Origin of the sequence: Terrimonas rubra, assembly GCF_042686025.1 — a bacterium.
Classification (GTDB): domain Bacteria; phylum Bacteroidota; class Bacteroidia; order Chitinophagales; family Chitinophagaceae; genus Terrimonas; species Terrimonas rubra.
The window spans coordinates 1,730,145-1,787,145 of the sequence record NZ_JBHUOZ010000003.1 but is presented as its reverse complement, the minus strand read 5'-3'; the positions used below and the strand labels follow the sequence as shown (position 1 = coordinate 1,787,145).

The window sequence follows — 57,001 nt, the reverse complement described above, 5'->3', positions numbered from 1 at the left end:
ATGGATAGGCAAAAGAGTCAGAATTTTAAATGACTTTGACAATATACAGAACACAAAACCAATACTACACATCCGTATAAAACACACATTATGCATAAACGCTTATTGCAGAAAAGAGTAATCATTTTTATTCTCACCATTATTATAGGCTCAGGGATGTATGCGCAGAATATAACCAATCCCGACTTTGAGTTATTTACTACCTGCCCTGCCCAACACTCCAGGTTTATTAATAATGTAACCGGCTGGTTATCTTCATTGGGAGCATTAGCCGGAACACCTGATTATTATAATACCTGTGGTTATAAAATGCCGGAAAAATTAGTGGCCCAAAGCGGTGATGGTTTTGCGGGAGGTTATGTGGAGCTGAATAATACATTTACAGATTATAAAGAATATATTACTTGTCATCTTTCCAGCCCCCTGGTAGCAGGTGTTACCTATACTTTCACATTTTATACCGCCCATTTATTCGGAACAATCCCTTCCAGTTTTCCTCCGCCCACCGATATTACTTATCATGATCTACCCGATGCGGAACAGGGTTTCCTGGGTGCTGTATTTTCGACTGCGGCCCCTGTAGCATCCAATACAGTAGGAAATACCAGTCCGCGGTATAACTCCCTTAAAAATGATTTCGGCAGTGGCCGGGCCCTGATACCTAAAACCAATACAGCGGTATATGGAGCAGCATCCAGAAATACCTGGGTACAGGTAACCTTGCAGTATACGGCCGTAGGAGGGGAGGAATATATGACCATGGGACAGTTCCGGCCGGGTCCTACCAGTTTTGCTCCTACACAGGGTGCTTATTATGTTTTTGATAATTTTTCCAATTCTTTGCAGGTACTACCGGTAACGCTCGAAAATTTTACAGCCACTAAACTGGATAATGCTGTGTTGCTGGATTGGATAACTGTTTCGGAACAAAACAATAAGGGGTTTGAAGTGGAGCATAGCAGGGATGGAGAAAAATGGACTACTATCGGTGCCGTTAACAGTAAAGCCGTTAACGGTAACAGCAGTACAAAACTGGCGTATAATTATACACATTACACACCGGCTGACGGCAATAACCTGTATCGTTTAAAACAAACCGACCAGGACGGCAAATTTGTTTACAGTAATATAAGCAAACTGGCCTTCAATGATAAAATACTGACAGTTTCTCCTAATCCTGTTACTTCCACTTTGTCAGTAAGCGGGTTAAAGCAGGGAATGAGCCTGCAATTATTAAATGCTTTCGGCCAAGAGGTGAAGATGATCCCGGTGAATGCTAATAGTACAGTGCAGGTGGATATGTCCGGTTTACAGGCAGGCACCTATCTTATCAAAGCAACCGGCAAAAACGGGGAAAGTATGAGTTATAAAATCCTGAAAAAATAATATGCCTTGTCTTAACCGGCGTAAATCTTTTATAATAAGTTTTGCGCCGGTTAACTATTGGGATGTAAAACAAATTATCCCATACAGCTAATCAGTTTGCCCGTTAAAACAATTTCGCCAATTCTCCGATCCCTTCCTTTAATTGTTCTTCCGTTAAACTGGCATAACCCAGGCGAAGTCCGTTTACCGGTTGATGATAACTGTAATTTTCCGGCAACAGTATCCGGATGCCTTTCTGTTGTAATTTCTTATCCGCCAATTGCCAGTTCACGGGTTGGTGAGGTATGATCCAGAACGCCAGGCCGCCATCCGGTATATTAAAAGAGGCTTTGCCTGCAAGCTTTTTCTCTAATACAGATGCTACAAAATCCCGTTTGAGTTTATAAAACTGGGTTGCTTTTTTCAGGTGACGTTTAATGGTACCATCCTGCACCAATTGCAAAACGGCCTGTTCCATAATAGAGTCGCCCTGTACATCAATGATCCTGCGAAGGGCGCTGATTTTTTCTAAGACTCTTTTGTCCTTACTGGCCAGGTAGCCGATGCGTAATGCGGGCGCCACTACTTTGCTCATAGTGCCGATATACACATAGTTTTTCAGTTCCGCGTAACTGCATAGCGGGAGTATGGGGCGATAACCAAAATGAAACTCGTTATCATAGTCATCTTCTATGATCGTGAAATTATGCGTATTGGATAAACGGATCAGCTCCAGCCGCCTCTTTAAACTCAAGGTAACGGTAGTAGGGTATTGGTGATGCGGTGTGGTATACAGGGCCTTTACCGTATATTTTTTCAGGTACTTTACGATATCCTCCGTTACCAGGCCTTCTTCATCTACACGGACAGGTAACAGTTTAGCGCCTGTATTTTCAAAAGCTTTCCAGGCGGGTTTATAACCGGGGTTCTCCACCATCACGTAGTCACCTTTTTCAAAGAGGCAGTGGGCGGTAAGGAACATGGCCATCTGGCTGCCTCTTGTAATACAGAGTTGTTCCTCGTTCAGCTGCATGCCCCGCTGGAGGTTTAACATCAGTGCCATCGCTTTCCTGAATTCCGGGTCACCCATTTCATTACCATAACCCATCATCTGCCACCGGGCTTTCCGGTTAAAAAGCTGCCGGTAGGCTCTTGCCAGGGCTGCAACAGGTGCAATTTTACTATCGGGGGAGCCATCATCAAAATTGATACGAAAGGAAGTTTTAGTAGGCTCCTGAGAGGTTTGGATGGTATGCCGCCGGTAGCTTTTGGATAACAGTGGTAATGTTTCAGCAACAAAAGTTCCGCTTCTTTCCTTCGCGATCAGCCATTCTTCATTCAGTAATACATTCAGGGCTTCCACAATGGTATTCCGGTTGAGGGCCAGGTCTTTTGCCATGGCCCGGCTTCCGGGTAAGGCGGTACCTCTTTTTAACCGTCCTGATTGTATGTCTGCGATAATGGCATCCGCTACCTGTAAATAAACGGCTTTATCACAATCATAATTCAACTGTATTTCCAATTTCCAAGGTCTGAGCATCTGGACTACCAATTTATTAAAAAACTGTATCAGTGTAATAGTCCAAAGCTACAATAGTTTTGTACGGCAAACACATCGTAAACCATAAAATTTAAAAATTATGTCAACATCAGTAACAGGTACATCATCGGCAGCACAAGCCGATCAGAAACAGTTCAGTTCAAAGGATTTTCACCAAACCTTTGCCCGCCCGGTGTATGTTAAGCCCTCCCATGTTATTCATAAAAATGTAGAACGGGCCGGTGAGCATAACCAGTTCTCCACAGAAAGGAAACATCCTGTTTTCTTTGTCGACCTGCCCAGTAAGAATGTAAGTATGACCATTGGAGGATTATTGCCCGGTCAGCTGACCAACCGCCACCGGCATACTTATGAAACGGTATTGTATGTAATAGAAGGCAAGGGCTGGACAGAGATAGAAGGAGAGCGGGTGGAATGGCAGGCAGGTGATGCGGTGTATATTCCTTCCTGGGCCTGGCACAGGCACCAGAATACCAGTGACAGCGAACCGGCTAAATACATAGCCTGCGAAAATGCGCCGCAACTGCAGAATTTGGGTGTGGCATTAAGAGAGGAAGAAGGAAGAGATCTGTAATTCCGTTTTATAACATTTTAAATTTATCAGTACAATGAAGCATATACCTTTTCATGGGGTGATCGCATACCCGGTTACACCGTTTACCGGAAAAGAAAAAGTTGATATAGCCCTTTTCAAAACAATGGTGGAACGTTTGGTGATTACCGGCGCGCATGGTATAGCCCCGCTTGGCAGTACAGGTGTATTACCTTACCTGTCGGACGAAGAGAAAGAAGCGGTGACCGAAGCCTGTATACAACAGGTAGGGGGCAGGGTGCCCACACTGGTTGGCGTTTCAAACCTTACAACGGAGAAGACCATTTACCATGCCCGGTTTGCGGAAAGGGCAGGAGCAACGGCCGTCATGATCATCCCGATGAGCTACTGGAAGCTGACCGATGATGAAATTGTAGCACATTATGATGCGGTAGCCGCCAGTATATCCATACCTATCATGGCTTACAATAACCCCGCAACCAGCGGTGTGGATATGTCTCCGGCACTATTAAAAAGATTATTGAAGATCCCCAATGTAACCATGATCAAAGAGAGTACAGGCGATGTACAACGTATGCACACATTACGTAAGGAGCTGGGGGAAGAAGTGGCATTTTATAACGGAGCCAACCCTCTTGCTTTGGCCGCATTTGCAGCCGGCGCAAATGGCTGGTGTACCGCAGCGCCTAACCTGATACCTGCACTTAATATAGCCTTATATGATGCAGTCCGCGAGAATGACCTGGAAAAAGCACAACAGTTGTTTTACGAACAATTTGATCTATTGAAGTTCATTGTAGCCAAAGGATTACCAAGGGCCGTAAAAGCCGGACTAACGCTCTTAGGTGAAGAAGGCGGACATTTACGCAATCCTTTAAAACCTTTGACGGATAAGGAGGTCATTGAATTGGAAACAATACTTTCCCCGCTCCGAGAAAGATCCATACCGGCTCAACAGCTTATTTCAGGCTGCTAAGCACTTCCTTCCTTTATTATTTCAACCCTTAAAAATAATTAAATCATGAAGAAAGCGATCTTTTATCATGCAGGCTGTCCTGTTTGTGTCAGCGCTGAACAGGATATTTTAAACCTTATTCCCCGCGACCAGGTAACAGTAGTGCACCTGGGCAGTGAAAAATTAAAAGTGCAGGAAGCCGAAGCCGCCGGGGTGCGATCGGTGCCGGCACTGGTATGGCCAATGGCAATGTACTGCATATCAATTTTGGCGCTGCTATAGAGGAATTAAAATAAAAAGGTCCGGAACCAGCCGGCATCAGGCCGGGCCTTGTGTTAAAAAAATAATTATCAATAATTGATCATAATGAGTTATACAATAAAGAAAGCCAGTCTTGAAGACCTGGATGAAACAGCAGCACTATTTAATCTTTACCGTGTATTTTACCGCCAGCCCTCTGACCTGGAAAAAGGAAAAGCTTTTTTAAAGGAACGTTTCCTGAACAGTGAATCCGATATTTTCCTGGTAATGACCGGGGGAAAAGCCGTTGGGTTTGTGCAGTTATACAAACTGTTCCATTATACCCGGTTACAAAAACAATGGCTGTTAAGCGACCTGTTTGTGCATCCTGATTACAGGGGTAAAGGTTTTTCAGTAGCATTAATTGACCGCAGCAAACAATGGTGTGAAGAAACGGGGGCCTGCGGACTGATGCTGGAAACAGAGAAAACAAATGATATCGGCAACCGGCTTTATCCGCGTTGCGGTTTTGAATACGATGGGTTACACAACTATTATCATTGGTGGAAGTAGGAGTACATAAAACGGCAGGTTTATACCTGCCGTTATTTTTGATGCAATGCTGAGTCCGGATATTTACCAACCTGTCCTGGTTATATCCCGCTTTATATTTTGCTGCCGGATACATATAACATTATACCGGGGCTCCCAGTTGACTGAACGTATATCCCACCAGTGCCGAAGCTATCATAGCTAAAGTACCCCAAATGCAAATTCTTAATACAGATTTAAGGATAGAGGAGCCTCCCGCTTTTGCCGCAAAAATACCAGATGCAGCGAGGAACAGGATGGAACTGATATATTGTATCACCACCATATTATGCAGGGGCGCTGTGAATGAGACCAATAAAGGAAGTAATCCTCCTACTACAAAGGAGGCCGCTGAAGCAAAAGCCGCCTGTAAAGGTTTGGCTTTGGTAATTTCGTTAATACCTAATTCATCACGGGCATGCGCTTCGAGCGCATTATGCTGTGTAAGTTGTTTTGCCACTTCCATGGCCAGGGCGGGAGTTAGTCCACGGGCCTGGTAAATGGAAGCCAGTTCTTTTAATTCCTCTTCCGGCATTTGTTCCAACTCTGCTTTCTCCCTCGAAAGGTCAGCATTTTCTACATCGGACTGGGAACTTACCGAAACATATTCACCGGCGGCCATGGAAAGGGCGCCTGCTACCACGCCTGCCACTGTGGCTAGTACTATTGCTTCACGACCCGGATTAGCGGCGGCAATACCGATTGCAAGACTGGCAGTTGAAAGTATGCCGTCGTTGGCGCCCAGTACACTTGCACGCAACCAGCCGCTTCTTCCCATATAATGTTGTTCGTTCTCCATTGTGTACTACTTAAAAGTTAAATGTAAGGCAAGGCTATTGGCCGGCATCTGTATGTTTTTTGTATAGTGCCCGTATCTTAATTCAGCAGATGAAAGGCCTTTTATCCCGAATATACCTTTTACCGGTGTCCTTTTCAGCCCTGCTCCCAGAAAGTTACTATTAAACCTGGAGAGGTCAAAATTGCCGGTATAATAAGTATGTGCAGGATAGGATATGAATAGCAAAAATACCATTCAGGTATATAAGAAGTACTGTTATAATTTTTTATAATACAAGTGTATTGTATGTTTACATTACCGTACCAATATAGCGGCGTGTGAGCATTGTTGAAGCCAGGTACACTATATAATGGTGCGTATGCCTTGTTTTCCTGTATAGGGAGACCAGGTGAACAGCCGGAGTAGCAATAACCCTCCTCTAAATTTTAGCTACATCCCGCCAGGTTTTAATTTCAGTATGCTAAAGCTGGAATTCTAAAAAATAGCAAGCAAAAAATACAAAATCAACACCGCTAACACAAAAACATCACTGATGATCACAAAATTTATGCAAAACACCCTGGAAAGGATAGTTACTAAAGTACAGTCCGGACTATTAGCAGCAGGCCTGCTTTTAACCATGTTCACCGCTACTGCCCAAACAAGGGACTATGGCGATGCCCCCAATTCATATGCAACAACCACTGCCGGCAGCGGACCCTCGCATTTACCCGTTGCCTATAATGCAGTTGCTAAAACTGCCGCACTTATGCTTGGCTCCCGTATTGACCTGGAGGCTGATGGTATACCCGGTACGCTGGCAACAGGCGATGATACCGACGATATGGATGACGAGGATGCCATCACCCGGTTCCCGTTACTCATTCCGGGCGCTACTTCCTACAGTGTAACACTAACAGTAACCAATACCACAGGAACCGCGGCTACGGTTACCGGCTGGATAGATTTTAATAAAAGCGGGACCTTTGAAGCAGGGGAGTTTGCTACTGCCACCGTGGCCAGTGGCGCTACTACTGTTACGCTTAGCTGGTCAGGCTTTCCGGCTGTAGCAAATTTTGGTTATATCTATGCACGTTTCCGTATAGCGGCCAATGCTGCCGAAATAGCTTTGCCAACAGGCGCTGCCAGTACAGGCGAAGTAGAGGATCACCGGTTTTTTATCGGGCGACCTGTTTCCGGCACCGTGTTTAATGACCTTGACCGTAATACCAGGATCAATGCCGGTACAGAAACATTCACCGCTCTTCCTGCTCCTTTATATGTATACACGGTGAACGGTGGTGCAATAGTAGATTCGGCACATGTGGCGGCAAACGGTGCTTATGCATTGCGTGCACCTGCAGGCCTGGGTTCTACGATAGAGCTTTCTACTGTACAATACCCGATCGGGTACGTGATAAATGCATCGAATATAATTGACCATACGCCACCGGCCGGTTGGGTAACCACCGGTGAAAATGTCAGCGGTACCAATACCGGTAATGGTGACCTGTCGCCTGATGGCATACTCTCTGTATCCCTTCCCAATGGTACTACCAGCCTGGCGGGCAGAAATTTCGGCATAACCTGTAAACGTGCCGGCACCAACAGCAGTGCGGACATTTGTGCAAGCGAAACTTCAGTAATGCTTTTGCTGGGATTCCTGCCGGATGCAGATAATGGCGGAACCTGGTCACAGCTGACGGGATCGGGCATTAACTTTAATGCAGCGGCCGGAACAATACAGTTAACCAGTACTGCCACTACCAGTACTTACCAATATACCATGCCCGGAACAACAGATTGTGCCCCCAGCTCAAGTGTTGTAACGATTGTTGTAAGAGCAATTCCTGTGCATTACCAGAGTATTACCATCTGTGAGGGACAATCAGTATGTATCACTAACCCGGGGGGAAGCAGCCGGATATTACAGGCAGCAGAAACGGTTTGTTATACAACCAGTGGTGTTTATTCTGATACGCTGGTAGGGGCAGGCCAATATGGTTGCGATAGCATAGTGGTAACCACTTTAACGGTAGTACCACCGCCGGCATTGACCGTTACGCATGCTTCCTGTACAGGTGTAGGTTCAATAGCCATTACGTCTCCTACAGGAGCCGGTTACACCTATAGTATCAATAATATCACTTACCAGTCAACACCTGAATTTAAAAATCTTCTTCCCGGCACTTATACAGTATATGTAAAAAACAGTGCTGCAAGCTGTGTTACTTCGGCCTCTGCCACTATACTGACCACTACCTGTACTTCATTGCCTGTAAGCATGACCAGTTTTGATGCGTATAAAAAGGGTAATACGGTAGCCTTGACCTGGACCACCGCTACGGAGCAAAATAATAAAGGGTTCGTGGTGGAACGAAGTGCGGATGGCATAAGCTGGAAGACTATCGGCACGGTCAATAGCCAGGCAATAAACGGCAACAGTAATACAAAACTGGAATACAGTTATACTGATAAGCTGCCTGTTACCGGAAATAATTTCTATCGCCTGAAACAAATTGACTTTGATAGCAGAACGGTATATAGCCAGGCACAACTGGTTACCTGGAGTAATGGACATAATATTTCTGTGTATCCTAACCCGGTTACATATGAATTAACCATTGAAGGTGCTGAGCTGAAGGGAAGCCATGTGCGTATATTCAACGCTATGGGACAGCAACTTCATCTGGTAACGGTACAGTCAAATGACAATTTTGTTCGTATAAATGTTTCTAAGTTAACAGGAGGCGTTTATTATATTACTGTTACGGACAACAACAACAAAGTAATCACCAACCAAAAATTCTTTAAAAAATAAATAGCTGGTGCAGGTCTTCCGCGTGAGTCTTGCACCAGATTCAAAATAAATTGTTTACATATACCATGCCTCATCCCGACCAGGTCTTCTGCAGGAAGACCTGTGTCTTTTAAGCCGGTACAGTATCAGGAATTAAGGCGCGATTAGTTATCTGTTGTAAGCAGGTTATTTTTTTTCATCCAGTGCTTACACCAGGTAAACCAGTTATCGGTATAACCGGAACCGGAGATACCAAACCCATGGCCACCGGATTGCAGGATATGTACTTCACCGTGCACACCGGCTTTTACCATGGCTTCAAAAAAACGAAGGCTGTTCTTAACGGGAATTACGTCATCATCAGCTGCATGTACCAGGAATGTGCGGGGTGTTCCGGCGCTTACCTGTTTGTCAGTACTGTATAAATCTAAAGCCTCTTTGGAAGGTTTTTTCCCTATCAGGTTCTCCCTGGTGCGGGATATGGCCGGATCATAAATAATGACGGGGTAGAGGAGTATCATAAAATCAGGTACAAGAGATACCTTTTCCTTGTTGTCGATCACCACCCTGTTGGGCTGTGTACCCACAGTGCTTACAAGGTGACCTCCGGCGGAGAGGCCCACCATGCCTATTTTTTGCGGGTCGATATGCCATTCAGCGGCTTTTGTACGAACCATTTTAATAGCGGCCTGTGCGTCCTGTAATGGGCCGATGGTCTTATCTTTCATGATCTTATCGCTGGGTAAACGATACTTTACCACGAAAGCGGTCACCCCGGCTTGGTTAAAAGCCTTTGCGATCTCTATACATTTTTTGGGAGCCAGCACAAAATAACCTCCACCGGCAAAAAGGATGACGGCAGTACCATTGGCTTTTGCTTTTTCGGGAAAGTAAACCGAGATGGTTGGTACACTCACATTACTGATCAACCCGGCACTGTCAGTTGCTTCTATATAATCTGCGGGTGTTTTCTTTGCATTGGGAATTAGATCGGTGTACAGGGGCAATTCCAGGTCCTGGGAGTAGGAAACAGTAATAAATAACAGGGAAAGGATCAGGGTGATAATTTGTTTCATTGTTGTACCGTTGAAATGACTATGGTAAAAGAGTGCATCAAAACTAGGGTATCACCGTCGTAGCAAATGTGCAGAAATGCTCAATTTATATATGCGCTTTTCTAAAGGCCAGCGGCTGAACGCCATAAAAAGATTTAAAAGCCCGGCAGAAAGCACTGAAATTCTCAAAGCCACAATCCCAGCTTATTTCCTGCACCGTTTTAGCAGGATTTTTGAGTTGTGCGGCGGCATGTTCCAGCCTGATCTGTATAAGGTATTGGTAGGGAGTGGTTTTAAAAACCGATTTAAACTGCCTGATCAACTGGGGAACCGATAAACAGGCCGTAAGGCTCAGCATATCCAGGTCGGGTTTATCCATATAGCTGGAATGGAGTATGTCTTTCACAATACAGAGCCGTTTATATATTTCAATTTTTGTTCCCGGTTTGACAGCCGATACCTCTGTTGCTTTTTTTGATCCTGTTATAAGTGTACGGATAAGATAATGAAGAAAGAAAACAAGCTGTTCCTCCGTGGCGGTATGGTAGCCATCATTTTCCAGGCCGGTTATCAGCTTCTTCAGCCGTTGCCGCAGTTCCGGTTCCATCACATGGAGTGTTTGAAAAAACTCGGGTTGTGCCGGGTGCCCGGCAAAAGGACTGTCCAGCAATTCAGTATCATTCTTTAAAATATCACTGAAAACGGCGGCCGCGAATGTTTCTTTAAAAAATACGGATATGCCTTTAACAGGGTCCTTTGTATCAATATTGCAGGAATAATGTTGTTCATTGTTGAGAATGAGGAATTGCCCGGGGCGTACTGCCAGCCTGTGATGATTAATGCCATACCATTCTTCACCGCTTAAAACTGTTTTTAGTGAAAGACAGCCCACATGGTCATCGCAAAAGCTATAACTGCTGACAGTATTAAAGATAACATTATGCGCTTTAAACCTGCCAAAGTGATGGACCGCATCAAAATCGGGACTGGCATGATCAGGAAGTGAGGTGATATACATATTGGTAGTTATCCTGGCCGGGACATATGCAATATAATCATTCCCGGCGGAAATGTAGACCGGAGTACAGCAAGATGCGGTGTACAAATAAAGACGCAGGTTTGGCCCTGCAAAGATTTTTATGAGGCATTGTTTCCCGCTGTAAAACATAATAAACAGTCAGGCTGGAGCCTTAGGGCTGCCGTGGCATCATTATTGACCAGTATTAAAATATATTGCTGAGTCCTTATGGAAATAAACCCTATCATAATTGGTATTTTGGCCGGATGCTTAACGGCAGTAGCCATGATACCGCAGCTGGTAAAAATTATCACACAGAAAAAAGCAGAACAAATATCCCTGGGCATGGTGATCATTCTTATTACAGGATTATCATGCTGGGTATGGTATGGCATATTGATAAACGATTACCCGGTGATCATCACCAATGCCTTTTCTATATTGGTCAACCTGCTCATTATTATTTTCTCATTGAAGTATAAAAAGAAGTAAAAGCCGGCTGCGGTATTATAACCAATAATTGGGATAACTATTTTTTTGAAAATAAAAGCAGGCAGCCTAAAAATGGTATAAAGCTTGCATGCTGTTTTATTCTTAAAAATTTGTTTTATTATTTTAAACAAAATTAAAATGATCATAAAGATCGGACAACTCAGCACTGCCATTATCACTGTCGAAAACAGGCCTGTTATCCGTTTGGGAGTAGAAAGTACCATTAATAAATATGCACCTTTACTGGGTGAGCCGCTCGATTTTCATAATGTCCGGAAGATACAGGAAGAGCAATGGCTGGAGGCTTTGGCTGTTCTGCAGTTAACGGATCTGTTTTACGATGAAAAAAGCGGGCTGTTCCGGAAAGACGGCGATATTTCTCCGCTGTTCCGGGAACACCTTGACCAGGTTAACCATGCGTATGAAGTTTTTTCCGGAGCCTATAAGCAGTACCTCAATGCAAACATTGCCAGTGTAGGCATTGATGGTAAACTCACACAATTGATACCTGCTGCGGAATATTATATTGGCGGACATCTTAAATGGATGCGCTTCTGGATGGATTATGCCATAAAATTCTGCTCAAAGCCTGTTATCGCCAATGTGGAATATATGGAGGTGGGTAAAACTATCCTGCAATAAATCACAAGCAGCGGTAAAGCAGCAAACGTTCGCCTGTTACATGTTTAAACAACAATCGCTTTGGCATACAGGAGCTACCTTTTACGGGTTCGGGTTTCATGTTTACATAACTTGCCGGTATTGCTGTTAAGTGGTACATTTGAATTACCCAAAAATAAACACCCATGGCACTTATCAATCCTCATGTTAATTTCAACGGTAATGCCGAAGAGGCATTTACCTTTTACCAATCAGTATTTGGCGGAACTTTTGCGAAGGTTATTCGCTTTAAGGACCTGGCCAGTGATGAATTTCCTGTAGCAGCAAAAGAAGAGAACAAGATCATGCATATTGAGCTGCCTATAGGGAAAATGAATAAGCTGATGGGAAATGATGTTCCGGAAGTATTAGGCAAAGTAAATGAGCAGGAGAACCGGAGTAAAATATCCATCAGTACCGAAAGTAAAGACGAAGCGGATAAACTATTCAATGGTCTTTCCGCCGGAGGTGCAGTAGAATATCCTCTTGGAGACAGTCCCTGGGGTACGTATTTTGGTATGTTCCGGGATAAATATGGTATTGAATGGATGGTAGAGTTCGATGCAAATGGTAATTCAAACCAGTAAACGAGAGCTTATCCAGGTCTGTCCTACATTACTAAATAGTGAACCAAATCATGCAGTGCATTCCGGGAAGTTATAACCGGAGTTTCATCCTGGTTGTTATTGGTGTAACGAAGAGTATGATGTTGTGGAAAACATCACATGAAAGGCTCTCAGGCTATTAAACAAGTTCTACCTGTAATGCTTTAGACCGGACGATATTTTTATAGACATGTTTTAAATCATCAGGTAAGAACGAAATATCAATCCATGAATTTACGGTGTTTAACTGTTTTTTAAAACGGGATAAAACATTGTTAACAGTCTTTGCCGGAATCTTTAGTTTCTCTGCCAGTATCATAAAATCGGCCAGTTTTAATTTCCGCTGTTTAGCGTTGAGTGTTAAGGCTATTTCGTCCAAATCTTCAGGCAGGGCTAATTGGGTACACAACAAATCATAGGCAGGTGATAATTGTAAATTACCTTCCGGTGAGCTGAGCAGTGAAAAGTTTTTTAAATGCATATCCGCATTTCCGGTAAGAAAACAGAAAAGGGTATATTCAAAAAAACGAATGGCATCCAACCCGGGCTGTGTCGAATACCGGAGAATGGTTTTGCCAACCTTTTCCATAGAGCCTCTGTACTTATCACTGGTTAGTGTTTCGGTTAGCTGGCACATATCTTCCAGGGCCAGTTTTTCTTTGTCATTACGATCAAAACGTTTGGTAATATAAGCGAGTTCCCCGGATGATAAACGTATTAAACTATGCTCCGCTACTGATAAACCAAAGGCCCCGGCCAGTTGCATGGTAAGGTCTTCGTTTTCCGGCAATGCTTTAAATTCGGCGGTAGGTGGTTTTAAAATAAAGTTACCCCAAAGACCTACAATGGTAAACCTGGAATTTTTGGGGTCACCGGGTGTTGGTTCTATGCTTAAAGATAATTTAGGCTGTACACCGGTAACGGCTATACTTTTTAATACAATGGCTTGAGCCATTTCCTGCATTTCATCCTGGCTGATGGCTAAAGCCGGTGGTACCGGTGAGCCGAAAAACTGCCTGCTGCAAGCCGGGTGAAAATCCCCGCCTGTTTCATCGGTGGGTTGGTAACAATATAAACAACGTTTACTCATGATAAGTCTTCGTTTTGAATCCTTTCCACACTCACGGCCCCTATACAATCCTTACATACCGTCAGCAAAAGCTCCATACGATCCGCCGGGTTAAGTTTCCAGTTTTTAACAGTAATATCCAGTAACCATCCTTCAGGGATCAGGCCGTCAAAAAAGGGAAACAGCGTATAGCTGTGATACGGTTCCTGTCGTAACGGCAAGGTCTGGCTAACGGGTATGGCTTGCCGGCTATCAATATAATGCTGGTAATAGCTAAACCCATAACCATCTTCGTCCTGCCAGACTTCACCGGCAGGGATATCCTTAAAAAATACTTTTCCGGAGCGTCTCATGATTCCTGATCTTGTTCTTTTATATAGTCTATTGAATTATGTTCAATGGTCTGTAGTAAATCTTTATCTTTTGTTTCCTTATATTTTTTTGCCAGGTTGTTGGGAATAAACCACCATTCCACAATTTGCCCGTTTTGCAGGATAGGTCCGAGGATAATGCCATAGAGTTTCGTTCTGTTTTTCAGCAAAATTTCTACAGCAATATTGCTATAGTTCCTGGCTATATCATAAGGATCCCATATCGTTTCAGTATTGGGTAACATCCGATGCCCAAACAAACCAAGTACCTGGTTCACTTTATCCAATCGTAAAGATTCCTTACCTTGTTCCATATCACGGATAAAACGCAGGCCAACGCCGGCTTTTTCGGCCAGTTCCTCTTGTGTCATATTGGTTCTTTTGCGCTGGTATTTAATAAAATCCGAAATACTATTATTCATCATAATATACCTTTTCAGGTATAAATTTAATAAAATTTATTTAAATATACCATTTCGGGTATAATTTTATTTAATATGTTTATTTTATACCCTATAGGGGATAATTATTAAAGATTTACCAACACTTTTCTAAAGGACATTTTTTATAAAATATACTAAATCATTAAGAATTCTAGGAATATTCTATCTCATATAATTTATTTTCTACCTGATGAAAAAAGGCGGCTTCAACAAAAGCTGCTATAATCGTATTATTGCACTGATTAACCCCGTAAAAGCATGTTTCGTCATATTGGTACCAGGCGGAATTTTATACACAATCTGCGCCTGGCTGTATTACTGTGTTTTACCGCAGGCTTTGTGAACGCCTGTGGCTTTCTGGCTTTTGCCACACTTACCACAAATGTTACCGGGCATGCGGCCATCCTGGCGGTTAAGATAACAGAAGCAGATCTTACAGGAGTATTGGTCATTCTTGTCTGGCTTTTATTGTTTTTAACCGGTGCGTTTTTATCCAGTTTTTATATTCATAAAGTCGGTCGTGATAAGGTATATGCTTACACTTTACCCATGATGGTCGAGATCCTCATTTTATTGGCAGTGGCCCTATGGGGGCATAATTATGGCAACTCCATTATCAAACATGAGCTTTTCCCGGGAAGTTTGTTATTTGCAATGGGCGTACAGAATGCGATGGTGTCCATGGTCTCAGGATCCGTGGTACGTACCACACACCTCACAGGCATCTTTACAGATCTGGGAATAGATCTGTCTGTATTGGCACAAACTGCTGACGGTACTGCCGGAGAATTGAAAAAGAGGATTTATCTGCGGGTGATGATCATTGTTTTTTTCCTGGTAGGTGGGATTGCCGGTGGCTTTTTATATCATGCATTAAAGAATACTGCCTTTTTAATACCGGCCGGTGTATTGGTCATCACGATTGTTTATGATTATTTCAGGGTGAGGTGGAGACGAAAATGGTTACATGCTATGAGAAGAAAAAACCAATGATCCGGTGTAAGCTTACAATAGTAGTACTACAGTTGACACCATAAAAAAAGAGATACAAACGTATCTCTTTAGTGAACCGGATTGGTTCTTAAATATGGTCTATTTTACTGACTTTCGGGGCCTTTGGCTTCGGTTTAGGTATTACTTATTGCTTCCACTGTTTGTTTATAATTAAATTTTATATATTGCTTCCATAATAGATGCAAGCGTGAAAAAACACTACAAAGGGTCAATTAAAATGGACTAATGAAAAAATAAACCTATACTATAATAAAATAGTTTCATTCTTTAACATTTCGGCTTTTCTCATATCTTTTCCAAAGGTTCTCAAGTAAAGTATGTTACGATATTTCTTTCCGTCAATTAAGGCTTCATAATCTATAAGTAATAATACATAAAATACAGTACAGCCATTTTTTATATTTGTTTTTGTAACAGGATCTAAGAAATAATTAAAAGGGAAAGACGACGTAACATATGCAGACTCTTTAACCAAGTAAAGGTTTTTTTCTAAATGTTTGAGATTGGAGATTGTCTTCATCATACTATCAATACCATATTCAACTTGTGATAAAGCATAGTTGTATTGGAAAAGACGAGCTACATGGTTGCCAAGATTACTTATATTAACAGCAGCTGTAAGTCTATCTGGTCCATATATGTCTAACCATTCAAAATTCGATAAAGTGACGAAAGGTTTATTAACCAATAAAAATTGTTCTGTAGACTTTTGCTGTGCTGTATCAGATTTTGCTAAAGCGTAAACTGAAGATATCCAAGATTTATGTGCTATATAAATACTATATGCAGTTACTGCTATTATTATTATCTGAAATGCTAAATTTAGTCTAGTTTTCCTTGTCCATATATTATCATCTGTCTCTTTAAACATTTCAGATAGATCATTGGAGTCTATCTCAAGATGAATTGGTTTGTCGGTTGTAATAATTATCCTAGGAGGAAGTTTTTCTTTTTTATTTTTATCTTTCATTTTCTTTACTTATAATTATTAATTTTTATCACAAAAGATTTTTCAAACCATGTACCTGTACTTCCAATTACAACTGTAGTTAGATTATTATCACGTGTTAGTTCACTAAACCATTTAAAGTTTATGATTGTTAGTAAACGCTTGTTATTATTTACTTTTAAATCATTAACAATGACATCTTTTTTTCTTTATCGAAGCTTAAATTAAGATCTTGAAATCCTTCATTTTTTGCAATAAGGAGATTAAATGGAAGCTCTTTTTCAAGCGACATTACTTTATCAATTTCATTTGGAGATGGCATTGTATCGGAGAGTAAAATTGCTCTTTTTACAGAAATGATTCTTGCCGGAAAAGTGCCAAAATTTTGGATACTAATTTTTGATGATTGATCATTATTGGAAAGAAAATTATTCCATCCAAAATATGTCACAGCGATAATTGGAGTATTTAGCAAATAGAACTGTGTGTCTTGTCTAGCACGATCTTTATCCGTCTGCTCGATGGTCTTAGTACTAATATCAAAAGCTCTAATAGAATATAAAAGGGACAGGAATGTTAATACCACCATACAAAAATTTGAGATACCTGATATTAGAGATGGTGATATCTTCTTTTTATTTGGTTTGTTTTTTTGAGTTACGGTAGTTAATGTTATTTGTGCTTGTAAAGGCTTCTGACTATAAATTCTTACGCCCTTTCGAATGTCGTTTCGATTCATCTCAATTATTGTTAATTCTATTAAATAATAAAATAAAACATTCTCTTTTAGTTTATTTTTATTGTATGAAAAAGGTCACCCTTATTGGCATTGGTATATCGGTTAATCAAATGAGGCCCTACAAAAAAGAGTTGGAAACTTTGATCAGCCAAGGTAATATGTTAGTGGGTTCATGCGGGAAAGCTTTAAAAGGTATTCCTGGAAGTGTGGCTGCACAAACTCATGATGCTTTGAGTTGGCAGTTAGATCTGGAGAAAAAAAATCGGGATGTGCTAAACGGAAAGCATTAAACAATAATCCTTCCTGTTTTCTCAATTCTTGTTTTAATAATTCATTTTGTTCTCCTAATTCAAAAAGCATTTGCTTAATAGCATTCTCCCTTTGTTCTGGTGTAAATTGTTCAGTCATTGTTAATGGTTGTGCTTTAGTTATCTATTTCAAATAATGCAAGCTGTATTGGTTTTTTCCATACAACACGGAGCGGTGGCGGTTTTCCTAATCGCCGGCGGTTCCGGTTCGTTTTATAGGGTGGTCAGTGTTTCCCGTGGATCCATGGAGTTTAATCAATTCATTATGTGCTTCTAAAAGTTGATTATATTTTTTCGAACAGTTCAATGTACTTAGGTTAAGGTTTTTTTATAGAAAGATAGTAAAAAAATAATACTTCAGCACCTAATTATATAGCTGTGTTGATTGCGTCAGGATTCCAAAGAATACTCCTAATTATATGGCATGCTCAATAGCGAACCGAAAGATGCAGGGTGCGACGCAACGGAAGTCTCATAATAGTACTACAGTTGATACCATAAAAAAAGAGATACAAATGTATCTCTTTAGTGAACCGGATTGGATTCGAACCAATGACCTACTGCTTAGAAGGCAGTTGCTCTATCCAGCTGAGCTACCGGTCCGTTCGGAAAGGGCTGCAATTTAGTTAAAAATTGCTTATAGCCGGTCTTTACAGGTTATTTTTTTGTGTAAATGCTTAAAAATTACGCCATTAAGGTATCGTACACCACTACTTTTTCCCATAAATGACTGTATTTCTCTACAAAGGCTTTATGGATAGGGTGTACCTGGTAAGCATCCTGCTGAGCCTGGTTATCAAAGAACATCAACTCCGATACATCATAACTATGGTCCACCACCTCCCGTTTTTCGGTACCGGCCGGTGTGCCGATCAGTAATTGCCCGATCTCCTTAATGCCTTTTAAGGTTTCCAGTCCTTCTATCAGCTTAGCCCTGTCTTCGGCATTGCCTGCGTTTTTTAACCAGAAAAAAACATGGTGCACCAGTTTGGTCTTGCCGCCTGTGTCCGCGTTATTACAAGCCATGCCCGTGGCTACAGTGCCGGTGGCCAACACGGTGGCCGCCGCTAAAAATTTTCGCCTGTTAAATTGTTCCATCATAATAGCAGTTTGAAGTTAAAGATAATGCTTACCGGCAAGTTTCCGGTATATGGAAAGGTATTGTATAATAACCGCGGAGGTTTTACTGGTAGCATAATTCAATGGCAACGCTTTATGCAACATAGCCGGTGTTTAACGGGCCGCACCGTAATCCTGTATAAATATTTCCTGCTGCCGGTTAATATTGTGCAGTATCAGCCGGTCAATATCCAGGGTAAGGTATTCCTGTAACTGTTGCTGTAAGGCGGGCATGCCGGTAAATACGGGAATATTTTCTGTTACTTCTTTTTCCGATGTTGTTTGGGCTGCTTCATCAAACTGTTTTACTTCTTCCCAGTCTTCCAGTTTGTCGGCAGGTTGTATGTTCGAACGCCACTGGTCATGTGCACCTTTTGCTGCTGCGGTCTCATCACGTCCATAAGAAAAGCCGAACTGCAGGTAAACGGGTTTGCCCTTGCCCCCGTTATTACGGAAAGCTTCAATTTTATGTTTTACATCGTCAAGGGAGCCTGCGGTGGTTAACAGCCCATCGGCCCAGCTGCCGGCCCATTTTGCAGTTTCTTCCGATACGGCAGCCGCCAATAGAACAGGTTGCTGTTCCGGTAAGGTATATAACCTGGCATGGCTTACCTGTATGGTACTGTCCATATTCACTTCCTCGCCGTTCAATAGTTGTTTGATCACCTGGTAACTCTCCCATAAACGTTTATTCCGTTGCTCCTTATCCGGCCAGCCTTCACCGGTAATGGTTTCGTTAATGGCTTCACCACTGCCCAGCTCCATATTAAACCTGCCGGGGAACATTTCACTTAAGGTAGCGGCCGCCTGCGCTACGATGGCCGGGTGCAGCCTTTGCCCGGGTGCGCATACCATGCTAAAGGGCAGGGTGGTGGCCTGCATGGCAGCGCCAATCCAGCTGAAGGTAAAGCCGCTTTCACCCTGCCTTTCACTCCATGGATGAAAATGATCCGATGCATGTATCCCATCAAAACCGGCTTTCTCGGCCTGTTGCACCAGTTGTAATAAATGAGATGGTGCAAATTGTTCGTGCGACGCGTGGTAACAGATCAAAGCCATGGCCATACAGTTTATTGTTTAAAAACCCATACCGCTACCTTACCTGGTGCTACAGTAAAACCGGCTTCACCGGCCTCGTTTAAGGTAATTTCATGGGCAGGGTCGCCAAAAAGATCATACATGGTTTTACCGGCATTTTCTTCACCCATACTCATTCTTTTTTCACCGCCATCCTTATTGGTAAGCAATACGGCACAGCCGCTGCCGGGCTGGTCCTGGTTGCCCGCACGGGTCCAGCCAATAAGATGTGCATCGTCAATATAGTCCTGTTGGAAACCGTAGGCAGCCGTTTTCCGGGTATACATCATTGGTTCCAGCTCGCCCACAATAGCCAGGTCAATACCAAAATGCTGCCCGTCTTTATCATCTTCATAATGGGCGCCGTACAGGTCGGTAAAAAATACACAGGGAATGCCCTGTTCTCTTAATAGTATCAACGCATAGGCATGGGGTTTGAACCAATTGTCAACCCATGATTCCAGTGCCTGCAAAGGCTGTGTATCATGGTTGTCCACAAAAGTGATGGCCAGTTCCGGTTTATGTTGTATCAGCGTATGATCAAATATTTGCCGCAGGTCATAAGCATCGCCTTCCCTCGATGCATTGTAAAAATTAAAATGCAGTGGTACATCAAATAACTGTATCATGCCCTGCGTAGCATCAATATATTGCAACAAAGGTTCCAGGTCGGCCTTCCAGTATTCGCCTACACATAAAAAATCCCGTTGAAAGGTTTCTTTCAAATACGTTAACCATTGGGGAAAGAAGCCGGTGTTAATATGTTTCACCGCATCCAGGCGGAAGCCGCTCACATTGGTTGTTTCCACATACCATTTGCCCCAGTGCTTTAATTCCTCTATCACTGCCGGGTTACGGAACTCAATATCACAGCCCAGTAAAAAATCATAATTGCCAAACTTTTTTTCCATCACATCATCCCAGGTGCCATTGGTATATTCATTCATGATGATATAGATCTTGTCATCAACTTTAATACCGGTAAAGCTGTGCCAGTCCCATATATAACCGGAGTATTTACCCTGCCTGCCGGGAAAAGTAAAACGGGTATAGGCTTTAACAGTCTGTTCCTCCGAAATAATTTCATTCCGGTTATCTTCATTCACTTCTTTTACGGGTACATCCTCTTCCTCATCGGCAAATACTTTATGGTTCAGTACAATATCGGCCAGTATACCAATACTCTTATCATGAAAAGCGCCAATACAGGCCAGGTAATCTTCCTTTGTGCCGTATTTGGTGCGTACACTGCCCCGCTGGTCAAACTCGCCCAGGTCAAACAGGTCGTACACGGCGTAACCCGGTTCGTGTGTGCCTTTGGCGGATTTATAGGCCGGGGGTAACCATACATTGGATATACCCAGGTCGGCCATACGTTGTGACTGATCTTTTGCAAAATGCCATAAGTTCTCTTCTGCTGCGTACCAATGAAAAAACTGGAAAAAAGTCCTGTTCATATAATTTGTTGAGGAATGTTCAATTGATGATAAAAGATCCGGGCGATGAAAGATAACAAAACTTATGCCTTATATCAGCCGGCCTAAGATTATTATAGTATAAAGGTGTTATACTATTTTAAAAATGCCTTCTTCGTAAAAAGCATAATAAACAGCTTTGTCCACGGAACGGGTATCCAGGCCTGTAAATAAACTAAAAGCAGGTAGTATAAGTTGGTTAGGGGTAACTACGTAACAAGGGAGATTTAATCTTCTTTTATCCGGAAATTGTAAACTAACGCCTGGATGAATATGGCCGGTAATGTATAACCCGTTATCCGCCGAAGCCTGGTGCACCAGCTCAATGCCCTCTATATGCAGTGCGGGGTGAACAGGATGAATACCCATATCCTGCAATGCATAATCGGGAAAACGGTCGTGATTACCTTTAATGAGTATGAACCTGGTCGTAGTATATGGATGAATCAGTTCTTTCAGCAACCTGAGTTCGGTATTGGCGCCTGCATGTAAAAGGTCGCCTACCACTATTACCTGTGCTGGTTCGTAATGATCTATCAATGCTTTCAGTCTTTGCAGGTCCTGCACCGTTACCTGTGTGGGCAGGGCAATGCCGTTTTTCCTGAAATGCGCCGCTTTGCCCAGGTGCAGGTCAGAAAGGAGCAGGGCTCTTTGGGCCGGCCAGAAAACAGCCCGCTGGTTCGTGAGTATAAATGTTTCCCTGCCAAAAGCAATGGACTGTTCAATGATGGTCATCTTCTTTTCTTTGCCGGTTTTAAGCTGCGTTCCTGTAATTTCTGAATACGGCTGGCCAGGTCTTCGCTGGATAATGATTGCCGCAGGCTGTCCACTTTTATCGGAAAGCTCAGGGGCGTAAAGCCGTTGGCAAAAGTAAAGATGATTTTACTTTGATGAATACGCTGAAAAGCGGCTGTCAAACGTTGCTCTTCCAGTTGCTGGTTGAATACTTCGGTATAAGCCTGTCTTAATAAAAGATTATCCGGGTCATGTGCTTCCAGTACTTTAAAAATAATGCCCGAAGATGCCTGCAGGGATTTATTATTCTTCTGTGCGCCCTGGAAACGTTGTATCACCAGGCCGGAGATCACGGCTATGTCCCGGAATTTTCTTTTAGCCATTTCTGTTGAGTTGATACTGCTCACCACATCCTGTATCAGGTTATCCGGGCTTAGTATCTCCTGTAGCTGGTCATCCGTGAGTTTTATTTCGGTATCAGAAAAAAGTTCAAAGCCATAATCATTCATGGCCATGGAAAAACTGATAGGGTAGAGCCGGCTGATACGGAATGCCATGAGTGCCGCCATCACTTCATGGATCAGCCTTCCCTCAAAAGGATACATGAATAAATGGTAACCTTCCCGGGTCTGGATCAGCTCTACCAGGAACTCATCTGTAGCCGGTATATGGGATACTTCTTTTTGGCGGGCAAATAAGGGGTGTAAAAAATTCAGTTCTTTTTCTGTTGACCCGGGTTTATTGGATAAAGCTAATTTCTCCCTCAAAAAATGACTGAGCCGGGAAGTTAAGGGTAAGCGCCCGCCCAGCCAGCTCGGTGTAATTGCTTTGCCCGATGATGAACGTACATAAACGGTCATCTCTTTCATGCGTACCAGTTCCAGTACACGACCGGCCAGTATAAATTTATTACCGGGCTGCAGGCGGGTGATAAAATACTCTTCTATCATGCCAATATACCCACCGGAAATGAATTTTACTTTCAACATGGCATCACTAACAATCACACCCACATTCATGCGGTGTAACATGGCAATACGCCGGTTCTCCACTACCAGTAAGCCATCTTCCTGTTCCACTACTTTATGGTACTCTTCATAGTTTTTTCCAATGCTGCCACCCACGGTAATAAAGGCAATACACCATTGCCATTCATCAGCATTCATTTCCTGGAAAGCATAAGTACCCTGTATAACGGACATCAGTTCTGCTGCTTTAAAACCACCGCCAAGTGCGATGGTAATGAGGAACTGTACCAGCACATCAAAGGTCTGGACCACCGGCTCACGGTCTTCGATCACCTGTTGTTTCACCGCTTCTTTTAAAGCCGCTACTTCTATTAACTCCAGTGAATGCGTAGGCACTACATAGATGTTGGATACTTCAAAAGGGGAGTGACCGCTACGGCCGGCCCGCTGCATAAAACGGGCAACACCCTTGCTCGAACCTACCTGTATCACCGTATCCACGGGTTTAAAATCCACACCCAGGTCAAGGGAGGAGGTGGATACCACGGCTTTGAGTTTTCCCTCGCTCAACCCTTCTTCGATCCATTGACGTAACTGGCTGTCAATAGAACTATGGTGTATGGCTATCTGCCCCGCAAAATCCGGGTAAGCATCTAATAATAACTGGTACCAGGCTTCACTCTGGCCGCGGGTATTGGTAAATACAATGGTGGATTTGCTGTTGAGTATAATGGGCACTACCTGGTCAACCAGCCGGCCACCCAGGTGCCCGGCCCATGGTAATACTTCCACTTCTTCGGGGAATACGGGTATAATAGCGATCTTCTTTTTTTCTTTGGCAACGATCTTAATACGCTTTTGCTGCTGTGGTAACAATACCTGTAATGCTTCGTCCAGGTTGCCGATAGTAGCGGTAATGCCCCAGGTTTGTAGGGAAGGTAGCTGCGCTTTCAGGTAGGCGAGGGCCAGCTCTACCATCACACCCCGTTTTGATCCCAGCAGTTCATGCCATTCATCCACGGCAATACAACGTAAAGGGGTAAAGATGCGTTCTCTGCCTTTCTGTGCCAGTAAAAGATGTAAGCTCTCCGGCGTTACCAGTAATACATCGGGCATCTGTTTACTCTGCCGGGCTTTCTGTTTAGGATCCGTATCGCCGTTACGTACTTCCACGGTCCAGTCCAGGCCTATTTCCTCAATAGCCTCCTGCATGGCACGCCCCAGGTCCTTGGCCAGCGAGCGCAGCGGTGTTATCCATAATAATTTCAGTCCTGTTTTATAAGCCTCCTTGTGGTTCATGAAATCTATCAACACCGCCAGGAAAACGGAGAAGGTCTTACCAAAGCCCGTAGGAGCCACCACCATACCGCTGTAACCCGCGGCATATTGCTCCCATGTTTTTTGCTGAAAGCTGAAGGGGTTATATCCTTTGGATAACATCCATTGCTCCACAATAGTATAACCGGGTGTATGTTGGAATTTTTTTTTCAAATCAACGGATCAGTTTTTTTACATCCTCAATATCATCAATATCGGCTACTGTTTTATCTTTCCGCCACCGTAAAATTCTCGGGAACCTTAAGGCCACACCGGCTTTATGCCGGCTGCTGAACCCGATACCTTCAAAGGCAATTTCAAAAACCAGTTCAGGTTTTACGGTACGCACCGGCCCGAACTTCTCTACCGCGTTTTTATGCACAAAGCGGCTTACCTCCTGTATCTCTTTATCGGTAAGGCCCGAATAAGCTTTGGCAATAGTAACCAGTTGGTCACCCTGTTTTACGGCAAAGGTATAATCGGTGTAGTAAGCGCTTCGGCGACCGCTGCCTTTTTGTGCATAGATCAGTACCGCATCAATGGTCAGCGGGTCTATCTTCCATTTCCACCAGTCTCCTTTTTTTCGCCCGGTATGGTAAGGAGAGTCCTTGTGTTTTAACATTAACCCTTCACTATTGACGGACCTTGCATTTTCCCGGATCGTTTTAAGGTAATCCCAGTTGGTAGCATTAATAACGGTTGATAATAATATATTTGGGGATGGGTTATTCAATACCAGTGTTTCCAGTTGTTGCCTGCGTTGCGTTAAACTTTTGTCCCGCCAGTCTTCGCCTTCCCATTCCGGCAGGTCGTATACAAACAAAGCTACCGGTAATTCTTCCAGCATCTTCTTCGACAGGGTTTTCCTGTTCAGTCGTTTTTGCAACTCGCTGAAATTAAGTACCTGTTTGTCTTTATACACCAGCAACTCACCATCCAGTACAAAATTACCGGGCCATTGCAACAGGGTATTTTTTATTTCAGGGAACTGTTCCGTCACCAGCTCTTCCCCTCTTGACCATATAAATACTTCACCGTCCCGTTTAATAAGTTGTCCCCTGATACCATCCCATTTATACTCGGCCTGCCAGGATTGTATATCTCCCAGCTCTTCCAGGTCTTTTTCCAAAGCATAGGCCAGGCAAAAAGGGTAGGGCTTGGATAATTGTGTGTCGGTATATTCGCCCTGTACCAGTTTGTCAAATGATACTTCTCCCATCTTCCAGTCGCCCATAACACTATGGGTAATGGCATTGGCTTCTAACTGGTAATGTTTGGCAAGGGCATTGATCAGTGATTGCGAAGAAATACCCAGCCGAAAACTGCCGCCTAAGAGTTTATTAAAAATAAATCTTTCGGTAGCGGGTAAACTGTCCCATGCCTGCAGCACAAAGTCCTTCTTCTCTGTCTCCGTTTTATCCTTCAATGCAAGAATAAGGTCCATCCATGCCGCCAGGCTTCGTTCTGTATGCGTTGCGGGTGGCGGCAGTATCAGTGCAATAGTTTCGCCCAGATCGCCCACCGATGCATACGATTCACGGAATAACCATTCCGGTATACCGGCCAGTTCCATGGCCCATGTTTTCATAAGGGTAGTGTTCACACTGCGTTTGGGACGCTTGCCGGTGAACAGGGCCAGTAACCATAATTTATCTTGGTCGGTCGCTTCCGTCAAAAAACGGTCGATCGCCTCCAGCTTTAAACCGGTTTTGTTGGTACTGTCCAGGGCATTAATGAGATTGGCAAATACTTTCATTCGGGTAGCGTGTTGTCAGTTACCGGCTCTTCCGAACCAAATTCGGTTTGTACTTCCTCGGCATGAATGCCTGTTTCATTCAGGTATTTGGTAAAAACAGCTGTTTGTCCATGTGTGATATATACTTTCTCTGCACCGGTGGCTTTGATCACCTCAATCAACCCTGTCCAGTCCGCATGATCACTGATGGCAAAGCCGGCATCGGCACTACGCCAGCGCCTGGCGCCACGTACCTGCATCCAGCCCGAACAGATAGCAGTTGCTATATGGGGAATTTTGCGCAGGGAAGGAGCATCCGATAAAGAGGGTGGAACAATCACGATGCCCTTATCCAGGTGTTTTATATTTTCCTTCAGGTCAATTACCTCGTATGCGGGTAAACGGACACCGGCACTTTCGTATGCCTGGTTCAGTTTGCCAATGGAATAATGAACATGTAATGTACCAACGCCTTCCAGCGCCTTCATAATTCTTTGTGCTTTTCCTAAAGAATAACCCACCAGTACCGAGTTCTTTCCATTGGCCTGTTTTTGTAAAACCCAATCCTGTAATTGTTTATTTTGTTCGGCAACCGGTAACCAGTTGTAAATGGGTAAGCCGAAAGTACTCTCTGATACAAACTCATGGCATTTTACCAGTTCAAAAGGCGGAGTAATGCCATCATCCTGTACTTTATAATCTCCTGAAATTACGGTAACCCTTCCCTCATATTCCAGCCTTACCTGGGCCGAGCCAATAATATGACCTGCGGGATGCAAGGAAACTTGTACACCATTTATATGTATCGTTTCATGGTACGCCACTCCCTGTACGTTAATGGCGTCGCCGATCCTGGCTTTTAAAACAGGCACCGTATCCTGGTGGCAGAGGTATTTTTGCATTCCCTGCCGGGCATGATCGGCATGACCATGCGTAATAACGGCCATATCCACCGGCAACCAGGGATCTATATAAAAATTCCCCGGAACACAATAAATACCATGCGGCGTAAATCTGATCATATTACTGTATACAAGGCAAAAGCTATACCGAATGTTTGAAAGAGCCGGCTCCAATGGTCCAAGTCCACGAATTAAATCATATGCTCAATTGGATAAGACCTCTCCTTCGTCGAGGTGACATCATTTTATGGTTCGTGGGACACGAACCGTGGCTCCTCATCTGCTGTAAAACGCTGTAATACTATACTCTTACTTTATAATAATTTCTGTGGTACAAGACAGAAACGCTGATCAAAGGAAACAATTATTAATTCTTCATTCTTAATTATTAATTAAACCCCTCTACTTCTTCAACCTCCTCGTCTTCTCCTGTATCAGCAGCAAATTCTCTCTTAATGTTTTCTTCAGTTGTACTTTTAACAACTGCCCCATGGTTTTACAACGGGAAAAAATGTTGGTATTAAAATGCTCGTTCAGTTCATGTTTCAGCTGTTCCACTTTTTCCGGCGGCGCTATTTCATCCACTGCCATAATATTTAGCAGTTCCATTAACCGGTACCTGGAATTGGCTACCCGGAAGGCCATGGCCGATTTTTCCTCGGCCTGGTATTGTTCAATGGACTCCTTGTTTAACTGTGACAGGGTGGTTTGTACCAAGGGGTAATTCTCTTTAAAAAACTGTGGCAGGTACATATTCTTACGGCCTTCGTAACACTGCTGGTCAAAATCAATGGCGCGGATACGGTACTGGTAATCCTCTATATCGGGGGTAATATCTATCACAAAATTATAGCTGCGCATATCGCCCAGCAGGCGTACAAAACAACGTTCATTAAACTTGACAAACTCTTTTGCCAGCCTGGTTTTATTGGTCTCCGGTTTATGTAAGGTATGTTCGGTAAACACGTCGCCGGGCAGGCCCGGTATATGTTCCTCTACCAGGGTATTGCCGTGGGTAAAATAGGTAATACGGTTAGGCGATAAAATATGTTCCAGCTCCAGGCCGTAAATACGCGAAGCATCATTCAGTTTAATATAATAATGGTCGTAGTTGGCATTGAACTTATTCACGATCCTTATGCGGAAAGGCAGGGAGTTACCAAAAGTACAATAGTCAATACGGGCCACATCCAGCTGGTCAATAAAACTAAGGTCGCCCTCGGTTTTTAAAATGGCATAAATATGTACCAGGCCTTCACGCAGGTAATTCCATTCAGGGGTATCATAAATAGCTTTTTCCCAATGGGTGGGCTTACCGTCTTTATCTTTAATGGGGATGGACCAGGTAAAATTCAGCAGGTCTTTATGGGCAATAGGCAGGGTTACTTCGCGGCCATTGTGTTTCAGGTAAGCCTGTAACTTTTCTCCAACCGCATACAACTTTTTCTTGCGTGAGGGTTTGTCACTTTCCAGCAGTTCCAGGTTATTTTTATTCTCTAAAAAGCTCATAATATCAGTACAGCAACAGGAAGATTAAAAGTAAAACTGCTGTATCTCAAATGTAATACTATTAGCGGCTAAGTTGTGCAAGTAATTGGGTAAAGTAGGCAGGCGCTGCACAAAGGCGGCTGCCATACCAGCTAAAATATTCCCCGTCCACCAGGGCAATGGTGGTTCCGGGTAACAGGGTTTGTAAAGCGTTTACATGTTTTTGCTGAAAAGGGTAGGGCTCGGTGGAGAGTAATAATAATTCCACCTCTAATGACTGCAGTTCGGCAATAGTGGTTTGGGGGTAGCGCAGGCTGTTGGCAAATACATTGATACAACCGCAACGCTGCAACATATCATGAATAAAAGTATCACCTCCAACGGTCATATAAGGTTCCTGCCAGATCAGGTAAGCGGTACGTTTGGGCAGGACGATTGTGTCCATTTTATTGAAACCTGTTGTGATGGTATCTATGAGTGCTGTTGCCTTTTCTGCCGTACCTGTCAGCCTCCCGACGCTTTCTATCATATCCAGGGCCGATGGCAGGTTGGTTACATCGCTCACAAAAACGGGAAAGTCTTTTGCCAGTTCGTTGATCTCCGTTTCCAGGTTCTCTTCTTTATTGGCTATAACCAGGTCGGGGGCCAGGGCCTTTATTTTATCCAGGTGTAAATTTTTAGTGCCGCCGATAATGGTCTTTGTTTTTTTCCAGTGCGGGGGATGTACACAAAATTTGGTAATACCTGTTACCTGTTGTTCCAGGCCAAGGCTGTAGAGTAATTCGGTTTGCGAAGGAACCGTGGAAATTATTCGTTGGGGAGGTTGGGATAGTTGTACCTGCCTTTGTAGCTGATCGGTGACCGGAATCATACGGCAAATTACAATAATAAGTATCAATAGGGCTAAAAATCACCGCGCCCCCTGCCAAACAGCGTTCGGCAGGAGGGTTCCGGATATTAAACTCTTTTCATGGATCTTTGGATCACGGTGATGTTGGATAAATATGGTTTGTCTTAAAGACTTGGATGCTAGTTTTATCAATGGATTGGCGGACTTAATGCGGCTTACCAATGGACGGTTGGTTTCTAAAAAACGGGTCGGTTCAGAGGATTGAATTCGTGGAATTGCAAAAGGATAATTGGGTACAGGTTCTCGGGAAGTCGGATTTTATAAGAGGCTCATTTCATCAAAACACAAAACAAAAAAATAAGAAGTTGACTGATACTGGATTTTTGTATTGGTTTTAAAAGGATTTACTTGGACAAATTTTAAAATAGGATGATGGACGGTTAATTCACGTTATATTGGATTTTACAAAGATTGATCAGCGATCAATCAACTTCTACCACAAAAGTAGTATGCCGGTGCAAATAAATATAGAGCATTATTGCTTAATTTTTAAGCATCGGTATTTGCTGTACAGGTGCGTAAAATGACTTTTATCATATGTGGATTTACAGGTATTTAATATAGTAATTATACGAAAAACACTTTATGCAACCGTTTGCACAGGCCTTTTTAACCCTTTACGGCCTGCCCGAACAGGGGATTAGCGGTAAATACTGCAGTTTTTACCGTTCCGGTTTTTCGGGATTTGCGGTACATGCCCCAATTATTTCAGTCAATTTCTATACCCGTTCCGGTAAAAAAAATAACACAGATGGGGTATTGGAGTCAACAACAATAAAATAAAAGCGGCCCATGGCCGCTTTTATTTTATTCTCAATACTAAAGTCTAACTACTATAATCTATACACCGCATCAACTCCCCAGGGCCTGAATCACATCATATTTGGTAATAATATGATAATTGCCGGCATCGTCCTTACCTAAAACAGCACCGTTTTCTTTGGTGATCAATGTTTTAAGCTTCTCTACAGGGGTTAAAAAATCAACAATAGGGAAGGCCGGCTCCATTACTTTAGCCACCGTTTCATTCTTGATATCGGCATTGGAAAATACCTTCTGAAACAGCCCGCTCTCACTGATAGCGCCGCTTACCTGGCCATTGTCAAATACCGGGATATGCTCAATATCGTAGGTTTTCATTAATTCCACCGCTTTCGAAACAGGGTCCTGCGGGTGAATGGTGATCAGTTTTTGCGTGCTGGGGCGGCCGTTTACAATGTCCTTGAAGGATTTTACGTCCAAAAAGCCGCGTTCCATCATCCACTGGTCATTGTATATTTTACCTACATACCGGCTGCCATGATCATGGAAAATACATACTACCAGGTCGTCCGGCTTCAGGCTGCCTTTTAACTGCATCAGGCCCTGGATACAACTGCCGGCGCTATAACCGCAGAACAACCCTTCCTCCTTGGCCAGCTTGCGGGCCATCACTGCACCGTCCTTATCGGTTACCTGCTCAAACTTATCTATCACGCTCATATCATAATTGGCCGGGATAAAATCCTCGCCAAAACCCTCACTGATATAGGGGTATACTTCGTTCTCGTCTATTTCACCCGTATTAAAATATTTAGTTAATAAGGATCCATAAACATCTATGGCCCAGATTTGTATATCCTTATTCTTTTCTTTTAAAAATTGCGCTGTACCGGTCACCGTACCACCGGTTCCGGCAGTACAAACCAGGTGGGTTATCTTACCTTCGGTCTGTTCCCAGATCTCAGGCCCCGTGGTTTCGTAATGTGCCAGGCGGTTGGCCAGGTTATCATACTGGTTAAAATGGTAGGAGTTGGGAACTTCCTTAGCCAGTCTTTTGGCCACACTGTAATAACTTTTAGGATCATCGGGAGCCACATTGGCAGGGCATACAATTACCTCGGCGCCCACGGCCTTTAAAATATCCGCTTTTTCTTTGGACTGTTTATCGGTGGTTACAAAAATACATTTGTAGCCTTTTACCACGGCAGCCAGGGCCAGGCCCATGCCGGTATTACCACTGGTGCACTCAATAATGGTACCGCCGGGTTTTAATTTTCCTTCCGCTTCCGCCACTTCCAGCATTTTCAGGGCCATACGGTCTTTAATGCTGTTACCGGGGTTAAAATAATCCACCTTGGCCACTACCTGGCAGGGCAGGTCCCTGGTTATTTTATTTAAACGTATTAACGGGGTGTTACCAATTGTTTCTAAAATGTTATTCTTAATATCCATATCAGGAAAATTTTAATCGTCAGTTCTGTATGACGTTACAACAACAAGACAATATATATGGAGTAACAGTTACTTCGCTGAACTGTTCATCTGTAAATATATCAGTAATAACGGCAGGCAGTAAAGCTGCAAATATACGTGTTGTAAAAATTAATGATATAGCAGATATGTTAAGTTAACAGTAAATACGGTTCTTGCCGGGAGATCATACAAAAAAGCCGACCAGGGAACCACAGTCCAACGGAGCGTCGCAAGAGCAGATTAACCAGGGAACCGGACGTCGGTAACTACCTGAAAAACACCCCGGCTGACAGTAAATGACGGCCATAGAAAATCCACTGTTTAATTTGCATTGTTTCCCTTATTTTTGCTTCCCGTTTAAAAGGTATAAACCCTCAAAAAAATTAATGCCGGTGGCTACTAAATTTTCAAAAGAGACTTATTTGTACTGGTACGAGTTAATGCAATTGATTCGCCAGTTTGAGTTGACAGCAGAAGAGAAATACAAAATGGATGGTAAGATCCGTGGTTTTTTCCACGCCTATGTAGGGCAGGAAGCCATTGCTGCCGGATGTATGACTGCAACACGTGCCGAAGACCTGTTTATTACCGCTTACCGTGACCACGGACTGGCTTTGGCCAAAGGAATGTCGGCCGACAGCTGTATGGCCGAGTTATATGGTAAGGCTACCGGTTGTGCAAAAGGCAAGGGTGGCAGTATGCACTTTTTTGGTAAAAAAGAAAACTTTTACGGAGGCCATGGTATTGTAGGTGCACAAATTGGTACCGGTGCCGGCCTGGCTTTTGCTGAAAAATACCGTGGTACGGATAATGTGGTACTTTGCTTTTTTGGCGATGGTGCTGCCCGCCAGGGTATTTTGCACGAAACCTTTAACCTGGCCATGTTATGGAAACTGCCGGTTATCTTTATTTGCGAGAATAATAACTACGCTATGGGTACTTCCATTGAACGTACTTCTAACGTAATTGATATTTATAAACTGGCCGACGCTTACGAAATGCCTGCCGATCAACTGGACGGTATGAGCTCCGAAACCGTACATGAAGGCGTGAGCCGCGCGGTAAAAAGAGCCCGTGAAGGCAACGGACCTACTTTACTGGAAATTAAAACATACCGTTATAAAGGTCACTCTATCAGTGATCCGCAAAAATACCGTACCAAAGAAGAGGTGGACGAGTACAAAGACCGTGACCCTATTTCTCTGGTAAAAGCAACTATTTTACAGGAGAACTTTGCTACAGAAGCAGACCTTAAAGCTATCGACGACAGGATTGACGCTGTGGTGGCCCAATCGGTGAAATTTGCCGAAGAAAGCCCATGGCCAAACGACGACGAAGTTTTAAAAGATGTATATGTGGACCAGAACTATCCGTTCATCGTTGACTAAAACCAAAACAACAACAAGCAATCATTCCAACATTAATTTAAACTAACAATGGCAGACAAGAAACAGGTGGTGCAGGAAGCAACCGGTGGTGATGATGTAATCATAAAGGCCAAAGATTTTTGGCAGCGTAATGCAAAAGTAATCTCAATTGCTCTTTTACTGGTGATCGTTTTAGGCGGTGGCTGGTTTGTGTACAACCACTACTTTAAAAAGCCGAAAGAGGCCGAAGCAATGGACAAACTGTTCAAAGCCGAGGATTATTTCCGCCAGGACTCTATTAACCTTGCCCTGAACGGCGATGGCCAGAACCTGGGATTTTTAAAAATTATCTCTAAATACAGCGGTACCGATGCGGCTAATATGGCCAATTTTTATGCCGGCAGCTGTTATATTAAACTGGACGATAACGAAAAGGCGGTAACCTACCTTAAAAAATTCAGTTCAGACGCTAAACAAATACAGGCCCGCGCTTATAAATTATTAGGCGATGCTTATGGCGACCTGGGTAAAGGCAGCGAAGCCCTGGACTATTATACCAAGGCGGCACATCATTTTGAAGCGGACAAACAGGCTTCTGCCGAAGCTTTATTCAGTGCAGCTTACCTGGCCCAGCATATTTTAAACAAACCTGACCAGGCTATTAAACTGTATAAAGAGTTAAAGGAAAAATACCCCATGACCCAGCAGGGTTTTGAGGTAGATAAATACCTGGCGCAGTTAGGCGAGTACAACGCAAACTAATTTTTTTTTAGTTTACCGGCTGTAGTACTCCTATCACCGTTCCTTGCGTCGCACTCTTGTACTGTATCAATGCTATTCGGCAATGGTCAGTATTCTCCCGGGTGTATCGTAATTGTTGAGGCACAGTGTACGCTTTGTCAGGCAGGAAGTTAATTAGCAAATTATCTAATTACCAAATTACCTAATGATCTGTTATGGCAGATGTAAACAATAGTAACCTATTACAACTTAATACAGGCATTCTGAAAAAGGATGCCTGTGTTGTTTTGGTAAAAACCGAATGGAATGCCACCATTGTTGACGAGATGGAAAATGGCGCCCGACGTGTTTTTGCCGCCAACGGCATTGACAATATTATTACCAAAGTGGTGCCCGGTAGTTTTGAACTGCCCTTTGCCATTAAAAAAATATGGGATAACGCCGGCCTGGGTCAGCGGCCCGATGCTTTTATTGCAATCGGCACGGTTATCCGTGGCGATACGCCTCACTTTGATTATGTATGTAAAGCCGTTACCGACGGGGTGGTAAACCTAAACCTTACTTTACCGGTACCTGTTATTTTTGGGGTACTTACGGTAGATAATGAACAGCAGGCCCTGGAGCGGATAGGGGGTAAACATGGTCATAAAGGCGAGGAAGCCGCTATTACTGCCTTAAAAATGATCGGGCTGAATGTATCTTTAGACTAATAAGCCATACCGGTTCTTACTTTTTAATTTTACTTTTTTTAATTTGAACGTACAATTATTCATACCCTGTTTTGTTGACCAGCTTTATCCCTCTACAGCCTTTAATATGGTAAAAGTGCTGGAGAAGGCGGGTTGTACGGTTAGCTATAACACCAACCAGACCTGTTGCGGCCAGCCTGCTTTTAATGCGGGCTTCCGGGAAGAATCGAAACAGGTATGCGCCAAATTTGTAAAAGACTTTGAAGGCAGCGATTATATTGTAGCCCCCAGCGCCAGCTGCGTAGGCTTTGTACGGAACTATTATACCAAGATTTTTGATAATTCCTCCCAGCATAACGAGGTAAAAAAACTGGGCGAAAGATTGTTCGAGTTCTCCGAATTCCTGGTGAATGTATTGAAGATCGAAAACCTGGGCGCCAGCCTGCCCGGCCTCGCAACTTACCACGATAGCTGTGCCGGTTTGCGGGAGTGTAAAATAAAAGAAGAGCCGCGCAAATTACTGGCCAACGTAAAAGGATTGGAGCTGGCCGAGATGAACGATGTAGAAACCTGCTGTGGCTTTGGTGGTACTTTTGCCGTAAAATTTGAACCCATTTCAGTGGCCATGGGCGATCAGAAAGCCGATAATGCCCAGGCAACCGGTGCACAATACCTTATTTCCACCGATCTCTCCTGTCTCATGCATATTGATGGAGTAATGAAAAATAAGGGACTGGATATAAAAACCATGCATATTGCTGATGTACTGGCAAGCGGATGGTAGAGCTAATTAGATAATTTGGTAATTTGATAATTAGCTAATGAAAAAGCGCCTCTTAAACTTTCCTGCGGAAATGAATGATCATTTATTACTTGTATAATCCATAATCGGTATTTCTAAAAAAGATCAGCACATCAGTACATTCGCAAATTTTCTTTTATCTTCATTTATTATAGCACACGCCTATAAATATTAAATAAGACAGTATTAAATATTAACTCTCTCATGGCTTATTGGTTAATAAAATCGGAACCCTTTAAATACAGTTGGGACCAGCTGGTAAAAGATAAAAAAACATTCTGGGACGGTGTACGTAATTATGCTGCCCGTAATAACCTGCGTGCCATGAAAAAAGGCGACCTGGCATTTTTTTATCACAGTAATGAAGGGGTAGAGATAGTGGGTATTGCCAAAGTGGTGAAAGAAGCTTACCAGGATCCAACCACACCGGAAGAAACCTGGTCGGCTGTGGACTTTGCCCCGCACAAAAAACTGAAAAAACCGGTTACCCTGGCCCAGATAAAAGCCGATGAACGCCTGGCCAATATGGCCCTGGTACGTTTAGGCCGCTTATCGGTACAACCCGTAACCGACGAGGAATGGGATATTGTGATGGAGATGAGCGAAACCAAATAAGGATTAGTTTGTTATAGATAGTACAAAATCGGACGTATGGAAACCGGATCAGCTGTAAAAAATACCTTACAATTGGTTGAATGTCCCCGCGATGCCATGCAGGGCTGGAAGACCTTTATTCCTACCGAACAGAAAATTGCTTATCTGAACAGTTTATTGCAGGTAGGCTTTCACACCCTCGACTTCGGCAGTTTTGTATCACCCAAAGCCATTCCCCAAATGGCCGATACGGCAAAACTCATCCCGCACCTTGACCTGTCGAAAACCGACACAAAATTATTAGCCATCATTGCCAACCAGCGGGGTGCTGAGGAGGCGGTGGTATTTGATGAGATCAGTTACCTGGGTTTTCCTTTCTCTATTTCCGAAACCTTCCAGATGCGGAATACCAATTCCGACATACAGACTTCGCTGGAAAGGGTAGCTGATATCCAGGATCTATGTATTAAGAACAACAAGAAACTGGTCATTTATATATCCATGGGTTTTGGCAATCCTTATGGCGATCCGTATTCGGAAGAGCTGGTTTTTGAATGGGTGAACAAGATCATTGCACTTGATGTGGAGATCATCTCCCTGGCCGATACAGTAGGGGTGGCCACGCCGCAACAGGTATTTGATGTAACGGACTACCTGGTACAATCCTTACCCGATACTACCATTGGGGTACACCTGCATTCTACTCCGCAGAACTGGCAGGCTAAACTGGAGGCTGCCGTAAATGCCGGTTGCAAACGTTTTGATGGGGCCCTGAAAGGTATTGGCGGATGCCCTATGGCCGATGATGAACTGGTAGGAAACATGAATACCGAGTGGATGATCGACTACTTTGTAAAGCACAATATGGAGCTGCCCCTGAACCAGGAAGCACTCACCAAAAGCCTGCAGCTTGCGGGTAAAATATTCCCCACATCCTTATTATAATACTTTAAGTAGTATTTATAAATAATTATTAATCAGCTATAACAGTAATTTTTTTAGGCTGCTTGTTGAATACCGGTAACAGTATCACACTGATGCAACCAGCGATCAATACAATAATGGTTTGCGATAACCATAACAGCCAGCCAAAGGCTGTGGCAATACTTTGCGGCAGGCCATACACCATCATGGTACTCTCAATAAAATAAGCATAAGCGCCAATGCCACCGGGGGTAGGAACGATCATGCCGATGGTGCCCGCCGATAATACGGTAAGACTTTCCTTAAAGCCGAAATGACTGGTTTCCTGCAGGGCTAAAAAGCCTATATAACCGCTGCCCAGGTAGCCGGCCCAGATAACCAGGGTGAGCAATACAAAACTCTTACGCTTTTTCATATGGCGGATGGTGGTGAGCCCCTGCCATACTCTAAATACCAATGATTTTAAAGCAGCAGCCAGGTCGGCAAATGATTTCTTTTTTATGACCATCCATAAACCCATTACCAGGGCTATAATAGCCAGGCCAATAAGAGGAATTAAAAACTTACTGTTGGAGGAGCCGGTGGTTGGCGCACCACTGTTGCTGTAAAACCAGGTATCAATAAAACGGGAATAAAGGTCGGGCTGTACGGCCAGGGTGATTAGTAATACAGCGGCAAAACAAAAAGCATCGATCAGTCTTTCCTGTACAATGGTACCAACTAATTTATCGGCTGGTACTTTTTCATATCGGGCTAAAATGGTACACTTTAAAACCTCGCCCAGGCGGGGTACGGCGGTGTTGGCCAGGTAGCCGACCATTACGGCAAAAAAGGTATTACGTTTGCTGGTATGGTAGCCCATCGGCTCCATCAGCAGGCGCCAGCGCAGGGCACGGGCATAATGTGATAAAAGGAGAATACCAAAAACCGGGATGATCAGGAAGATCCTGGCTTCCTGTAAGGCATGTTTGATCTCGGCCCATTTTTCGGCATCAATATCTTTTACTGACCACCACACCAGGAAAAGCCCGAGGGCCAGGAAGAAAATATATTGCAGGATAATGCCGGGCTTTAACTTCATGATACGCTAAAGTAAACACTTAGCCACAAACTAAAAAGCATCCCTGCATTAAAAGCAGATTATAATTTATTGCCGTCGTTGGGGAATATTACCCAGGGTTTAAAGCTCTTGGCCGCCTCAAAATCCATCTGGGCATAGGAGATGATCACTACCACGTCGCCGGCCATTCCCTTACGGGCGGCAGGGCCGTTAAGACAGATAACGCCGGAGTTGCGTTTACCTTTAATAACATAAGTTTCTATACGTTCACCGTTGTTCACGTTTACCACCTGTACTTTCTCGTTCTCAATTAAATTGGCCGCATCCATCAGGTCCTCATCAATAGTAATACTGCCAACATAGTTCAGGTTGGCTTCCGTGATCGTTACGCGGTGAATCTTCGATTTTAAAACTTCTATTTCCATTGCGCCGCAAAGTTATGGGTTTGTATGTTACGGTTTTTTTAAACCGGCATTAATTATTAAAACCGGCCGTCTATGTGTACGGGCTTCACTTTAAAGGATGGTTCCGGAGCCGGTACAAAAGACATGTATAAATAACAATTGCCGGAACTAAAAGTTGGCAGTAATTGAGAGGGAGTAACAGGACGAGTTGTAGAATTTATATGTTTATATTTTATTGTATATAAATTTTGTAAGTATTTAATATTGAATTGTTTAATATTTATTTAATAGTAAATTTTTTGAGTCTGGAATGATAAATGAAGTATTAGTTTAATTATTAAATAATGATTATCATATATTTATGATAATTTGTTTACTAAAAATTATTATTAAGGTGATTAGTTGAATGTAATTATAATTTTAATAATATTATTTAATACATTAATTTATAATTATTTATAAATTTTTATTATAATAAAATATTATCAATTAATCGTACCTGTCCTAAAAAAGCAGCTACTACAACTATCAGTTTTGTATCGTTTTCGTACCGGCCCACCGGCTGCAGGTCACTGGCCCGGGCAAAGGCAAAATAGTCAGGTTTAAAGCCGGCGGCGGTCAGTTGGGCCAGGGCATATTCCTCAATTTCGGGCAGTGGCAGTTCGCCCGCTTTTTCCCGTGCATACTGAAGTAACTCATATATGGTAGGGGCCACCTGTCGGTCGGTTTCGGGTAAACGACGGTTACGGCTGCTCATGGCCAGGCCATCGGTTTCCCGCATGGTGGGGCAGATGATCAGTTCGGTACGGGTATCCAGTCCGGTCAAGTCCAGCAACTTCCTGATGACCATACATTGCTGGTAGTCTTTCTGACCCATATATAATTTATCGGGTTGTACAATATCCAGCAGGCGGTGTACCACCTGGCATACACCCTGGAAATGCCCGGGCCGGTGGGCTGCTTCAAAAACCTGGTCCAGGAACCCCAGGGGGTAGGCATTCTCCGGCAGGGCAGTGCCGTTGGGGTAGATCTCCTCTACCGAAGGAAGGAATAAAGCCTGCACGCCTGCCGCCTCCAGTTGAACAATATCGTTTTCAACAGTAATGGGGTATTTGGCAAAATCGTCCTTATCGTTAAACTGGGTAGGATTCACAAAAATGCTGCACACCGTAAACTGGCCTTCAGCAATGGATCTTTCCGTTAATTGTATATGTCCCTGGTGCAGGGCGCCCATGGTAGGCACAAAACCTACCGAACCACCGTTTTGCTGTATACGCTGCAGGTGTTGCTGCAGGGAGGCGATCTTTTTAAAAACAATCATAAAATGCTGGTTGTGAGTACTGGTAATACTTAAAATCGTTTTTCAATATAAAATAGTAACTTTGCAAACCTTTTATAAAAAGTACAACTTAAACGGAACGCATGTCTGCAAAGAAAAGAATTTTATTTATTGCCAATGAAATGTCGCCCTACCTGGAGTTGACCGAGTTTTCAGAGTTGGTGAACAAACTGGCAATAAAAGCAAATGATACCGGATACGAAGTACGTTGTATTATGCCCCGTTTTGGCAGCATTAACGAACGTCGCCACCGTTTACACGAGGTAGTTAGGCTTTCCGGTATTAATGTAAATATTGATAATGATGACATGCCCTTACAAATTAAGGTAGCATCATTACCCAGTGCAAGATTACAGGTTTATTTTTTAGATAACGAGGAGTTGTTTAAACGTAAATTTGTTTTTCACGATGAAGAGGATAAATGGTTTGATGACAATGACTTAAGAACCGTGTTCTTTTGCCGTGGCGCCCTGGAAACCGTTAAAAAATTTGGATGGCCGCCGGATGTGGTACACTGCAGCGGCTGGATGACCGGTTTAATACCCGCTTATTTAAAGACCATCTACAAAAAAGAGCCCGTATTTGCACATAGCAAAATTGTATACACTATTGGTCAGAGCACTTTTAAAGAAAAGCTGGGCAGCGATTTTATCAGAAAAGCGCTCATACATGATTCATTAAAGGAAAAAGACCTGGAGCCTTTCAAGGAAGCCAATAATGTAGCCATGTTCCGCGGTGGGGCAACTTATGCCGACGCCATTACTTTTGGGGCCGAAAAGGTAGATAAGAAATTATTGACCGAGTTTACCAAGGTAAAAGGCAAGAAAACCTTACTGTATAACGAGGAGTCTGATTTAACAGACTATTTGCAACTGTATAACGACCTTGCAAGCTGATTATCCGGAGATCGGCAGGTTTTTCCTGGTGGCAACGCTTAAAACAAAACCCATTTAACAATTTCTTTGTGAAGCACAAAAACATTGCAGCAATTTTTGTATTTGTCCTGGCAAGTTCAATTACATTCTTTTTCTCCTGTAAAAAAATCAACGAAGCTACCACCATCGGGGGCGACCTTATACCGGTGGTAGACAATGTAAATACATTTGATACCACTTTGGATGTATTGGCCTACAACGACGTATTTACCAATATCAACGATAGCAGTACATCCTCTTATACCGATGTACAATACTTAGGCCAGATCACCAACGACCCGCTGTTTGGTAAAACAGATGCCCGCATGTTTTTGCAGTTAAAGCCTGTTGCCTATAAACATGCTTTTTTAAACAGGCCTGACAGCCTGGAGCTGGATTCCATCGTACTGGTATTAAGTTATGTAAATACCTATGGCGATACTGTACAGCCGCAAAATGTGCGTGTATATGAAATTGCACAGAACAGTTCCTTTAAAAAATCGGCTATTGACTCGGTATTTGTAAATGGGGTTTGGGAAAAATACTCTTACGATACCGCTTATAAATACAGGCAAAACAGCATTACCTACCAAAACCCGGGCATGCCCCTGGGGCAGACCAGTTTTATACCTTACCGTTTAAACGATTCGGTGAAGGTATTTAAGGATACCACTGCAAAACAGTTGCGTATTAAACTGGATAATGCTTTTGGCCGCCGTTTACTGGATTATGACTCTTCCACGGTTAACGGACGTATTAATGCTTATTCCAGTGACTCCGCCTTTAACAGCAACTTTAAAGGTTTTGCCCTGGAAGCCACCGGTGGTAACTCGGTAGTAGGCTTCAGCCTTACCGGTGCCAATACCAAACTGGCCATCTATTATAAAGATAAAGGTAATAACAGGCCACAGGCTGACTGGGACACTACGGTTACGTACTTTACCTTTTCAACCGCTTTAAGTGCCAGCGCCAACTATATACAGCGTGATTATAACAGTACCCCATGGTATGCCACTGCAGGGGACAATGTACCCGATAATGATATTTTTATCCAGAACACTCCCGGAACCTTTGCCAAAGTATCGGTACCAGGGCTGGCTGGTTTAAATAACAGGGTAGTACACCTGGCACAACTGATCGTGGAGCAGAACTATGGCGGCATTACCGATTCGCTGTTCTATGCACCGCCATCCATGATGCTGGATGCCTGGGACCCATCCATATCAAAATTCCGTACCATACCTTATGCCTTACTGGCGGGTAGCACAGGTGCTTTTGATTATACAACCTTTGGTTCATTCCCCGGTAACAGTTTAAATGATGCCGGCCAGAATATCAAGACCTGGAAGTTTAACCTTACCCGTTATGTACAACATGTGGTTACGGGCAGGCTGCCGGTTTACGACTTCAGGTTATACAGTCCTACTTTTGTACGCCTGCAATACGGTATACCTTCAGTACAAAGCGATGTAACGGCCAATATACAAACCATCAGCCCGGTTATATCTACCATCGGGCGGGTGAAAGTATATGGTGGCGGCAACGGTGCTTTACCTAACGCTAACCCGCGCCGGATGCGCTTACGGATCGTTTATTCTAAAATATAGATACTTGAACGAATATTTAGACATTTACAAATAGGGTGCTATATTTGCACCCTATTAATTTTATATACTAAACCCATCAAATCAAAACAAAATAAATTTATGCCTTACTTGTTTACTTCAGAAAGTGTTTCAGAGGGACATCCTGATAAAGTTGCGGACCAGATTTCGGATGCTTTAATTGATAACTTTTTAGCTTTTGACGCCCAGTCGAAAGTTGCCTGCGAAACACTGGTTACTACCGGTCAGGTGGTATTGGCAGGTGAGGTTAAATCCAAAGCTTATTTAGACGTTCAGGAAATTGCCCGTGGTGTGATCCGTAAAATTGGTTATACCAAAAGTGAGTATATGTTTGAAGCTAACTCATGCGGTATCTTATCAGCCATTCACGAACAATCGGCTGATATTAACCAGGGTGTTGACCGTAAGAAGAAAGAAGAGCAGGGTGCAGGCGACCAGGGTATGATGTTTGGTTATGCTACTGATGAAACCGAGGATTACATGCCTTTGGCTTTGGACCTGTCGCATAAATTATTAATTGAACTGGCTGCTTTACGCCGCGAGAACAAACAAATTAAATACTTACGTCCCGATGCCAAAAGCCAGGTGACTTTAGAGTATGATGATAATAACAAACCGGTACGTATCGACGCGATCGTGATCTCTACCCAGCACGATGACTTTGATACCGAAGCCAAGATGTTAGCCAAGATCAAAGACGATATCGTTAAGATCCTGATCCCACGCGTAAAATCGAAATATAAAAAATACGCCAAGTTATTTAACAACGACATTAAATACCATATTAACCCAACCGGTAAATTTGTAATTGGTGGTCCGCACGGCGATACCGGCTTAACCGGCCGTAAAATTATTGTTGATACCTATGGTGGTAAAGGTGCACACGGTGGTGGTGCTTTCAGTGGTAAAGACCCTTCAAAAGTTGACCGTTCTGCTGCTTATGCAACCCGCCATATTGCCAAAAACTTAGTAGCAGCCGGTGTTGCAAGCGAAGTACTGGTACAGGTTTCTTACGCTATTGGTGTAGCTAAACCAACCAGCATTAACGTAAAAACTTTCGGTACGGCTAATGTAGAATTAACCGACGGACAGATTGGTAAAATAGTGGAAGGCATTTTTGATATGCGTCCTTACTTTATTGAGCAGCGTTTAAAATTACGTACACCTATTTACAGCGAAACGGCTGCTTACGGGCATATGGGCCGTAAATCGCAGGTAGTAGAAAAAACATTTACTTCTCCAGACGGTAAAGTGGTGAAGAAGAAAGTGGAGTTGTTTACCTGGGAAAAATTAGACTATGTATCAAAAGTGAAAAAAGCTTTTGGTATTAAATAATACAATCGTAGTAAACGATACAAGGCACCCGCAGCAATTGCGGGTGTTTTGTTTTACATTTGTTTGGGTAAGCTCAACGCTAAAAGCAAAAAGCTGAATGCTTAACCTTTGAACCTCTTGAACTTTTTTAACCTTTTAAACTTTCGTAACGCTCATGCCTAAACTCACAATTGCCTTTATTGCCGCCATCATTATGACCATTGTGATGCAATGGCAGGGGAGTAGCCTGGTGAATGAAACCGCACCATGGGGAATTGTTAACCTGGAAATTGACCGCCCGGTAAGCAGGGTTGAGGAAGTGATTGCTTCCAATGCTAAAAATGACTGGTATATTAATATAGCCCTGGACTTTGTATATATTTTCTTTTACACGGCTTTCTTTTATATGGCCAGCCTGAGCTTTCATAAAAAAGAACGTCCCTTGTTTAAAGGCAAGGCCGGTAAATGGTTTATTAAATTAAGTATTGCGGCCGGTGTGCTGGATGTAATAGAAAACCTGAGTATGTTATGGTCGCTGAACAGTGGCCCCAGTGTGGCCAGTATATGGATAGCCCGTCATGCTTCCATTATTAAATTTGGCTTCTTAGGCATATTGATCATTGTATTGTTAACCTCGCTGGTACTTAATTTTGCAAAATGGAACAAGAGCAGAACCCCTGGCAAATAACCGGGGAAAAAAATGTATACGATAATAAGTGGATCAATGTAACGGAGTACGATGTTATTAATCCATCCGGTGGTAAAGGCATTTATGGCAAAGTACATTTTAAAAACCTGGCTGTTGCCGTGGTGCCTGTTGATGCCGAGGGCAATGTTTACCTGGTAGGGCAATACCGGTTTACCATTGACGAGTATAGCTGGGAAATACCCGAGGGTGGCTGCCCGGAAGGTAGCGATCCGCTGGATACGGCCAAGAGGGAATTGCTGGAAGAAACAGGTTTAATAGCAGGGGAGTGGACAGAGATCATGCAGATGCACCTTTCTAACTCGGTAACCGATGAACTGGCTTATATATACCTGGCCAAACAGTTGCTGCAGGCCAATGCAGAGCCGGAAGAGACGGAACAACTGCAGGTAAAAAAGCTACCTTTTAATACGGTATATGAAATGGTGATGGATGGCCGCATAAAAGATGCATTAACCGTAGCGGCTGTGCTGAAAGTAAAGTTAATGCTGGATAAAAACTAATACCAGCCTGGTATTACAAACAATTAAAAACTGGACATGAAAAAATTCCGTTCGCCGCAACGCCCTAAGAAGAGCTCATTGGTAATAGGCCGCCAGGCCGTGAAAGAAGCGTTGTTAACCGACAAACATTTAGATAAAATATTTTTAGATACCAAGGCCAACGGTGCTGATATTGGCGAAATAAAAAAGCTGGCTGCGCAACATAATACACCCATTAGTTATGTACCGGTGGTGAAACTGAATGGTTTTAATGTAACCGGTCATGAAGGTTGTATTGCCCAGATTGCCCGGGTACAGTATATAGAACTGCAGCAACTGATATCCTTTGTAATTGAGAACGGCGACACGCCTTTGTTCTTAATACTGGATGGCATTACCGATATCCGCAATATCGGAGGCATTGCCCGTACCGCTTTTTGCTGCGGGGTACATGGCATTATTATACCCGATAAGGGAGTAGGGGCTTTGAGTGATGATGCGGTATTAACATCGGCAGGTGCTTTGGAGCAGATACCGGTTTGCCGGGTAAACAGCCTGGTAAAAGCGGTGGATGAGTTACACCTGAACGGCATTAAAGTACTGGCCAGTGAAATGACAGCCGACACTACTATTGATGCGGTAAACCTTACCGAACCCGTAGCCATTGTAATGGGCGGGGAGGAACATGGTATTCACCCTACCTTATTAAAAGTATGCGATGAACAGGTGAAGATACCTATGACCGGAGATTTTGAAAGCCTGAATGTATCGGTGGCAACCGGGATGATTTTGTATGAGACGATGCAACAGAGAAGAAAATCAGGTAATTAGATAATTAGTTAATTTGGTGATTTGGTAATATGCTGATGTGCTAATGGAAGAGAGAATGGTCATCAGCGAAATGGATCATCGTCAGCTCGACGCAGGAGAGGTCTCCGGCTTTGTTGATAAATGTTATGGGGCGAAGGGCTGCCCCGCTTAGGCGTAAATGCCCGCCCTTGAAGGCGGGTATTGAAGACGGGCGGGGGACTGCAGCTGATGATAGCACTGCAGCTGACAGCCCCAAAAAAATAATACATGAAAAAATTAGTGGTATTAACCGGTGCCGGTGTAAGCGCCGAAAGTGGTTTAAAAACTTTCAGGGATAGTGATGGCCTGTGGGAAGGGCATGATGTGTATGAAGTGGCATCGCCAAGGGGCTGGCATAAGAATGCGCAGCTGGTGCTTGATTTTTATAATATGCGCCGGCGTGATGTAGCGGCTGCCCAACCCAATGCAGCGCATAAAGGATTAGCAGCGCTGGAGCAGTTTTTTGATGTACATATTATTACCCAGAATATTGATGACCTGCACGAACGGGCCGGCAGTACCAAAGTATTACATTTACACGGCGAGATATTTAAGATGCGCAGTGTGGCTAATGAACAACTGGTATATGATATACGCGGTGATATTAACCTGGGCGATAGAGCAAGTGATGGTGCACAGTTAAGACCCGCTATTGTTTGGTTTGAGGAAGCCGTGCCGATGATTGAACCCGCCGCCACGCTGGCCATGAATGCCGATATATTTGTGTTAGTAGGCACATCGCTGGTGGTGTACCCGGCTGCAGGCTTGCTGGATTATGTGGAGCTGGCCACTCCTAAATTTATTGTGGACAAACATATACCGGCCGTACGCAGTCAGCGTAATATGACTTTTATAGAAAAGCCCGCCACCGAAGGGGTAGCGGACTTACAGGATTTACTAAAACAATATGTATAACCTATTTATTTCTTTTCCTGCTGCCTTCAATATTGGGTAAAAAGCCCGTGATGATGCCAATAAGCGGCAGGTAGGCACAGATGGAAAATACATAAGCGATGCTCGTTCTATCGGCCAGCCAGCCCAGTACCGCCGAGCCGATACCTCCCATACCAAAAGCAAAACCAAAGAACAGGCCTGCTACGAGTCCTACTTTACCCGGAATAAGATCGGTGGCATATACCAGTATGGCCGAGAAGGCCGAGGCAATGATAACCCCGATGATAACGGCCAGTACCACGGTGCCGAATAAATTCATGTGCGGTAATAAGAGGGTAAAAGGCGCTGCGCCTAAAATTGATACCCAGATAATAAGCTTACGACCATAACGATCACCTAAGGGACCACCCAGGATGGTACCCGCTGCCACTGCCGCCAGAAAGGTAAAGAGGTATACTTGTGATTGCTGTACGGTTACATGAAACTTATCAATGAGGTAAAAAGTGAAATAACTGGTCATGGAGGCCATATAGAAATACTTGGAAAAAATAAGCACCAGTAAAATAACAATGGAGATCACTACCCTTTTTTTAGGGATCGGGGGAGTGGCGGCACCGGTTGCTACTTTTGGGGTAATGGTACGCAGCTGTAAATTTTGCTGGTACCATTTGCCTACCCAGGTTAACAGTATGATGCCGGCAATGGCCAGCAGGCCAAACCAGCTGATATAATGTTGCCCGAAGGGAATAACCACTAAAGCCGCCAATAATGGCCCGGCCGAGCTGCCCGCATTGCCGCCCACCTGGAAGATGGACTGGGCCAGTCCTTTTTTACCACCCGATGCCAGGTGGGCCACCCTTGATGCCTCGGGGTGAAAGATGGAAGAGCCCATGCCGATTAAACTTACCGAAGCCAGGATATAATAAAAATTAGAAGCAAAGGCGATGCACAGTAGGCCTGCAAAGGAGAGGGTCATGCCAATGGCCAGTGAACGGGGATTGGGTTTTTTATCGGTATACAGGCCTACAAAGGGTTGCAGTATGGAGGCCGTTAACTGGAATACCAGGGTAATGATGCCGATCTGGGTAAAAGTGAGCGCATAATTATCTTTTAACAGGGGGTATACAGCCGGTATAACAGATTGTATAAGGTCGTTAAGCAAATGCGAAAAGCTAATGGCAAACAGAATGGGATATACTGTTTGCTGGCTGGTGAGGGTGCTTGTTGTTGTCTTCATAATACTATTTATTCATCAGGTCATCTGATGTTTTGATCAAAAAAATTATAAGGCGCCGATGATCTTTTTCGCGGCCTGCAGGGCTTTATCGGGGTTTTGGGCCTCGATATGCTGCAGCAATTGTTCATGTATCAGTTGCGATTGGATAAAAGGCGTGGTATTGGTATAGGTTTGCGAAAAAAAACGGGTTACATGTACGGACAGGGTTTTGTACAGCTCGGCCAGGATGGTATTGCCGCAGCTTTCGGCAATATTGGTATGAAAGGCAATGTCGGCCTCAATACATTGTTTAAGCTCACCGGCCTGTGCCTGGCGCTGTCTTTCTTTCAAATTTTTGGCCATGGCCCGCAGGTGTTTGGCTGTGCGGTGCTGGCAGGCTTTGGCAATGATCTGCAGCTCCAGGATCTGCCTGACTTCAAATACTTCGGCAAAATCGGCATTGCCGATTTTTTCGTCCAGGGCAGCATGGCCGCTGTGGCTGATAACAAAAGTGCCCAGGCCTTGCTGTACATGTACATAACCGCTTTGGGCCAGGTTTTTAATGGCTTCGCGGATGGTAGATCGACCCACACCGAACTTCTCCATCAGCTCGGGCTCAGTAGGCAGTTTACTGTCAATGGCCAGTACGCCGCTTTTAATGCGGTGTTTTAAAGTATCGGCTACTTCCTGGGCCAGGGATTTTCGTTGAATAATTTCCATAAACGCTAATACATCATATCATCAGATGTTTGACAAAGCTACGTGGTTTTAATTTGTGAGACGGAAAAGTTTTTTGAGGAACTGGATAGGGGCTTGAATGATGAATGTTTGAATGATGAATGATGAATTGAGGGCTGTGATATGAGCGGGGATGATGGTAAGTTGGTGGATGGGTTATAGATAGGTATTGTTGTTTTATTTACTTAACATAATATAAATTATAGGAAAGTTGATTTGGTTTAAGGTAACTCATTGAAAGACAGTTCTTTGAAATATGGACTTTTTTCTACATATGATGCTAATCATTGTATAATTGAAAAATTTTATATGTATTTACAATTAAATCATTTACAATGGGTTACACAAAAAAACCAACAAACTACCGTTTTACACGGGCGCAGGAAAAGCACATTTTAAAATCCTTAGTTATTGCTAATCAACGTATTGAGCAAATGATAAAATGGCTTGAAACTCCTCCGCTTCATTTTTCAGACCCTCCAAAAAAAACCTCTCGTATTGCACAACTTGCTAATACTCAAAAACTTGTAGTTAGACTTTACGACCGGTTAAAGGAACAACATATAATAATTCATGATGAGTTACCTCTCAAAGATATTCGGCAGTTGGAAAACTCCCGATAACCTCGAAGCAGGCTTCGGTACTCTGACTTTCGGTGCTATTTTTTCAAACGCTGGCAACTTACTACTGGCCGCCGCAATTTCTGTCGGCGGTCAGTTTCTTTTGAAGTTCCTCGAAGTAAAATATCTCAAGAAAGACAAGCCAAACCCTTAACCCTATGAAAAACCGTTCATTTTAAAAATCACATTTATGTCAGTAGATAATAAGTTACACCCAACGCCTTATAGATTAGTAAAAAATAATCGTCGTAAGACTATAGGACGGTTACGTGCTGAACGTTTAGCTAATGTTCAGTCTATTCCTATCTTTTCTAAAGGCTGGCCCTCAGTTTTTTTAGGTTTCCGTTATATCTACCATTAATCTTTACCCCTTAAACACAATTACTCTATGTCACACATTCTTACCACAGTTGATGAACAAATCGAATTTGGCACTAATTACAAAGTCGTGACCCTTGGTGCCCATAAGATCAAAAGAACCGTAATTCCGGCAAAAGAAAGGGTTGTAAGGACATTTCACATTGACGGCGAAGCTGACAAGGAAATGCTCTTAATTGCCACTAAAAAGGGAATTACAATTGATGAGTTGTATCGCAACTTAACCTGGGCTTATATTAATGCTCACCCTTAACCCCTATTTTCGGCGTAAGTCTATAACATACGCCAAACACTGCGGTTAACCGCAGTTATCACCCAAAAAAACATATCATTATGGCTCGTGGACGTTACAGACGACCTCGTCGTTTTCGCTTTAGCCGCCCTCGCTTTTCACGCAGATTTCGTTCTCGTGGGTTTTCTTTATCCCGCATCTTTAATATGCGGATTTTAGGTTTACCACTTGTTTTACTTGCTGGTATTCTTTTTATGGTTCCTTCCATACGTACAAAAATTACCGGACTTTTTAAAAAGTAAACATGAAAAATCTTTGGCCAATTATTGCTATCGTCGCGATAGCTTTTTTATTTAAAGACAAGCTTTTAGCCTTGTTTAAAAAACCAGCGTAATGAAATACGTCACTCAAATTTTAGTTACCGCAATTGCGGGGGTAGTTACCTACCTGTTAGTAAATAAATTTTTCACAAAATAAAACCCCTATTACATGTTAGTAAAAGTTGGTGAATCAAGACAAGATACCAGGACAGCCGGCACATATAACAGCGTTACTATTGCAGTTAATATGATTGCTGCGGCTGCAAATACTGCATTATCCGTATCAGATTTTAAGCCTGAACAATTACAGGTTAAAGTAATTCTGAAACGTAACGGTGCTACTGAATACCTGTTAAACGATAATTTCCGCCTGTTGGGTACGTTTAACGCATTAGAAAACGGATTAAACGAACTAATCAATGGTGAAGACCTGGCTATTGCATCTGCTGGTATAAAAGCAAACAAATTGCGTTTTGCTACTTTACAATTCGGTACTGTTCGTTTAAATCCCGGTGATGAGCTTACGTGTGAAGTAACGCCTGCATTAAATATGTTTGGTGCGGCTGTTAACTCTTCTGAAAGTTTTGTTGACTTCGATTTCAATCCTTGTGTTGATTACGAAGCTGCCCTATTTTATACAAAAGCACAGGTTGTTACTGCCAATACTACCAGTGAATCTTTTAACCTGGGTAATAACGTTACTAAGGTTATGTTGCTGAATTTTGACAAAGATAACCTGTATGAACAGGTAGTTAACACACTTGCCATTACAAGTGATAAATACGACCAGCAGTTAACCTTTAACAAACTGGTTACAAGGCGTAACCTTAATTTCCCTAATCACCGCCCTGCACGTTATGGTGCCGTTCCGCCAACACAAAGTGTATTCCGTTTACTGGATATGTACCCGCAAAGCTTTATTATTTATAACGGTGAAAATGACCATACCGACCTCAGTAATGCCCGGTTAGATATTTCCTTCAACGGCTCCAATAATAACGTAAGTCAGAACTACGTTGTTTATCGCTATTTCAAAGGAACTCAGGAGCAAATGTTGAAGGCTTTACAACGCCAGCAAAAGCATATGGGCGAAAATATGGCCGCTTTACCCAAGGCCTAAGTAATGGGGGGGACTGCCCCCCTATTTTATACCTTAAATTTTACTTTATGGCTTTTTTATGGGGCTTATTTAAAAGCAAAGCCGGTGGTACTTGGTTAGGCAATCTTTTAAGGGCTACAATTCCAATTGTTGGCTTTATCCCTCACAGGGATGATGCAGGTAATTGGACAAGTACCGGTCATCAGATCATTGATAAGATAAAAGATGGTCTTAGTCATTGGGAAGGCGGCAAATAAAAACATCTATTTATGGGATGGTTTAAGAACATGTTCAAAAAGAAGCCCGGCGGCGGTTGGTTTGGTAACCTTCTGCGGGGCGTAGTTAGTGGAGTTACTGGTGGTATTATCAAACTTGATAAAACCAAAGTTCCAAAGGAATTTGACCTTGACGGTGATGGAAAGTTAAGTGATGGTGAAATAGCTGTTTGGAAAAATTGGAAAAAAACAAACGCTATTGATACATCTTTTTTATCAAAAGATGGTAATGACCAGCATTGGGCAAATATTCTTGGTGAGAACTTTACACCTCCTTCTATCACTAAAGATGATGATACACAGCCGGAAGGCAGTGGTAGTATACTAGATAATATTACATCTGGTATTGGTCAATTATCAGATAGTTTGGCCGGTCTTTTGAATCCAAAAGTAACTGTTGAAACTGGTAAGAAGACCAACACAATTTTATACATCGCCTTAGGTTTAGGCGCTATTTTTTTAGGAAAATCATTATTCAGTTCTCGTAAACGTCAGTATTAATCATGAAAATTTATCAATTAGGCCACGAATTAGTTGCAAAGTTTACACCAATGGATCCTGCCACTCAGAATGAATTGCAGGCCGGTGCGATCAACTGGTATAACGAACAGATGCAACAAATTGCACACATTCGTGTACAGAACGAAGCAATAACAAAAGAGAATAATGAGAACATTGACAATCCGGATTATGTTCCTAAACCTCTTTTGAAAGAAAACATCAAACACAAAATCTTTAAGGTTTTGGATAGTTGGTGGATGCGGTACCTTATCGCTTTTTCTTACATTCTTTTGGTGCCTAAATTAAAGGCAATTATAAACGGTGAAACCTCCGAAAAGCCGGTTGATGAAGACGACGACGAGGTAAGCGATTATGAAGCTTTCCAACAATTTAAACGTTTCAAAAAATCAATGCTTTAAAATGAAAAGACGTTTTAATCGATTTAATCGAAAGCGTCGTTTTACTTCAAAAAAAACTCCTAAGAATTATTTAAAGTGGCTGATTACAGCCACTTTAATTTTTTTAGGGTTTTCCTTTGTAACCCGCCTTTTTGACTTTTTTAAAATGTCAAAACATGGCGGGATTTTAAACGGCATTCTTTCGGTATTAGGTGTATCTACACCCGGCAATACAATGGCTGATATTGAGAACATTGAAACCTTGGAAAAGGAATTTAAACGCCTCAACTACACCGTTGAAAAAAGACATATTGAATTTGCCCAAATGTTACGGCAACAGCTACAGGAAAGCAGGGGTTTTGTTGCCTTTTGGACTTCTAAAGTATCACAAGCTCGTGCAAATACAATTGCTGAAACCCTAGCAAAAATCATGTACACCGCTGCGCCTGGGCTTACTGTAAAGGATGGGTTAATGAACACAGATAACCCATTAATTGAAGATAGTATTATGCGTGAATTTGCTTGTGTTTACGTTGCCTACGGTCAATCAGAACTTGCAGACCGTGGTACACCTTTCTTACAGTTTTTTAATAAACTTACGTACGGTACACTTGCAATGCATTTATCTAACTATATGCCTCGTACTGCTTCGGCTACAGTTAAAAGTGTTGATTGGGATTTTGACCGTGATGTTACTCTTTCTTATTTCTTTTTTAACAACCCTTATTTAAAAAAACAATAGCTTATGTTTCAAAGACAACTTGAGCAACAAAATACGCTCTTAAGTTTGGCATACATTGAGGAGTTGTTCCGGCTGCAATTTCCTAACATCACACTAAATAGTATTACGCCGTTTTGGTCTTTAAGGCAAGGCGGCTTACCTCCTATCCCCGGCGTTTATTACTATGGTTATTTGGCTATAGATGATGCCTATAACAACGATGGTGATGTTGTAGACAGCCCTCGTGTTTATAATCCTGTGTCTACTTCTTTAGTGTCAGGAATGCAGCAGCAACTCGGACTATGGCCTGAAATACAAAATACACACAGTTTTATTGGCTGGAAAGTCTCTTGTGTTGGTACTATTGATAACGGTATTGTATTTCCTGACCCTCCAACACCTGACCCGTCAGATTTACAAAAACTGACCCTTATTAATCATTTTTGGATTAATGAGACATCACATTTTTACTTCCCTGCAAATCCGGTATTATACCTTTTATTCAGGGCTGAATATCTTGACGATGTGATTGTAAACGTCGACGTAGACGGTGGTTCTTATTCAAATCCCTTCTTAGTTGAAAACGGTTATGTTTTTGTAAAATTGGACGGTACCGAAACTGATATATTTGAAGGTTACCAAATTGAGACAGTAGATTCGAATGTACTGGCTCAATATACGGTACCCGGCGATCCTTTATCAAGGGATAATTTACCATTTATCTATCGGCTTGACGCTCGTTTTACCTTCCCCGGTAACCCTGAGTTTAGATATACAGTTTCTCACATTGATTCTTCGGGTAATATTATTCCCGGAACTGCTGAGGTTTTAGACCCTACCGTTACAAATTATAACGCTGAGCGTGGGGCTATGATAGGTGTAGCCGGTTTCAATGTTTTGGCTACAAAGAACCTCGGTGATAAAACTTTTGATTTCAATTTTAAAGTTGTATTCTAATGGAAGATTACAAAATTTATAGTCAGGCGTCCGCAAACGGGATGCCTGACAACATTTGCTCTTTCCTTTGCGCACAGGCTCGTCATGAGACTGGTAACTACAAACACCGCTTTTATACTATTGGCAAAAATGCTTTTGGTTACAGTTACGTAAAGGGTGCCAAATGGCAGCTTGACAAAGGTGGGTCTAACGCGGATAATGGAGTTCCTATTGCTCAATACGCATCTGTTGAAAATTCAGTAAATGAAATTTGCGACTGGATAAGACGACGACAGAAAGAAGGAAAATTCACTTCTAACCTGGCTAACCTCACATTGCAGCAATATTGCAAGCTGTTAAAGGATAACGGTTATTATCAGGCTCCTTTATCAGAGTACACTAATGCAACCTTAGCACACTTCAATAAATTACCTGCTGATTTAAAAAAAAAGCATCCGGTAACCTCATTGATTTGTCCGCACTGTGGCAAATTGGTAAAATAGCGATACCCGGTATAATTGCTTTTATTTTAGTTTTTAAACCATTTAAACGTTGATTAATGGCATATGGTAGAACAAAGGAATTTGATTCAACTAAGTTTTTAAAGGATTTAAAAGCCTATTGTAAATTAAATAGAGTTAGCTATTATGATTTGCGCCATTACACGCAAATTCCGAAGGAAAAAATGCAACAATACTTGCATGGTGGCATTATACATAAAATTCCTTTGGGTACTTTTCTGATTTTATGCGGTATGATTAAGAAAAACCCTGAATCATATTTTTACACTTATAAATACTTTTAATTATGGCATGTTGTCAGAAATTGAACAAAGCCTTTAAAAAGGTTAAAAAGTACATTACAGACGATTTATTGAGCCACGCTAATATCGCTGTAAATGTTGTTGAGAAATTAAAGACATTTCTCGAAAGTAAACTGGCCGTTACTATTACGGCTATTATTCCCGGTGATCTTGATGATAAGGTAAGGTGTCGCCTTATCAAAGTACTTACCAGTATATTGATTATACGGGGGTATATTCCTTACGGTTCTATTGTTGACCCACAAGGAATGACAACCGTTGACGAATTGGTTAAGTCTATCAATCATAGTCACGATAAAGATACTTTCTACAGCAAATTAGCATCTGATATTACAAAAATGTTGGATGACCAAAAAACAGCCAATCACATTGTAGATAGTGTTGTTCAGCTTACTTACTCAACTAATAAGCTGTCATAACTTTTCCTATGAAAAACCGTTCATTTTAAAAAAAACAATAGCCCCGGATTACCGGGGCTTATTTTATCATTTAAAATCTCATATATGAGAATTAATTTTTTTTGTTCTGCAAAATTTGTAGACGATGTTAAACAGTTTATAAATAACAGTTCAAATACTTTAATAGAACTGGAAGCAAACACAAAAATTTCTCGTGCTACTTGGTCACGAATTACTACTGGCAATTTAAAAGAGATTACAATGTCAATGTTCGTTAACATTTGTACGCAAATAAATGAATTGCCTTCTAAATACTTTACCTATGTCTAAAATCAGATACAGGCTTAAATTTTACGCCGATAGCCCCGGCAAAACAAACTACCTCCACACTTTTAAGATCGAACAGAACGAAGCAAATAAGGCTCTGAGGCGATTTGAACAAAAAGGCTTTAAAATTCGTGCTGCGTGGATTGTTACTCTTATGAATTATGAGCCTTTATATTCTAAACGTTTAAAATAATTTTATGCTTTATATTATTCTATCATTAGTCGCAATTTTATTTATTGCTTGTTTTGCTTTATACAAACAGCATATGTATATAATCCAATTGGAAGATTATATCAATGGCAATCGTTAAGCAACGCCCAACACATTTTTACAGGGTTACTGTAAATAGTAAGGCTGAAAAGATTTATCTCAACAACCTAGCTAATAAATTAAATATAATAGTTGACCGCCGTCCGGAAGTGTATTGTACATATGTACCGCTCCCCTACCCTTTTCCGGTTGTTTTATGCGGTTATGACCATAACTGTACTAATCTTTATTATCAATTTTTAAATTATCAGGAAAACAATGGAAGTAAAAATATTAGGTAAAAACGAAGCCGGTATAAAGGTTAATAATATTGAGTTGAATGATATTATTGAGGCTTTGAACTTGTCAGTACACAATGCTGATGCTTTAATAAATATGGATGATGCCGAATTACAAACAAATATTCTTTTGTCCGGTAGTGATAAAAAAGCTGTGCCAACTAGAAAGGAGTTGATACAATTTAAACACCGGCAGCATTCCTATTTATTATTATTAAATTCTTTGTATAAAGATGAAAACCAAAAAGAACAACCAAAGGCTGATTGATTATTTAAAGGAACATCTTCAAGATCAGTTAATTCATTATGAAGGAAGTACTATTTTCTTACGTCAATCACTTGTCGATAAACTAAACCCGAAGTTTAAAGACATTATAAAAAGAGCGGGTTTTGTAATTCAAATTTCAATTTAATATTATGCTGATTATATTAAGTATTTTCTTTGCTATCTTAATTTCCGTTGCATTAGGTTATCACTTATTTTTTAAAGCAAAGCTTGATTATAATGCTGCCTTTGTTAAGTTAAGATACAATTACTGTGTTGAACATATTCCTACAGGTTTGCATTTTATACATACTTTGGACTTTATGATATATAACATTGAGGCAGATGAGGAAATGTCCTATAATGAATTTTTTATTTACTGCGAGCAAAATGATATGATTTTCGGATGGCGATAAATTAAAACTATGATTGATACAATTGTATTGTACATTAATAACATAAACCAGTATGAAAGCATTTTTGAAAAATTTTATAATCCTACTCAAAAATCTAATAGTTACACTACTGCAATTATTGATGAGGATACCGGCGAATATATTGAAAGCCGGAAGAGTACTGTTAATATATATCATGATACTAATCGTGTGTTGCCTATTACTCATCGTAATTCCCTTAATATCGGCAGTTCACATTATACGCTTACTACTTTCTTAAATATGAGCCGTAACAGGCTTGAATTTAATTTTAGTATACCTAAGTACATTTTTGGTACAAACATTTTACAGTTTATCCCATTGTTTGACCAAAGTCCTTTTTATGTATTTACTCATTTGATGGCTTTTTTACAAAAGTTCATCAAAGACACATTTATTGTTGAGCCGTTAAAAGAAGATATTGAAATTAACCGGCTTGACTTATGTTATAACCAACACTTTTTAAGTAAAGATGATGCCCTGCAATATCTTGACCAGCAAAAAGAATTGCTGGTTAAGTTTGCTAGGAGTAGTAAGAAT

The 57,001-nt window shown here is 42.4% G+C and carries 62 protein-coding genes and 1 tRNA gene (1 of these 63 running past the window's edge); 37 read left to right on the top strand and 26 right to left on the bottom strand.

The annotated features are described in order from the left end of the window. Positions 1-90: 90 nt before the first annotated feature. Complete coding sequence (locus tag ACFS6H_RS16765) at positions 91-1,386, top strand: T9SS type A sorting domain-containing protein (RefSeq protein ID WP_386101571.1); 1,296 nt, start codon at positions 91-93, stop codon at positions 1,384-1,386. Between the two features lie 103 nt (positions 1,387-1,489). Here the strand turns inward: ACFS6H_RS16765 and pdxR are convergent, their stop codons facing one another. Beyond that, entirely contained in the window at positions 1,490-2,905 is a 1,416-nt protein-coding gene (gene pdxR, locus ACFS6H_RS16760) for a MocR-like pyridoxine biosynthesis transcription factor PdxR (RefSeq protein WP_386101568.1), read from the bottom strand. A 100-nt stretch (positions 2,906-3,005) separates the two neighbouring features. Here pdxR and ACFS6H_RS16755 point away from each other — a divergent pair, with 100 nt between their 5' ends. From ACFS6H_RS16755 to ACFS6H_RS16740, 4 genes are all read left to right on the top strand, one after another. Next, the gene (locus ACFS6H_RS16755) at positions 3,006-3,500 is read left to right on the top strand and encodes a cupin domain-containing protein (RefSeq protein WP_386101565.1); all 495 of its coding nucleotides are present in this window, start codon (positions 3,006-3,008) and stop codon (positions 3,498-3,500) included. Positions 3,501-3,534: 34 nt separating this feature from the next. Then, on the top strand, positions 3,535-4,455 hold the full coding sequence (locus ACFS6H_RS16750; protein WP_386101562.1) for a dihydrodipicolinate synthase family protein: 921 nt from the start codon (positions 3,535-3,537) through the stop codon (positions 4,453-4,455). Positions 4,456-4,500: 45 nt separating this feature from the next. Further along, positions 4,501-4,716, top strand: coding sequence for a thioredoxin family protein (locus ACFS6H_RS16745; protein WP_386101559.1), 216 nt, complete (start codon positions 4,501-4,503; stop codon positions 4,714-4,716). Positions 4,717-4,800: 84 nt separating this feature from the next. Continuing rightward, complete coding sequence (locus tag ACFS6H_RS16740) at positions 4,801-5,247, top strand: GNAT family N-acetyltransferase (RefSeq protein WP_386101556.1); 447 nt, start codon at positions 4,801-4,803, stop codon at positions 5,245-5,247. Between the two features lie 121 nt (positions 5,248-5,368). Here the strand turns inward: ACFS6H_RS16740 and ACFS6H_RS16735 are convergent, their stop codons facing one another. Next, a complete protein-coding gene (locus tag ACFS6H_RS16735) occupies positions 5,369-6,064 on the bottom strand; it encodes a VIT1/CCC1 transporter family protein (RefSeq protein ID WP_386101553.1) in 696 nt (231 codons plus the stop codon). Positions 6,065-6,596: 532 nt separating this feature from the next. On the opposite strand from ACFS6H_RS16735, the gene ACFS6H_RS16730 reads away from it, so the two are divergent. After that, a complete protein-coding gene (locus tag ACFS6H_RS16730) occupies positions 6,597-8,864 on the top strand; it encodes a T9SS type A sorting domain-containing protein (protein ID WP_386101550.1) in 2,268 nt (755 codons plus the stop codon). A gap of 143 nt (positions 8,865-9,007) precedes the next feature. On the opposite strand, the gene ACFS6H_RS16725 is transcribed toward ACFS6H_RS16730, so the two are convergent. Next, positions 9,008-9,919: an alpha/beta hydrolase gene (locus tag ACFS6H_RS16725; protein WP_386101547.1), complete on the bottom strand. Its 912-nt coding sequence runs from the start codon at positions 9,917-9,919 to the stop codon at positions 9,008-9,010. A gap of 85 nt (positions 9,920-10,004) precedes the next feature. Further along, a complete protein-coding gene (locus tag ACFS6H_RS16720; RefSeq protein WP_386101544.1) occupies positions 10,005-10,916 on the bottom strand; it encodes a helix-turn-helix transcriptional regulator in 912 nt (303 codons plus the stop codon). A 228-nt stretch (positions 10,917-11,144) separates the two neighbouring features. On the opposite strand from ACFS6H_RS16720, the gene ACFS6H_RS16715 reads away from it, so the two are divergent. The 3 genes from ACFS6H_RS16715 to ACFS6H_RS16705 all read left to right on the top strand — a co-directional run bounded on the left by ACFS6H_RS16715 (position 11,145) and on the right by ACFS6H_RS16705 (position 12,655). Beyond that, positions 11,145-11,408, top strand: coding sequence for a SemiSWEET transporter (locus ACFS6H_RS16715; RefSeq protein WP_386101541.1), 264 nt, complete (start codon positions 11,145-11,147; stop codon positions 11,406-11,408). A 138-nt stretch (positions 11,409-11,546) separates the two neighbouring features. Beyond that, a complete protein-coding gene (locus tag ACFS6H_RS16710) occupies positions 11,547-12,050 on the top strand; it encodes a hypothetical protein (protein WP_386101538.1) in 504 nt (167 codons plus the stop codon). Positions 12,051-12,214: 164 nt separating this feature from the next. Next, positions 12,215-12,655: a VOC family protein gene (locus ACFS6H_RS16705; RefSeq protein ID WP_386101535.1), complete on the top strand. Its 441-nt coding sequence runs from the start codon at positions 12,215-12,217 to the stop codon at positions 12,653-12,655. Between the two features lie 157 nt (positions 12,656-12,812). On the opposite strand, the gene ACFS6H_RS16700 is transcribed toward ACFS6H_RS16705, so the two are convergent. The 3 genes from ACFS6H_RS16700 to ACFS6H_RS16690 are packed head-to-tail and all read right to left on the bottom strand — an operon-like array spanning position 12,813 to position 14,538. Beyond that, entirely contained in the window at positions 12,813-13,763 is a 951-nt protein-coding gene (locus ACFS6H_RS16700) for a HipA domain-containing protein (RefSeq protein ID WP_386101532.1), read from the bottom strand. Then, the gene (locus tag ACFS6H_RS16695; RefSeq protein WP_386101529.1) at positions 13,760-14,095 is read right to left on the bottom strand and encodes a HipA N-terminal domain-containing protein; all 336 of its coding nucleotides are present in this window, start codon (positions 14,093-14,095) and stop codon (positions 13,760-13,762) included. The genes ACFS6H_RS16700 and ACFS6H_RS16695 overlap by 4 nt, the downstream gene beginning before the upstream one ends. Further along, complete coding sequence (locus tag ACFS6H_RS16690) at positions 14,092-14,538, bottom strand: helix-turn-helix transcriptional regulator (protein WP_386101526.1); 447 nt, start codon at positions 14,536-14,538, stop codon at positions 14,092-14,094. The genes ACFS6H_RS16695 and ACFS6H_RS16690 overlap by 4 nt, the downstream gene beginning before the upstream one ends. A 276-nt stretch (positions 14,539-14,814) precedes the next feature. Between ACFS6H_RS16690 and ACFS6H_RS16685 the strand changes: the two genes are divergently transcribed. Beyond that, on the top strand, positions 14,815-15,549 hold the full coding sequence (locus ACFS6H_RS16685) for a YoaK family protein (RefSeq protein WP_386101523.1): 735 nt from the start codon (positions 14,815-14,817) through the stop codon (positions 15,547-15,549). A gap of 265 nt (positions 15,550-15,814) precedes the next feature. Here ACFS6H_RS16685 and ACFS6H_RS16680 read toward each other — a convergent pair whose 3' ends face one another. The 14 genes from ACFS6H_RS16680 to ACFS6H_RS16615 form a co-directional block, all read right to left on the bottom strand. After that, positions 15,815-16,540 carry a hypothetical protein gene (locus ACFS6H_RS16680; protein ID WP_386101520.1) on the bottom strand — a complete coding sequence of 242 codons (726 nt, stop codon included), beginning with the start codon at positions 16,538-16,540 and terminating at the stop codon, positions 15,815-15,817. 157 nt (positions 16,541-16,697) lie between these two features. Then, entirely contained in the window at positions 16,698-17,258 is a 561-nt protein-coding gene (locus ACFS6H_RS16675; RefSeq protein WP_386101517.1) for a hypothetical protein, read from the bottom strand. 144 nt (positions 17,259-17,402) lie between these two features. Then, positions 17,403-17,666 carry a hypothetical protein gene (locus tag ACFS6H_RS16670; protein WP_386101514.1) on the bottom strand — a complete coding sequence of 88 codons (264 nt, stop codon included), beginning with the start codon at positions 17,664-17,666 and terminating at the stop codon, positions 17,403-17,405. A gap of 429 nt (positions 17,667-18,095) precedes the next feature. Then, a tRNA-Arg gene (locus ACFS6H_RS16665) sits at positions 18,096-18,169 on the bottom strand. 81 nt (positions 18,170-18,250) lie between these two features. Continuing rightward, positions 18,251-18,667, bottom strand: a complete 417-nt coding sequence (locus ACFS6H_RS16660) for a Dabb family protein (RefSeq protein WP_386101511.1) — start codon at positions 18,665-18,667, stop codon at positions 18,251-18,253. 132 nt (positions 18,668-18,799) lie between these two features. Further along, positions 18,800-19,744, bottom strand: a complete 945-nt coding sequence (locus ACFS6H_RS16655; protein ID WP_386101508.1) for a TIGR03885 family FMN-dependent LLM class oxidoreductase — start codon at positions 19,742-19,744, stop codon at positions 18,800-18,802. A gap of 11 nt (positions 19,745-19,755) precedes the next feature. After that, positions 19,756-21,219: an alpha-amylase gene (locus ACFS6H_RS16650; RefSeq protein WP_386101505.1), complete on the bottom strand. Its 1,464-nt coding sequence runs from the start codon at positions 21,217-21,219 to the stop codon at positions 19,756-19,758. 108 nt (positions 21,220-21,327) lie between these two features. Continuing rightward, positions 21,328-21,972: a ligase-associated DNA damage response endonuclease PdeM gene (pdeM, locus tag ACFS6H_RS16645; protein WP_386101502.1), complete on the bottom strand. Its 645-nt coding sequence runs from the start codon at positions 21,970-21,972 to the stop codon at positions 21,328-21,330. Then, on the bottom strand, positions 21,969-24,431 hold the full coding sequence (locus ACFS6H_RS16640; RefSeq protein WP_386101499.1) for a ligase-associated DNA damage response DEXH box helicase: 2,463 nt from the start codon (positions 24,429-24,431) through the stop codon (positions 21,969-21,971). Before ACFS6H_RS16640 ends, pdeM begins: the two co-directional genes overlap by 4 nt. Before the next feature lies 1 nt (position 24,432). Further along, entirely contained in the window at positions 24,433-26,013 is a 1,581-nt protein-coding gene (locus ACFS6H_RS16635) for an ATP-dependent DNA ligase (protein ID WP_386101496.1), read from the bottom strand. Beyond that, positions 26,010-27,014 carry a ligase-associated DNA damage response exonuclease gene (locus tag ACFS6H_RS16630; RefSeq protein WP_386101493.1) on the bottom strand — a complete coding sequence of 335 codons (1,005 nt, stop codon included), beginning with the start codon at positions 27,012-27,014 and terminating at the stop codon, positions 26,010-26,012. Before ACFS6H_RS16630 ends, ACFS6H_RS16635 begins: the two co-directional genes overlap by 4 nt. A gap of 282 nt (positions 27,015-27,296) precedes the next feature. Next, complete coding sequence (locus ACFS6H_RS16625) at positions 27,297-28,403, bottom strand: hypothetical protein (protein ID WP_386101490.1); 1,107 nt, start codon at positions 28,401-28,403, stop codon at positions 27,297-27,299. 61 nt (positions 28,404-28,464) lie between these two features. Continuing rightward, on the bottom strand, positions 28,465-29,253 hold the full coding sequence (locus ACFS6H_RS16620) for a helical backbone metal receptor (RefSeq protein WP_386101487.1): 789 nt from the start codon (positions 29,251-29,253) through the stop codon (positions 28,465-28,467). A gap of 891 nt (positions 29,254-30,144) precedes the next feature. Next, complete coding sequence (locus ACFS6H_RS16615; RefSeq protein ID WP_386101484.1) at positions 30,145-31,506, bottom strand: pyridoxal-phosphate dependent enzyme; 1,362 nt, start codon at positions 31,504-31,506, stop codon at positions 30,145-30,147. A gap of 407 nt (positions 31,507-31,913) precedes the next feature. Between ACFS6H_RS16615 and pdhA the strand changes: the two genes are divergently transcribed. The 6 genes from pdhA to ACFS6H_RS16585 all read left to right on the top strand — a co-directional run bounded on the left by pdhA (position 31,914) and on the right by ACFS6H_RS16585 (position 36,665). Then, on the top strand, positions 31,914-32,915 hold the full coding sequence (pdhA, locus tag ACFS6H_RS16610) for a pyruvate dehydrogenase (acetyl-transferring) E1 component subunit alpha (protein ID WP_386101481.1): 1,002 nt from the start codon (positions 31,914-31,916) through the stop codon (positions 32,913-32,915). A 48-nt stretch (positions 32,916-32,963) separates the two neighbouring features. Beyond that, entirely contained in the window at positions 32,964-33,656 is a 693-nt protein-coding gene (locus ACFS6H_RS16605; protein WP_386101478.1) for a tetratricopeptide repeat protein, read from the top strand. 194 nt (positions 33,657-33,850) lie between these two features. Beyond that, a complete protein-coding gene (ribH, locus tag ACFS6H_RS16600) occupies positions 33,851-34,345 on the top strand; it encodes a 6,7-dimethyl-8-ribityllumazine synthase (RefSeq protein WP_386101475.1) in 495 nt (164 codons plus the stop codon). 43 nt (positions 34,346-34,388) lie between these two features. Beyond that, positions 34,389-35,108 carry a (Fe-S)-binding protein gene (locus ACFS6H_RS16595; protein ID WP_386101472.1) on the top strand — a complete coding sequence of 240 codons (720 nt, stop codon included), beginning with the start codon at positions 34,389-34,391 and terminating at the stop codon, positions 35,106-35,108. A 222-nt stretch (positions 35,109-35,330) separates the two neighbouring features. Then, positions 35,331-35,741 (top strand): EVE domain-containing protein, encoded by a 411-nt coding sequence (locus ACFS6H_RS16590; RefSeq protein WP_386101469.1) that lies wholly within the window; start codon positions 35,331-35,333, stop codon positions 35,739-35,741. A 36-nt stretch (positions 35,742-35,777) separates the two neighbouring features. Next, complete coding sequence (locus ACFS6H_RS16585; protein ID WP_386101466.1) at positions 35,778-36,665, top strand: hydroxymethylglutaryl-CoA lyase; 888 nt, start codon at positions 35,778-35,780, stop codon at positions 36,663-36,665. A gap of 28 nt (positions 36,666-36,693) precedes the next feature. On the opposite strand, the gene ACFS6H_RS16580 is transcribed toward ACFS6H_RS16585, so the two are convergent. The 3 genes from ACFS6H_RS16580 to panC form a co-directional block, all read right to left on the bottom strand. Further along, positions 36,694-37,725, bottom strand: coding sequence for a lysylphosphatidylglycerol synthase transmembrane domain-containing protein (locus ACFS6H_RS16580; RefSeq protein ID WP_386101463.1), 1,032 nt, complete (start codon positions 37,723-37,725; stop codon positions 36,694-36,696). A gap of 59 nt (positions 37,726-37,784) precedes the next feature. After that, the gene (gene panD / locus ACFS6H_RS16575) at positions 37,785-38,129 is read right to left on the bottom strand and encodes an aspartate 1-decarboxylase (RefSeq protein WP_386101460.1); all 345 of its coding nucleotides are present in this window, start codon (positions 38,127-38,129) and stop codon (positions 37,785-37,787) included. A 448-nt stretch (positions 38,130-38,577) separates the two neighbouring features. Next, positions 38,578-39,429 (bottom strand): pantoate--beta-alanine ligase, encoded by an 852-nt coding sequence (panC, locus tag ACFS6H_RS16570; protein WP_386101457.1) that lies wholly within the window; start codon positions 39,427-39,429, stop codon positions 38,578-38,580. Between the two features lie 101 nt (positions 39,430-39,530). On the opposite strand from panC, the gene ACFS6H_RS16565 reads away from it, so the two are divergent. From ACFS6H_RS16565 to ACFS6H_RS16535, 7 genes are all read left to right on the top strand, one after another. Continuing rightward, positions 39,531-40,343, top strand: coding sequence for a glycogen/starch synthase (locus tag ACFS6H_RS16565; RefSeq protein WP_386101454.1), 813 nt, complete (start codon positions 39,531-39,533; stop codon positions 40,341-40,343). A 68-nt stretch (positions 40,344-40,411) separates the two neighbouring features. After that, entirely contained in the window at positions 40,412-41,968 is a 1,557-nt protein-coding gene (locus ACFS6H_RS16560) for a DUF4270 family protein (RefSeq protein WP_386101451.1), read from the top strand. 99 nt (positions 41,969-42,067) lie between these two features. Then, the gene (gene metK, locus ACFS6H_RS16555) at positions 42,068-43,321 is read left to right on the top strand and encodes a methionine adenosyltransferase (protein ID WP_386101448.1); all 1,254 of its coding nucleotides are present in this window, start codon (positions 42,068-42,070) and stop codon (positions 43,319-43,321) included. Positions 43,322-43,475: 154 nt separating this feature from the next. Further along, complete coding sequence (locus ACFS6H_RS16550) at positions 43,476-43,988, top strand: hypothetical protein (RefSeq protein WP_386101445.1); 513 nt, start codon at positions 43,476-43,478, stop codon at positions 43,986-43,988. After that, on the top strand, positions 43,958-44,509 hold the full coding sequence (locus tag ACFS6H_RS16545; protein ID WP_386101442.1) for an NUDIX domain-containing protein: 552 nt from the start codon (positions 43,958-43,960) through the stop codon (positions 44,507-44,509). The genes ACFS6H_RS16550 and ACFS6H_RS16545 overlap by 31 nt, the downstream gene beginning before the upstream one ends. A 36-nt stretch (positions 44,510-44,545) precedes the next feature. Then, positions 44,546-45,319 carry a 23S rRNA (guanosine(2251)-2'-O)-methyltransferase RlmB gene (rlmB, locus tag ACFS6H_RS16540; RefSeq protein ID WP_386101439.1) on the top strand — a complete coding sequence of 258 codons (774 nt, stop codon included), beginning with the start codon at positions 44,546-44,548 and terminating at the stop codon, positions 45,317-45,319. Between the two features lie 246 nt (positions 45,320-45,565). Next, positions 45,566-46,252: an SIR2 family NAD-dependent protein deacylase gene (locus tag ACFS6H_RS16535; protein WP_386101436.1), complete on the top strand. Its 687-nt coding sequence runs from the start codon at positions 45,566-45,568 to the stop codon at positions 46,250-46,252. Between the two features lies 1 nt (position 46,253). Here ACFS6H_RS16535 and ACFS6H_RS16530 read toward each other — a convergent pair whose 3' ends face one another. After that, positions 46,254-47,468: an MFS transporter gene (locus ACFS6H_RS16530; RefSeq protein ID WP_386101433.1), complete on the bottom strand. Its 1,215-nt coding sequence runs from the start codon at positions 47,466-47,468 to the stop codon at positions 46,254-46,256. 45 nt (positions 47,469-47,513) lie between these two features. Further along, complete coding sequence (locus tag ACFS6H_RS16525; RefSeq protein WP_386101430.1) at positions 47,514-48,167, bottom strand: FadR/GntR family transcriptional regulator; 654 nt, start codon at positions 48,165-48,167, stop codon at positions 47,514-47,516. A 353-nt stretch (positions 48,168-48,520) separates the two neighbouring features. Between ACFS6H_RS16525 and ACFS6H_RS16520 the strand changes: the two genes are divergently transcribed. The 14 genes from ACFS6H_RS16520 to ACFS6H_RS16455 form a co-directional block, all read left to right on the top strand. Further along, the gene (locus ACFS6H_RS16520; RefSeq protein ID WP_386101427.1) at positions 48,521-48,808 is read left to right on the top strand and encodes a hypothetical protein; all 288 of its coding nucleotides are present in this window, start codon (positions 48,521-48,523) and stop codon (positions 48,806-48,808) included. 385 nt (positions 48,809-49,193) lie between these two features. Further along, positions 49,194-49,436, top strand: a complete 243-nt coding sequence (locus ACFS6H_RS16515) for a hypothetical protein (RefSeq protein ID WP_386101424.1) — start codon at positions 49,194-49,196, stop codon at positions 49,434-49,436. Between the two features lie 468 nt (positions 49,437-49,904). Further along, positions 49,905-50,855: a hypothetical protein gene (locus tag ACFS6H_RS16510; RefSeq protein ID WP_386101422.1), complete on the top strand. Its 951-nt coding sequence runs from the start codon at positions 49,905-49,907 to the stop codon at positions 50,853-50,855. A 47-nt stretch (positions 50,856-50,902) separates the two neighbouring features. Further along, positions 50,903-51,091, top strand: a complete 189-nt coding sequence (locus ACFS6H_RS16505) for a hypothetical protein (protein ID WP_386101419.1) — start codon at positions 50,903-50,905, stop codon at positions 51,089-51,091. Between the two features lie 12 nt (positions 51,092-51,103). Then, positions 51,104-51,610: a hypothetical protein gene (locus ACFS6H_RS16500; protein ID WP_386101416.1), complete on the top strand. Its 507-nt coding sequence runs from the start codon at positions 51,104-51,106 to the stop codon at positions 51,608-51,610. A gap of 2 nt (positions 51,611-51,612) precedes the next feature. Continuing rightward, positions 51,613-52,029 carry a hypothetical protein gene (locus ACFS6H_RS16495; protein WP_386101413.1) on the top strand — a complete coding sequence of 139 codons (417 nt, stop codon included), beginning with the start codon at positions 51,613-51,615 and terminating at the stop codon, positions 52,027-52,029. Position 52,030: 1 nt separating this feature from the next. Continuing rightward, the gene (locus tag ACFS6H_RS16490; protein WP_386101410.1) at positions 52,031-52,750 is read left to right on the top strand and encodes a hypothetical protein; all 720 of its coding nucleotides are present in this window, start codon (positions 52,031-52,033) and stop codon (positions 52,748-52,750) included. A 3-nt stretch (positions 52,751-52,753) separates the two neighbouring features. After that, the gene (locus ACFS6H_RS16485) at positions 52,754-53,686 is read left to right on the top strand and encodes a hypothetical protein (protein ID WP_386101407.1); all 933 of its coding nucleotides are present in this window, start codon (positions 52,754-52,756) and stop codon (positions 53,684-53,686) included. Further along, entirely contained in the window at positions 53,686-54,168 is a 483-nt protein-coding gene (locus ACFS6H_RS16480) for a glucosaminidase domain-containing protein (RefSeq protein ID WP_386101404.1), read from the top strand. Before ACFS6H_RS16485 ends, ACFS6H_RS16480 begins: the two co-directional genes overlap by 1 nt. Positions 54,169-54,224: 56 nt before the next feature. Next, a complete protein-coding gene (locus ACFS6H_RS16475) occupies positions 54,225-54,470 on the top strand; it encodes a hypothetical protein (protein WP_386101401.1) in 246 nt (81 codons plus the stop codon). 2 nt (positions 54,471-54,472) lie between these two features. Further along, positions 54,473-54,907, top strand: coding sequence for a hypothetical protein (locus tag ACFS6H_RS16470; RefSeq protein ID WP_386101398.1), 435 nt, complete (start codon positions 54,473-54,475; stop codon positions 54,905-54,907). 84 nt (positions 54,908-54,991) lie between these two features. After that, complete coding sequence (locus ACFS6H_RS16465; protein ID WP_386101395.1) at positions 54,992-55,216, top strand: hypothetical protein; 225 nt, start codon at positions 54,992-54,994, stop codon at positions 55,214-55,216. A 526-nt stretch (positions 55,217-55,742) separates the two neighbouring features. Then, on the top strand, positions 55,743-56,030 hold the full coding sequence (locus ACFS6H_RS16460; protein WP_386101392.1) for a hypothetical protein: 288 nt from the start codon (positions 55,743-55,745) through the stop codon (positions 56,028-56,030). A gap of 422 nt (positions 56,031-56,452) precedes the next feature. Further along, on the top strand, positions 56,453-57,001 hold the 5' end (the start) of the coding sequence (locus tag ACFS6H_RS16455) for a phage/plasmid replication domain-containing protein (RefSeq protein WP_386101389.1). The gene runs 840 nt beyond the window's last position; 549 of the gene's 1,389 nt are visible here — the first part of the coding sequence; the start codon lies at positions 56,453-56,455; its stop codon lies beyond the right edge, outside the window.

Coding starts and splice junctions, on each gene's coding strand:
- ACFS6H_RS16765 (WP_386101571.1), top strand. CDS start 91: ATGCATAAACGCTTATTGCAGAAAAGAGTAATCATTTTTATTCTCACC.
- pdxR (WP_386101568.1), bottom strand. CDS start 2,905: ATGCTCAGACCTTGGAAATTGGAAATACAGTTGAATTATGATTGTGAT.
- ACFS6H_RS16755 (WP_386101565.1), top strand. CDS start 3,006: ATGTCAACATCAGTAACAGGTACATCATCGGCAGCACAAGCCGATCAG.
- ACFS6H_RS16750 (WP_386101562.1), top strand. CDS start 3,535: ATGAAGCATATACCTTTTCATGGGGTGATCGCATACCCGGTTACACCG.
- ACFS6H_RS16745 (WP_386101559.1), top strand. CDS start 4,501: ATGAAGAAAGCGATCTTTTATCATGCAGGCTGTCCTGTTTGTGTCAGC.
- ACFS6H_RS16740 (WP_386101556.1), top strand. CDS start 4,801: ATGAGTTATACAATAAAGAAAGCCAGTCTTGAAGACCTGGATGAAACA.
- ACFS6H_RS16735 (WP_386101553.1), bottom strand. CDS start 6,064: ATGGAGAACGAACAACATTATATGGGAAGAAGCGGCTGGTTGCGTGCA.
- ACFS6H_RS16730 (WP_386101550.1), top strand. CDS start 6,597: ATGATCACAAAATTTATGCAAAACACCCTGGAAAGGATAGTTACTAAA.
- ACFS6H_RS16725 (WP_386101547.1), bottom strand. CDS start 9,919: ATGAAACAAATTATCACCCTGATCCTTTCCCTGTTATTTATTACTGTT.
- ACFS6H_RS16720 (WP_386101544.1), bottom strand. CDS start 10,916: ATGTATATCACCTCACTTCCTGATCATGCCAGTCCCGATTTTGATGCG.
- ACFS6H_RS16715 (WP_386101541.1), top strand. CDS start 11,145: ATGGAAATAAACCCTATCATAATTGGTATTTTGGCCGGATGCTTAACG.
- ACFS6H_RS16710 (WP_386101538.1), top strand. CDS start 11,547: ATGATCATAAAGATCGGACAACTCAGCACTGCCATTATCACTGTCGAA.
- ACFS6H_RS16705 (WP_386101535.1), top strand. CDS start 12,215: ATGGCACTTATCAATCCTCATGTTAATTTCAACGGTAATGCCGAAGAG.
- ACFS6H_RS16700 (WP_386101532.1), bottom strand. CDS start 13,763: ATGAGTAAACGTTGTTTATATTGTTACCAACCCACCGATGAAACAGGC.
- ACFS6H_RS16695 (WP_386101529.1), bottom strand. CDS start 14,095: ATGAGACGCTCCGGAAAAGTATTTTTTAAGGATATCCCTGCCGGTGAA.
- ACFS6H_RS16690 (WP_386101526.1), bottom strand. CDS start 14,538: ATGATGAATAATAGTATTTCGGATTTTATTAAATACCAGCGCAAAAGA.
- ACFS6H_RS16685 (WP_386101523.1), top strand. CDS start 14,815: ATGTTTCGTCATATTGGTACCAGGCGGAATTTTATACACAATCTGCGC.
- ACFS6H_RS16680 (WP_386101520.1), bottom strand. CDS start 16,540: ATGAAAGATAAAAATAAAAAAGAAAAACTTCCTCCTAGGATAATTATT.
- ACFS6H_RS16675 (WP_386101517.1), bottom strand. CDS start 17,258: ATGAATCGAAACGACATTCGAAAGGGCGTAAGAATTTATAGTCAGAAG.
- ACFS6H_RS16670 (WP_386101514.1), bottom strand. CDS start 17,666: ATGACTGAACAATTTACACCAGAACAAAGGGAGAATGCTATTAAGCAA.
- ACFS6H_RS16660 (WP_386101511.1), bottom strand. CDS start 18,667: ATGATGGAACAATTTAACAGGCGAAAATTTTTAGCGGCGGCCACCGTG.
- ACFS6H_RS16655 (WP_386101508.1), bottom strand. CDS start 19,744: ATGGCTTTGATCTGTTACCACGCGTCGCACGAACAATTTGCACCATCT.
- ACFS6H_RS16650 (WP_386101505.1), bottom strand. CDS start 21,219: ATGAACAGGACTTTTTTCCAGTTTTTTCATTGGTACGCAGCAGAAGAG.
- pdeM (WP_386101502.1), bottom strand. CDS start 21,972: ATGACCATCATTGAACAGTCCATTGCTTTTGGCAGGGAAACATTTATA.
- ACFS6H_RS16635 (WP_386101496.1), bottom strand. CDS start 26,013: ATGAAAGTATTTGCCAATCTCATTAATGCCCTGGACAGTACCAACAAA.
- ACFS6H_RS16630 (WP_386101493.1), bottom strand. CDS start 27,014: ATGATCAGATTTACGCCGCATGGTATTTATTGTGTTCCGGGGAATTTT.
- ACFS6H_RS16625 (WP_386101490.1), bottom strand. CDS start 28,403: ATGAGCTTTTTAGAGAATAAAAATAACCTGGAACTGCTGGAAAGTGAC.
- ACFS6H_RS16620 (WP_386101487.1), bottom strand. CDS start 29,253: ATGATTCCGGTCACCGATCAGCTACAAAGGCAGGTACAACTATCCCAA.
- ACFS6H_RS16615 (WP_386101484.1), bottom strand. CDS start 31,506: ATGGATATTAAGAATAACATTTTAGAAACAATTGGTAACACCCCGTTA.
- pdhA (WP_386101481.1), top strand. CDS start 31,914: ATGCCGGTGGCTACTAAATTTTCAAAAGAGACTTATTTGTACTGGTAC.
- ACFS6H_RS16605 (WP_386101478.1), top strand. CDS start 32,964: ATGGCAGACAAGAAACAGGTGGTGCAGGAAGCAACCGGTGGTGATGAT.
- ribH (WP_386101475.1), top strand. CDS start 33,851: ATGGCAGATGTAAACAATAGTAACCTATTACAACTTAATACAGGCATT.
- ACFS6H_RS16590 (WP_386101469.1), top strand. CDS start 35,331: ATGGCTTATTGGTTAATAAAATCGGAACCCTTTAAATACAGTTGGGAC.
- ACFS6H_RS16585 (WP_386101466.1), top strand. CDS start 35,778: ATGGAAACCGGATCAGCTGTAAAAAATACCTTACAATTGGTTGAATGT.
- ACFS6H_RS16580 (WP_386101463.1), bottom strand. CDS start 37,725: ATGAAGTTAAAGCCCGGCATTATCCTGCAATATATTTTCTTCCTGGCC.
- panD (WP_386101460.1), bottom strand. CDS start 38,129: ATGGAAATAGAAGTTTTAAAATCGAAGATTCACCGCGTAACGATCACG.
- panC (WP_386101457.1), bottom strand. CDS start 39,429: ATGATTGTTTTTAAAAAGATCGCCTCCCTGCAGCAACACCTGCAGCGT.
- ACFS6H_RS16565 (WP_386101454.1), top strand. CDS start 39,531: ATGTCTGCAAAGAAAAGAATTTTATTTATTGCCAATGAAATGTCGCCC.
- metK (WP_386101448.1), top strand. CDS start 42,068: ATGCCTTACTTGTTTACTTCAGAAAGTGTTTCAGAGGGACATCCTGAT.
- ACFS6H_RS16550 (WP_386101445.1), top strand. CDS start 43,476: ATGCCTAAACTCACAATTGCCTTTATTGCCGCCATCATTATGACCATT.
- ACFS6H_RS16545 (WP_386101442.1), top strand. CDS start 43,958: ATGGAACAAGAGCAGAACCCCTGGCAAATAACCGGGGAAAAAAATGTA.
- rlmB (WP_386101439.1), top strand. CDS start 44,546: ATGAAAAAATTCCGTTCGCCGCAACGCCCTAAGAAGAGCTCATTGGTA.
- ACFS6H_RS16535 (WP_386101436.1), top strand. CDS start 45,566: ATGAAAAAATTAGTGGTATTAACCGGTGCCGGTGTAAGCGCCGAAAGT.
- ACFS6H_RS16530 (WP_386101433.1), bottom strand. CDS start 47,468: ATGAAGACAACAACAAGCACCCTCACCAGCCAGCAAACAGTATATCCC.
- ACFS6H_RS16525 (WP_386101430.1), bottom strand. CDS start 48,167: ATGGAAATTATTCAACGAAAATCCCTGGCCCAGGAAGTAGCCGATACT.
- ACFS6H_RS16520 (WP_386101427.1), top strand. CDS start 48,521: ATGGGTTACACAAAAAAACCAACAAACTACCGTTTTACACGGGCGCAG.
- ACFS6H_RS16515 (WP_386101424.1), top strand. CDS start 49,194: ATGTCACACATTCTTACCACAGTTGATGAACAAATCGAATTTGGCACT.
- ACFS6H_RS16510 (WP_386101422.1), top strand. CDS start 49,905: ATGTTAGTAAAAGTTGGTGAATCAAGACAAGATACCAGGACAGCCGGC.
- ACFS6H_RS16505 (WP_386101419.1), top strand. CDS start 50,903: ATGGCTTTTTTATGGGGCTTATTTAAAAGCAAAGCCGGTGGTACTTGG.
- ACFS6H_RS16500 (WP_386101416.1), top strand. CDS start 51,104: ATGGGATGGTTTAAGAACATGTTCAAAAAGAAGCCCGGCGGCGGTTGG.
- ACFS6H_RS16495 (WP_386101413.1), top strand. CDS start 51,613: ATGAAAATTTATCAATTAGGCCACGAATTAGTTGCAAAGTTTACACCA.
- ACFS6H_RS16490 (WP_386101410.1), top strand. CDS start 52,031: ATGAAAAGACGTTTTAATCGATTTAATCGAAAGCGTCGTTTTACTTCA.
- ACFS6H_RS16485 (WP_386101407.1), top strand. CDS start 52,754: ATGTTTCAAAGACAACTTGAGCAACAAAATACGCTCTTAAGTTTGGCA.
- ACFS6H_RS16480 (WP_386101404.1), top strand. CDS start 53,686: ATGGAAGATTACAAAATTTATAGTCAGGCGTCCGCAAACGGGATGCCT.
- ACFS6H_RS16475 (WP_386101401.1), top strand. CDS start 54,225: ATGGCATATGGTAGAACAAAGGAATTTGATTCAACTAAGTTTTTAAAG.
- ACFS6H_RS16470 (WP_386101398.1), top strand. CDS start 54,473: ATGGCATGTTGTCAGAAATTGAACAAAGCCTTTAAAAAGGTTAAAAAG.
- ACFS6H_RS16465 (WP_386101395.1), top strand. CDS start 54,992: ATGAGAATTAATTTTTTTTGTTCTGCAAAATTTGTAGACGATGTTAAA.
- ACFS6H_RS16460 (WP_386101392.1), top strand. CDS start 55,743: ATGGAAGTAAAAATATTAGGTAAAAACGAAGCCGGTATAAAGGTTAAT.